Source organism: Aurantiacibacter marinus (assembly GCF_001021555.1).
GTDB classification, from domain to species: Bacteria; Pseudomonadota; Alphaproteobacteria; order Sphingomonadales; family Sphingomonadaceae; genus Alteraurantiacibacter; species Alteraurantiacibacter marinus.
Genome location: NZ_LDCP01000004.1, coordinates 1 through 56,806 on the forward strand (window position 1 = coordinate 1; position 56,806 = coordinate 56,806).

General features: G+C 59.4%; 58 protein-coding genes. 24 read left to right on the forward strand and 34 right to left on the reverse strand.

Annotated elements, in window-relative coordinates:
* The coding region (locus AB731_RS12110; RefSeq protein ID WP_047094628.1) for an OmpA family protein at positions 1-384 on the forward strand (384 nt) is incomplete at its 5' end.
* A gap of 239 nt (positions 385-623) precedes the next feature.
* On the opposite strand, the gene AB731_RS12115 is transcribed toward AB731_RS12110, so the two are convergent.
* The 3 genes from AB731_RS12115 to AB731_RS12125 form a co-directional block, all read right to left on the reverse strand.
* Positions 624-1,739 carry a CaiB/BaiF CoA transferase family protein gene (locus AB731_RS12115; protein ID WP_047094314.1) on the reverse strand — a complete coding sequence of 372 codons (1,116 nt, stop codon included), beginning with the start codon at positions 1,737-1,739 and terminating at the stop codon, positions 624-626.
* Between the two features lie 4 nt (positions 1,740-1,743).
* The gene (locus tag AB731_RS12120) at positions 1,744-2,355 is read right to left on the reverse strand and encodes a class I SAM-dependent methyltransferase (RefSeq protein WP_047094525.1); all 612 of its coding nucleotides are present in this window, start codon (positions 2,353-2,355) and stop codon (positions 1,744-1,746) included.
* A 174-nt stretch (positions 2,356-2,529) separates the two neighbouring features.
* Complete coding sequence (locus AB731_RS12125) at positions 2,530-2,973, reverse strand: hypothetical protein (RefSeq protein WP_047310225.1); 444 nt, start codon at positions 2,971-2,973, stop codon at positions 2,530-2,532.
* Positions 2,974-3,075: 102 nt separating this feature from the next.
* Between AB731_RS12125 and AB731_RS12130 the strand changes: the two genes are divergently transcribed.
* The 6 genes from AB731_RS12130 to AB731_RS12155 all read left to right on the forward strand — a co-directional run bounded on the left by AB731_RS12130 (position 3,076) and on the right by AB731_RS12155 (position 9,868).
* Positions 3,076-3,948: an alpha/beta hydrolase gene (locus tag AB731_RS12130; protein ID WP_047094316.1), complete on the forward strand. Its 873-nt coding sequence runs from the start codon at positions 3,076-3,078 to the stop codon at positions 3,946-3,948.
* Between the two features lie 32 nt (positions 3,949-3,980).
* Positions 3,981-4,793, forward strand: a complete 813-nt coding sequence (locus tag AB731_RS12135; protein ID WP_047094317.1) for a heme-dependent oxidative N-demethylase family protein — start codon at positions 3,981-3,983, stop codon at positions 4,791-4,793.
* 372 nt (positions 4,794-5,165) lie between these two features.
* Positions 5,166-6,632, forward strand: coding sequence for an efflux transporter outer membrane subunit (locus AB731_RS12140; RefSeq protein ID WP_064971833.1), 1,467 nt, complete (start codon positions 5,166-5,168; stop codon positions 6,630-6,632).
* Complete coding sequence (locus tag AB731_RS12145) at positions 6,629-7,927, forward strand: efflux RND transporter periplasmic adaptor subunit (RefSeq protein ID WP_052769054.1); 1,299 nt, start codon at positions 6,629-6,631, stop codon at positions 7,925-7,927. The genes AB731_RS12140 and AB731_RS12145 overlap by 4 nt, the downstream gene beginning before the upstream one ends.
* A gap of 7 nt (positions 7,928-7,934) precedes the next feature.
* Positions 7,935-8,657: an ABC transporter ATP-binding protein gene (locus AB731_RS12150; protein ID WP_047094318.1), complete on the forward strand. Its 723-nt coding sequence runs from the start codon at positions 7,935-7,937 to the stop codon at positions 8,655-8,657.
* A 5-nt stretch (positions 8,658-8,662) separates the two neighbouring features.
* A complete protein-coding gene (locus AB731_RS12155) occupies positions 8,663-9,868 on the forward strand; it encodes an ABC transporter permease (RefSeq protein WP_047094528.1) in 1,206 nt (401 codons plus the stop codon).
* 41 nt (positions 9,869-9,909) lie between these two features.
* Here the strand turns inward: AB731_RS12155 and AB731_RS12160 are convergent, their stop codons facing one another.
* From AB731_RS12160 to hmgA, 3 genes are all read right to left on the reverse strand, one after another.
* Complete coding sequence (locus tag AB731_RS12160; RefSeq protein WP_047094319.1) at positions 9,910-10,611, reverse strand: pirin family protein; 702 nt, start codon at positions 10,609-10,611, stop codon at positions 9,910-9,912.
* Between the two features lie 84 nt (positions 10,612-10,695).
* Positions 10,696-11,991, reverse strand: a complete 1,296-nt coding sequence (fahA, locus tag AB731_RS12165) for a fumarylacetoacetase (RefSeq protein ID WP_047094320.1) — start codon at positions 11,989-11,991, stop codon at positions 10,696-10,698.
* Entirely contained in the window at positions 11,992-13,269 is a 1,278-nt protein-coding gene (hmgA, locus tag AB731_RS12170) for a homogentisate 1,2-dioxygenase (protein WP_047094321.1), read from the reverse strand.
* A gap of 105 nt (positions 13,270-13,374) precedes the next feature.
* On the opposite strand from hmgA, the gene maiA reads away from it, so the two are divergent.
* Positions 13,375-14,007 carry a maleylacetoacetate isomerase gene (gene maiA / locus AB731_RS12175; RefSeq protein ID WP_047094322.1) on the forward strand — a complete coding sequence of 211 codons (633 nt, stop codon included), beginning with the start codon at positions 13,375-13,377 and terminating at the stop codon, positions 14,005-14,007.
* Here the strand turns inward: maiA and AB731_RS12180 are convergent.
* The 4 genes from AB731_RS12180 to bioB are packed head-to-tail and all read right to left on the reverse strand — an operon-like array spanning position 14,004 to position 18,100.
* A complete protein-coding gene (locus tag AB731_RS12180) occupies positions 14,004-15,263 on the reverse strand; it encodes an adenosylmethionine--8-amino-7-oxononanoate transaminase (RefSeq protein WP_047094323.1) in 1,260 nt (419 codons plus the stop codon). The genes maiA and AB731_RS12180 overlap by 4 nt on opposite strands.
* Entirely contained in the window at positions 15,260-15,886 is a 627-nt protein-coding gene (gene bioD / locus AB731_RS12185) for a dethiobiotin synthase (RefSeq protein WP_047094324.1), read from the reverse strand. The genes AB731_RS12180 and bioD overlap by 4 nt, the downstream gene beginning before the upstream one ends.
* Positions 15,883-17,037: an aminotransferase class I/II-fold pyridoxal phosphate-dependent enzyme gene (locus AB731_RS12190; RefSeq protein ID WP_047094325.1), complete on the reverse strand. Its 1,155-nt coding sequence runs from the start codon at positions 17,035-17,037 to the stop codon at positions 15,883-15,885. Before AB731_RS12190 ends, bioD begins: the two co-directional genes overlap by 4 nt.
* A 7-nt stretch (positions 17,038-17,044) precedes the next feature.
* Positions 17,045-18,100, reverse strand: a complete 1,056-nt coding sequence (gene bioB / locus AB731_RS12195) for a biotin synthase BioB (RefSeq protein ID WP_047094529.1) — start codon at positions 18,098-18,100, stop codon at positions 17,045-17,047.
* Between the two features lie 233 nt (positions 18,101-18,333).
* On the opposite strand from bioB, the gene AB731_RS12200 reads away from it, so the two are divergent.
* Together AB731_RS12200 and AB731_RS12205 are read left to right on the forward strand one after the other, a co-directional pair.
* The gene (locus tag AB731_RS12200) at positions 18,334-19,056 is read left to right on the forward strand and encodes a response regulator transcription factor (RefSeq protein WP_047094326.1); all 723 of its coding nucleotides are present in this window, start codon (positions 18,334-18,336) and stop codon (positions 19,054-19,056) included.
* A gap of 190 nt (positions 19,057-19,246) precedes the next feature.
* Positions 19,247-19,606 (forward strand): hypothetical protein, encoded by a 360-nt coding sequence (locus AB731_RS12205; RefSeq protein ID WP_047094327.1) that lies wholly within the window; start codon positions 19,247-19,249, stop codon positions 19,604-19,606.
* Positions 19,607-19,619: 13 nt separating this feature from the next.
* Here AB731_RS12205 and AB731_RS12210 read toward each other — a convergent pair whose 3' ends face one another.
* The 15 genes from AB731_RS12210 to AB731_RS12275 all read right to left on the reverse strand — a co-directional run bounded on the left by AB731_RS12210 (position 19,620) and on the right by AB731_RS12275 (position 33,998).
* On the reverse strand, positions 19,620-21,806 hold the full coding sequence (locus AB731_RS12210) for a CHASE2 domain-containing protein (protein ID WP_047094328.1): 2,187 nt from the start codon (positions 21,804-21,806) through the stop codon (positions 19,620-19,622).
* A 150-nt stretch (positions 21,807-21,956) separates the two neighbouring features.
* Complete coding sequence (locus AB731_RS12215; protein WP_047094329.1) at positions 21,957-23,270, reverse strand: FecR domain-containing protein; 1,314 nt, start codon at positions 23,268-23,270, stop codon at positions 21,957-21,959.
* 295 nt (positions 23,271-23,565) lie between these two features.
* Positions 23,566-23,730 (reverse strand): hypothetical protein, encoded by a 165-nt coding sequence (locus tag AB731_RS14025; RefSeq protein ID WP_156167463.1) that lies wholly within the window; start codon positions 23,728-23,730, stop codon positions 23,566-23,568.
* A gap of 140 nt (positions 23,731-23,870) precedes the next feature.
* Positions 23,871-24,845 (reverse strand): P-type DNA transfer ATPase VirB11, encoded by a 975-nt coding sequence (virB11, locus tag AB731_RS12220; RefSeq protein ID WP_047094330.1) that lies wholly within the window; start codon positions 24,843-24,845, stop codon positions 23,871-23,873.
* 6 nt (positions 24,846-24,851) lie between these two features.
* Complete coding sequence (locus AB731_RS12225; protein WP_047094331.1) at positions 24,852-25,895, reverse strand: TrbI/VirB10 family protein; 1,044 nt, start codon at positions 25,893-25,895, stop codon at positions 24,852-24,854.
* The gene (locus AB731_RS12230) at positions 25,892-26,608 is read right to left on the reverse strand and encodes a TrbG/VirB9 family P-type conjugative transfer protein (protein ID WP_052769055.1); all 717 of its coding nucleotides are present in this window, start codon (positions 26,606-26,608) and stop codon (positions 25,892-25,894) included. The genes AB731_RS12225 and AB731_RS12230 overlap by 4 nt, the downstream gene beginning before the upstream one ends.
* Complete coding sequence (locus tag AB731_RS12235) at positions 26,608-27,366, reverse strand: virB8 family protein (RefSeq protein ID WP_052769056.1); 759 nt, start codon at positions 27,364-27,366, stop codon at positions 26,608-26,610. Before AB731_RS12235 ends, AB731_RS12230 begins: the two co-directional genes overlap by 1 nt.
* Entirely contained in the window at positions 27,363-28,589 is a 1,227-nt protein-coding gene (locus AB731_RS12240; protein ID WP_052769057.1) for a type IV secretion system protein, read from the reverse strand. The genes AB731_RS12235 and AB731_RS12240 overlap by 4 nt, the downstream gene beginning before the upstream one ends.
* Positions 28,589-30,961: a VirB4 family type IV secretion/conjugal transfer ATPase gene (locus tag AB731_RS12245; protein WP_047094332.1), complete on the reverse strand. Its 2,373-nt coding sequence runs from the start codon at positions 30,959-30,961 to the stop codon at positions 28,589-28,591. The genes AB731_RS12240 and AB731_RS12245 overlap by 1 nt, the downstream gene beginning before the upstream one ends.
* Complete coding sequence (locus tag AB731_RS12250) at positions 30,958-31,245, reverse strand: type IV secretion system protein VirB3 (RefSeq protein ID WP_047094333.1); 288 nt, start codon at positions 31,243-31,245, stop codon at positions 30,958-30,960. The genes AB731_RS12245 and AB731_RS12250 overlap by 4 nt, the downstream gene beginning before the upstream one ends.
* Before the next feature lie 144 nt (positions 31,246-31,389).
* Positions 31,390-31,590, reverse strand: coding sequence for a hypothetical protein (locus tag AB731_RS12255; RefSeq protein WP_047094334.1), 201 nt, complete (start codon positions 31,588-31,590; stop codon positions 31,390-31,392).
* A 29-nt stretch (positions 31,591-31,619) separates the two neighbouring features.
* Positions 31,620-32,237: a phage tail protein gene (locus AB731_RS12260; RefSeq protein ID WP_173425761.1), complete on the reverse strand. Its 618-nt coding sequence runs from the start codon at positions 32,235-32,237 to the stop codon at positions 31,620-31,622.
* Between the two features lie 65 nt (positions 32,238-32,302).
* The gene (locus tag AB731_RS12265) at positions 32,303-32,914 is read right to left on the reverse strand and encodes a phage tail protein (protein ID WP_052769058.1); all 612 of its coding nucleotides are present in this window, start codon (positions 32,912-32,914) and stop codon (positions 32,303-32,305) included.
* A 114-nt stretch (positions 32,915-33,028) separates the two neighbouring features.
* Positions 33,029-33,613, reverse strand: coding sequence for a type III secretion system chaperone family protein (locus AB731_RS12270; protein WP_156167464.1), 585 nt, complete (start codon positions 33,611-33,613; stop codon positions 33,029-33,031).
* 64 nt (positions 33,614-33,677) lie between these two features.
* Positions 33,678-33,998: a TrbC/VirB2 family protein gene (locus AB731_RS12275; RefSeq protein WP_064971834.1), complete on the reverse strand. Its 321-nt coding sequence runs from the start codon at positions 33,996-33,998 to the stop codon at positions 33,678-33,680.
* Between the two features lie 140 nt (positions 33,999-34,138).
* Here AB731_RS12275 and AB731_RS12280 point away from each other — a divergent pair, with 140 nt between their 5' ends.
* The 3 genes from AB731_RS12280 to bchO are packed head-to-tail and all read left to right on the forward strand — an operon-like array spanning position 34,139 to position 37,691.
* Positions 34,139-35,098, forward strand: a complete 960-nt coding sequence (locus AB731_RS12280; RefSeq protein WP_456236328.1) for an ATP-binding protein — start codon at positions 34,139-34,141, stop codon at positions 35,096-35,098.
* Positions 35,095-36,807 carry a magnesium chelatase subunit D gene (locus tag AB731_RS12285; RefSeq protein ID WP_047094337.1) on the forward strand — a complete coding sequence of 571 codons (1,713 nt, stop codon included), beginning with the start codon at positions 35,095-35,097 and terminating at the stop codon, positions 36,805-36,807. The genes AB731_RS12280 and AB731_RS12285 overlap by 4 nt, the downstream gene beginning before the upstream one ends.
* Positions 36,804-37,691 carry an alpha/beta fold hydrolase BchO gene (gene bchO / locus AB731_RS12290; protein WP_047094338.1) on the forward strand — a complete coding sequence of 296 codons (888 nt, stop codon included), beginning with the start codon at positions 36,804-36,806 and terminating at the stop codon, positions 37,689-37,691. Before AB731_RS12285 ends, bchO begins: the two co-directional genes overlap by 4 nt.
* Before the next feature lie 116 nt (positions 37,692-37,807).
* Here the strand turns inward: bchO and AB731_RS12295 are convergent, their stop codons facing one another.
* Positions 37,808-38,758, reverse strand: a complete 951-nt coding sequence (locus AB731_RS12295; RefSeq protein WP_231638953.1) for a hydroxyneurosporene dehydrogenase — start codon at positions 38,756-38,758, stop codon at positions 37,808-37,810.
* Positions 38,647-40,233 (reverse strand): 1-hydroxycarotenoid 3,4-desaturase CrtD, encoded by a 1,587-nt coding sequence (crtD, locus tag AB731_RS12300; RefSeq protein WP_331386708.1) that lies wholly within the window; start codon positions 40,231-40,233, stop codon positions 38,647-38,649. Before crtD ends, AB731_RS12295 begins: the two co-directional genes overlap by 112 nt.
* 17 nt (positions 40,234-40,250) lie before the next feature.
* On the opposite strand from crtD, the gene AB731_RS12305 reads away from it, so the two are divergent.
* From AB731_RS12305 to pufC, 11 genes are all read left to right on the forward strand, one after another.
* Positions 40,251-41,429, forward strand: coding sequence for a methyltransferase (locus AB731_RS12305; RefSeq protein ID WP_231638940.1), 1,179 nt, complete (start codon positions 40,251-40,253; stop codon positions 41,427-41,429).
* A 116-nt stretch (positions 41,430-41,545) separates the two neighbouring features.
* The gene (bchC, locus tag AB731_RS12310) at positions 41,546-42,481 is read left to right on the forward strand and encodes a chlorophyll synthesis pathway protein BchC (RefSeq protein WP_047094341.1); all 936 of its coding nucleotides are present in this window, start codon (positions 41,546-41,548) and stop codon (positions 42,479-42,481) included.
* Positions 42,478-43,464 (forward strand): chlorophyllide a reductase iron protein subunit X, encoded by a 987-nt coding sequence (locus AB731_RS12315; RefSeq protein ID WP_047094342.1) that lies wholly within the window; start codon positions 42,478-42,480, stop codon positions 43,462-43,464. The genes bchC and AB731_RS12315 overlap by 4 nt, the downstream gene beginning before the upstream one ends.
* A gap of 3 nt (positions 43,465-43,467) precedes the next feature.
* A complete protein-coding gene (bchY, locus tag AB731_RS12320) occupies positions 43,468-45,015 on the forward strand; it encodes a chlorophyllide a reductase subunit Y (RefSeq protein ID WP_082126489.1) in 1,548 nt (515 codons plus the stop codon).
* A complete protein-coding gene (bchZ, locus tag AB731_RS12325; RefSeq protein ID WP_047094343.1) occupies positions 45,012-46,457 on the forward strand; it encodes a chlorophyllide a reductase subunit Z in 1,446 nt (481 codons plus the stop codon). Before bchY ends, bchZ begins: the two co-directional genes overlap by 4 nt.
* Positions 46,454-46,585, forward strand: coding sequence for a hypothetical protein (locus tag AB731_RS14340; RefSeq protein ID WP_269429539.1), 132 nt, complete (start codon positions 46,454-46,456; stop codon positions 46,583-46,585). The genes bchZ and AB731_RS14340 overlap by 4 nt, the downstream gene beginning before the upstream one ends.
* On the forward strand, positions 46,578-46,736 hold the full coding sequence (pufB, locus tag AB731_RS13860; RefSeq protein WP_082126490.1) for a light-harvesting antenna LH1, beta subunit: 159 nt from the start codon (positions 46,578-46,580) through the stop codon (positions 46,734-46,736). Before AB731_RS14340 ends, pufB begins: the two co-directional genes overlap by 8 nt.
* Before the next feature lie 64 nt (positions 46,737-46,800).
* Positions 46,801-46,968: a light-harvesting antenna LH1, alpha subunit gene (pufA, locus tag AB731_RS13865; protein ID WP_082126491.1), complete on the forward strand. Its 168-nt coding sequence runs from the start codon at positions 46,801-46,803 to the stop codon at positions 46,966-46,968.
* A 126-nt stretch (positions 46,969-47,094) separates the two neighbouring features.
* Positions 47,095-47,919 (forward strand): photosynthetic reaction center subunit L, encoded by an 825-nt coding sequence (gene pufL / locus AB731_RS12330; RefSeq protein WP_047094344.1) that lies wholly within the window; start codon positions 47,095-47,097, stop codon positions 47,917-47,919.
* Between the two features lie 14 nt (positions 47,920-47,933).
* A complete protein-coding gene (gene pufM / locus AB731_RS12335) occupies positions 47,934-48,911 on the forward strand; it encodes a photosynthetic reaction center subunit M (RefSeq protein ID WP_047094345.1) in 978 nt (325 codons plus the stop codon).
* Positions 48,908-49,963 carry a photosynthetic reaction center cytochrome PufC gene (gene pufC / locus AB731_RS12340; RefSeq protein WP_047094346.1) on the forward strand — a complete coding sequence of 352 codons (1,056 nt, stop codon included), beginning with the start codon at positions 48,908-48,910 and terminating at the stop codon, positions 49,961-49,963. The genes pufM and pufC overlap by 4 nt, the downstream gene beginning before the upstream one ends.
* 73 nt (positions 49,964-50,036) lie before the next feature.
* On the opposite strand, the gene AB731_RS12345 is transcribed toward pufC, so the two are convergent.
* From AB731_RS12345 to AB731_RS12375, 7 genes are all read right to left on the reverse strand, one after another.
* Positions 50,037-50,291 carry a hypothetical protein gene (locus tag AB731_RS12345; RefSeq protein WP_173425762.1) on the reverse strand — a complete coding sequence of 85 codons (255 nt, stop codon included), beginning with the start codon at positions 50,289-50,291 and terminating at the stop codon, positions 50,037-50,039.
* 27 nt (positions 50,292-50,318) lie between these two features.
* Positions 50,319-50,807 (reverse strand): TspO/MBR family protein, encoded by a 489-nt coding sequence (locus AB731_RS12350; RefSeq protein ID WP_331386709.1) that lies wholly within the window; start codon positions 50,805-50,807, stop codon positions 50,319-50,321.
* Positions 50,804-52,000, reverse strand: a complete 1,197-nt coding sequence (locus AB731_RS12355; protein ID WP_047094347.1) for a geranylgeranyl diphosphate reductase — start codon at positions 51,998-52,000, stop codon at positions 50,804-50,806. Before AB731_RS12355 ends, AB731_RS12350 begins: the two co-directional genes overlap by 4 nt.
* On the reverse strand, positions 51,997-53,316 hold the full coding sequence (locus AB731_RS12360; protein WP_047094348.1) for a BCD family MFS transporter: 1,320 nt from the start codon (positions 53,314-53,316) through the stop codon (positions 51,997-51,999). Before AB731_RS12360 ends, AB731_RS12355 begins: the two co-directional genes overlap by 4 nt.
* Positions 53,313-54,215 (reverse strand): chlorophyll synthase ChlG, encoded by a 903-nt coding sequence (chlG, locus tag AB731_RS12365; protein WP_047094349.1) that lies wholly within the window; start codon positions 54,213-54,215, stop codon positions 53,313-53,315. Before chlG ends, AB731_RS12360 begins: the two co-directional genes overlap by 4 nt.
* A gap of 69 nt (positions 54,216-54,284) precedes the next feature.
* Complete coding sequence (gene ppsR / locus AB731_RS12370) at positions 54,285-55,709, reverse strand: transcriptional regulator PpsR (protein ID WP_231638941.1); 1,425 nt, start codon at positions 55,707-55,709, stop codon at positions 54,285-54,287.
* A gap of 10 nt (positions 55,710-55,719) precedes the next feature.
* Positions 55,720-56,535 (reverse strand): cobalamin B12-binding domain-containing protein, encoded by an 816-nt coding sequence (locus tag AB731_RS12375; RefSeq protein ID WP_231638942.1) that lies wholly within the window; start codon positions 56,533-56,535, stop codon positions 55,720-55,722.
* Positions 56,536-56,806: the final 271 nt, after the last annotated feature.

The window sequence follows — 56,806 nt, forward strand, 5'->3', positions numbered from 1 at the left end:
CCCCCACCACCTCCGCCTCCTCCGCAGGCGCAGTGTAACACGGGCCCCTACATCGTATTCTTCGATTGGGATCAGTCGGACATTACGCCAGAAGCAGCGACCGTGCTTAACAGCGCTGTCACAGCCTACGGCGATTGCGGAACTGCACGCGTCATGCTTGCCGGTCACACAGACCGTTCGGGCAGCGTAACCTACAACATGGGCCTGGCAGAGCGTCGTAACGCATCTGTTCAGTCTTATCTGACAGGCCGCGGCATTCCAGCTGCTCGCATCGCAAGCGAAGCTTTCGGTGAAAGCATGCCACGCGTTGCTACGGCAGACGGCGTCCGCGAACTGCAGAACCGCCGCGTTGAAGTGACCTACGGCCCCGGTTCGGGCATGTAAGTCCAGCCTAACGGCAGACAAAAGAAGGGGCCGGGAGAGCAATCTCCCGGCCCCTTTTGTTTTGCGGGGTAGTGCTTTCAAAAAAGGCGCATGGGCGCATGCCTGCGATTGCAGCCGGGCCAGTAGGGCGAAGCCCAATCGCACCAACCCACCGCGAGGTGATACGCGCAAGGCATGTGGGGTAAAATTTCGGCGCCGCGGCAGATCGGAAAATGGACAGCCGATCTCAGGCCAAGGCTTTACCTGTCGTTCGCAGGCAGAACCGGTGAAGCTTTCCCGATCGCCAAATTCGAATCAGAAAAGCGGATTGGCGTGCGCAGGCCCTTCAACCCTTCCTCCAGTTCCACCACCATTCCGCGCGCGATTATCTGCGGATCGGTCAGAGCCTGTTTCACGGTATTGATGGGCCCGGCGGGCACTTTTTGATCTTCCAGCTTCGCCAGCAATTCATCACGGTTCCACTCGCCGATACGGCGGGTGATTGAGGCGGACAGGCTTTCCCGGTTCTTCACCCGCCGCGCGTTGGTGGACCATTCTTCGCGCCGCGGCAGGTCGATGGTTTCGCAGAACCGTTCGAACTGGCGATCATTACCTACGGCCACGATCAACCAGCCGTCCTTGGCGCGAAACGCCTCATACGGAGCGATATTGGGGTGCGAATTGCCTTGCCGCTTCGGATTGCGTCCGCTGCTGAGATAATTCATCGCCTGATTGGCAAGAGTGCCCACCATCACGTCGAACAAGGCCATATCAACCAGCTGGCCGCGCCCGGTGGCCTCGCGGTGCCGAAGGGCTGCCTGAATGCCGATCACAGCGTATAGCCCCGTCAGAATGTCGGCATAGGCAACACCGATTTTCTGCGGCGCACGATCGGGCTCGCCGGTCAGATCCATTATCCCGCTCATGCCCTGGATGATGAAATCATATCCGGCGCGTGCCGCATATGGCCCATCGTGTCCGAAGCCGGTTATCGAACAATAGACAAGGCGTGGATGGCCAGCGTGCAGCGTTTCATAATCCAGACCGAATTTCTTGAGGCCACCCACTTTGAAGTTTTCAATCACCACATCCGCATCGGCAATCAGCGCCTTTACGCGGGCCAGGTCCGTTGCATTTGTAAAGTCGGCAACAATGCTGTCCTTGCCGCGATTGGCGGCGTGGAAATAGGCGGCATCCTTGCTGCCATCGTTGCGGTCAACAAACGGCGGGCCCCAGCCGCGCGTATCATCGCCCGCCGGGCTTTCGATCTTGACGACATCTGCGCCCAGATCGGCAAGCACCTGCCCTGCCCATGGCCCCGCCAGAATGCGGGCCAGTTCCACAACCTTAAGGCCTTTGAGCGGTGTATCGTTCACTTTTTCAGCCGCCCTTGCGGTAAACGCAGATCATGGATTTCGCGAGCTGAGGGATACGCCCGGCCCGTTCAAAGCCGATCTCTTCCATACCGACGCGGTTGAAAAGCGTGCCCAGCGTCTGCCGGCTGAAGAACTTGATATGGCCACCTTCCCAAAGCGCAGTGAAATGACCGTCCATCTTGCCTGTTACCGCCAGCGCGAGGTTTTTGAGGTATCCGTGATAGGGGGTGGAAATGATGGCAACGCCGCCAGGTTCCAGCAAATCATGCACCCTTTCGGCATAAAGCTTGGGCGAAAACACATGCTCGACCACTTCCAGGCTGATGACGACTGGAAAAGTTCCGAAGCGAGCCGCCAGATCCTCCTCGGTCGATCCTTGATGCAGGTCCAGCCCACGCTGTGTTGCTACCGCAAGGCCGCTAGCCGATGGATCGACCCCGGTAACCGAAAAGCCCTCGGCGTGAAGACGGGCAGCGGTGGAGCCGTTGCCGCAGCCAAGTTCAAACACACGCTTCGAAGATGCATGCGTTTGAAGCAAAGGCATCAATACAGGCATCAAATAGCCGTGTGAAGCTGCTGCCTCGCTCGTTTTGAAATCGTAAACCGATACGTCCATTGAATAAAACTGCCTTTTGGGATCATTCACATGGTGAAATGCATGAAAAGCATTTTGGCATAGCGTGATCACGCCGTCACCTGTGCAATTGTAACCCGGCCAACCGTTTCCGCGATTAATGGCGAGGTGCGTTATCAAATCACTGGCTGCGGACTGGTGCCAACAGGTGCAGTGTCAGGCGGCAATGGCAACCTCTCCCGGTCGATCATCGTCATTGGCTGGGACAGACTTTGTCCGGTTGGTGGACGCAGCCCTTTTTCGCCGGGCACTTTTGATACGCAGCGGGCGGCGAAGCAAATGTGTCACCTTGCTTGTTGCCGACCGGACAGTTTCCCACACCGACATAGCCAGACCGAAGATCACTGCGTCGATATAGATCGCCAGTTCCATGGCATAGGCTGCGAAGAATTCCGGCCCGAGCAGTGCCAGAAACTCGCCACCACTCAGCATTAGCGGCACAAGAACAATAACGTAAACCAGATGGTGCGTGCGGAACCGTGAAAGCCAGAAAACCGGTCGGTCGATCAACTGTTGATGACAAAGCCGCGCGAAGTCCGTTTGTGGAAACATCAGCATGGCGACAAGGGCGCAGAGCAAGAAGCCGGTGAGTACGATCATGCGCCAGTATTATATACCGATGGAAAAAAGGAAAGACCTTGCCGTGATGGCAATCGACCGCCTAAATCCCGGCACCACAGCTCAGCAGGATACAGACTTTCCATGAAATTTGTCCTCGCAGGAATTCCTGTTCTGGCACTCGCCGGGGTCGCGATATCCTATTTCATCTCGCCACTGCATACCTTCAACACGCTGGTACCCAAGGATAGCGACAGTCGTTTGGCAGCAGAGGGTGTCGCCTATGGCGATAACGCCCGCCAGCAACTTGATATCTACGTTCCGGAAGGTGCGGCAAATGGCCCGCGCCCGGTGATCGTGTGGTTCTATGGCGGCAGCTGGAACAGCGGTTCACGTGAAGGATATGCCTTTGCCGGACGCGCCCTGGCGGCGCGCGGTTTTGTGACTGTGGTGGCTGATTACCGCCTGGTGCCCGAAGTGCGCTTCCCAGGTTTTGTGGAGGACGGCGCAGCTGCCGTTCGCTGGGTGCGTGCCAATATCGGCGAATATGGCGGAGATGGAGACCGGATCGTTCTCGCGGGTCATTCAGCAGGTGCTTATATCGGGGCAATGCTGGCCAATGATCCGCAGTGGCTGGGCGATGATAGGGCGGCGGTTGCAGGGTTTGCAGGTTTGGCCGGACCTTATGATTTCTATCCCTTCGACACATCTTCAACGGTAGAGGCATTTGGTCAATGGCCGGATGGCGCCGAAACTCAGCCTGTGACCTTTGCAGACGGCAGCGCCCCGCCTGCGTTGCTGCTTACCGGAACAGACGACACCACAGTCAAACCCCGCAACTCGGAAGCACTGACGGCAAGACTCGGAGAGGCTGGCGTCGAGGCAGAATTGATACATTATGCGGAAGTTGATCACATCGATATCGTGATCGCGCTGGCCCGGCCCTTGCGCGGCAGAGCGCCCGTGCTGGATGACATGGCAGGCTTTGCCGCGCGCGTTACGGCGCCCGCGCAATAGCAATCTGCGCGCGCCTGCGTTAGGTATTGCCGATGGCATCTCTCGGTTTCTCGGTTGATGAATTGCTTCCTCGCGCGCGCGGCGGCGGGGCGCTGAAAATGGGACTGACAGCACTTTCCGAAAGAGAATGGCTGCAATCAAATCCTGACCTTGCTGCACGTGCTGCTGCGTTCGATAACCATCCCGCCAGCGTCCAGCTTACACCCGCTGCATGTGCGGCAGGCGAAGAACTGGCAGCCATGCTGGGCGTCGAGGGAGGGCTGGAAGGCGCTGCACGTTCGGTGTGGGAAGATATCTGCCTGCTTGCGGCTAACAATGACGACGGACCATATCGCCTGATCGGTGCCGCGGTTGCATTTCCGACTGACTGGCATCCCGCCGATAAACTTGGGCAACCGCTGATCGGCCTGCACAAACCAATCCATGGCTATGCAGAGCAGCTTGCCACCGGCGTGGATCACTTCATGGCGAAGCTGAAGCCGGGACGGATTTTCGGGCGCTGCAACTGGTTCGTCAGTCCGACGCCCGCGTTGCGCTGGATCGACACTGAGCCCCCTGCGCTGACGTTTGCCCATGTGACGCACGAAAATGCAGGCCTATCGCTGTTCGTGCGCAGCGAACGGCAAACATTGCGTCGCCTGCCAGAAACGGGTGCGATAGTGTTTACGATCGGCGTCTATGTTACCGCGCTGGGCGAGCTTTCAGCCTCGAATGTCGCACGCATGGCAGAGGCACTGGCGACAATTCCGCCGCAGGAGACAGAGCGGCGCGGTGCGGCATACTTCGCTCCGCAACTGCAAGCCTTTGCCGCTGACATTGCTGCAACTGCTGGTGAATTTTCTTGAGCCAAGGGCTGGGAGATGTTTCCGCCCGCTCTGATTGCCCGCTCTGATTGCCCGCGAGCATTGCAGTCAGCCCGATCTTGGCGTATTGCTGCGATAATACACTTTGGTCGATGTGCATCGGTGGTTCCTCGATAGGCGGTTCCGCTTGCGCGTTTGCTTCACGACACAGAAGCAGCAATCGGAATAGCCCGGCAACTGGCCCATTTTATCGAATGGAAACAAAGCAATTGCGTATGTCACAAGGTTGCGCATACATCAGTAGTGAGATGCTTCGGGTGTTGGTGACAAAGTCGTAATTGGAACATGCAGCGCGTCTGGTTAAGACATTTTTGGGATGCGCATAGGGGACGTAACATCAGGGGACTGCATTTCATGCAAAGGATTGGCGGACAGGCACGCCTTTGGGCTGTTGCTCCTGCCATGATGGCGCTTGGCGCTTGTACTACGCCGCAGGTTGATGTTGTCACCCCGGCTATAGCTGTGCCGGTTGAATGGGCGCAACGTGATCCTGCCCCGGTTTCAACCGATCTCACCCAGTATTGGGATCTGCTAGGCGACCCGCTCCTTGCCGAATTTGTCGAGCAGGCCATCATAGAAAATCGCGACCTCGCCGTAGGCGCCGCGCGCCTTGATCAGGCGCGGTCTTCGCTTGTGCAGGCGCGCGCAGGCTATCTGCCCGGCGTATCCGCCTCTGGAGGTATCAACCGCGATGTCGGTGATTTCGCCCGCAACGGCGTGCAGTTCTCGCTTGGCGCTGATGCAACGTGGGAAGCCGATCTCTTTGGCCAAATTTCCGGCAGCGTACGGGCTGCAGAGGCTGATCTTGCGTCGTCTGGCTATTCACTCGCGGATTTGCAGCGCCTGATCGTAGGGCAAGTCGCCATCGCCACGATCAATGCGCGCGCCACGGCGCAGCAATTGGAAATCGCCCGCAGCACGCTCGCCTATCAGGAGGACAACCTCCAGATCGCGCACTGGCGCAACCAGGCTGGACTGGTGTCCAGTCTCGATGTGGAGCAAGCCCGCACCCAGCGCGCCCAGACCGCCGCAAGCATTCCACTTCTGGAGAGCAGCCTGACGGCCACTGCCAACGCCATCTCCACGCTAATCGGTGAACCGCCGGGCCGCGTATTGGATGCGATTATCGAAACCGAACCCGCGCCTGTGCCCGATCCGCAAATGCTGATGGGTTTTGAAGCGCCAGCAGAAGTTTTGCAGCGCCGTCCGGATGTACGTGCAGCGGAAGCTTCTCTGGTTGCAAGCAGCGCACGCATTGGCGTTGCCCGGGCGCAATTGCTGCCGCTGGTTCGCCTTTCCGGCAGCATCGGGACGGGCCAGGCGAACCTTGGCAGCCTGTTCGATATTCTCAGCGGCAGTCTGTTTGCAGGCGTGAGCCAGCTGATTTTCGACGGTGGCCGCACGCGGGCACAGATTGATAACGCAGAAGCAGGCGCGCGCGCTTCGCTTGCCAGCTGGGAACAGACAATCCTTGGCGCGCTGGAAGACGTGGAAAGCGCCGCCGTGGATCAGCGCACCGCAGACGAACGGGTCGACATCAATCTGGAAGGCCTTGATGCGGCCAGCAATTCCGCGCTGCTTGCGCGAAGCCAGTATCAGGCAGGCCTCACCGATTTTCGGACCCTGCTTACGGCGGAAAACCAGCTTCTTTCCGCGCGCAACAGCCTGGTCAATGCGCAGGCCGACCGCGCTACCGCCTTTGTCCGCCTGACGCAGGCGCTGGGTGGCGGCTGGGCCGGTGCCGATTACAATTTTCCGCTGCGTGACGCTGCAACCAGCCCAAGCACCGCGGATAGCCAAGCCGACAGGGATTCCGAATGAGCCAGACCGAAACTGCAACGCCCGCTGACGGCGACATCGAAACCTATCTCGATGAAGGCAAGCCCAAGAAATGGTATAAACGCAAGCGTTGGTGGGCATTGGCACTTCTCATCATCTTGGCGGTGGTGGGGGTAACCCAGTGCTCCGGCGGCAAAGAAGCGCCCGATTACATCACTGCCGAGGTGGAGACGCGATCGCTTGATCTTACCGTAACCGCGACCGGTAATCTGCGCCCGACCAATCAGGTTGAGGTCGGCTCCGAAGTTTCGGGCCGGATCGATCGCGTGCTGGTGGATGTCAATGACCAGGTCAGCCGCGGACAGGTTCTGGCGATTATCAACACCGAAGTCATCAGCGACCAGATCCGCCAAAGCCGCGCCAATCTGACCGCGACCCAGGCGCAGGTTGCGCAGGCCCAGGCCACGCTCGATGGCGATCAGGCCCAGCTAGGCCGGCTTCTGGAAGTGCAGCGCCTGTCAGGTGGCCGCGTGCCGAGTGCCGCCGAAATCGATCTGGCCCGTGCCGCAGTCAATCGCGGCCGCGCCAGCGTGGCCGCGGCGCAGGCCAATGTCAGCGCAGCCCGCGCGCAGCTTTCTTCCTCTCAGGTCAGCCTTGACCGCGCCACGATCCGCTCTCCTGTTTCCGGCGTAGTGCTCGCCCGTCAGGTGGAACCTGGCCAAACCGTTGTCGCCAGTTTCAATACGCCGACCCTGTTCGTGCTGGCCGAGGACCTTGCCACAATGCAGCTACGCGTCGATCTGGACGAGGCCGATGTCGGTCAGGTCGAAACCGGACAAACCTCCACCTTCACCGTGGATGCCTACCCGGGCCGCCGCTTTCCTGCGACAGTAGAGCGGGTCGATCTTGCCTCCAACAACATCGCGCTGCAAAGCCAGCAGCAGCAGGGCCAACAGGTCGTCAGCTATGAAGCGCGACTTACCGTTGGCAACAATGAAGGCCTGCTGCGCCCTGGAATGACAGCAACGGCCACCATCGCCACACAAAGCACTGGCCAGCAAATGCTGGTCCCCAACGGTGCACTGCGCTTTGACCCTGACGCAGAAGACGACTCCGGCGGCATTTTCCAAGACCCGGATTTTGGGCTGGAACAGAACGATGACGCCACCATCGGGGTCGGCAGTCGTCAGATGGTCTACGTTGTCCAGGCCGATGGCACGTTGCGCGGGATAGAGGTCGTGACAGGCGAGAGCGACGGCCGGTTTACCGTCGTTACTTCAGATGACTTGACCGAAGAGATGAAAGTCGTGACCGGCATTCGCGCAGGCGGGCAGTAAGCGCGACGTGACGCAGCACAAACTCATCGAATTGGAAGGCATCACGAAGACCTTCGGCAAAGGCCCGGCGGCGTTCCAGGCGCTGAAGGGCGTGGACATGAAAATTGATCGCGGCGATTTCGTTGCGATCATGGGTCCGTCCGGATCGGGTAAATCCACCACGATGAACATCCTGGGCTGTCTTGACGTGCCTACAGATGGAATATTCCGGTTTCGGGGTATCGAAGTCCAGGCGCTCACCCGCGACCAGCGCTCGCTCCTGCGGCGGCGCTATCTCGGTTTCGTCTTTCAGGGCTTCAATCTTCTGGCGCGCACGACCGCGCTGGAAAATGTGGAATTGCCGCTGCTGTATCGCGGCGAGACCAAGAAACAGCGCCGCATCGCTGCCGAACGCTCGCTCGACAAAGTTGGCCTGTTGCCCTGGGCCTCGCACACACCGGCTGAATTGTCCGGCGGTCAGCAGCAACGCGTTGCGATTGCCCGCGCGCTGGTGACTGATCCCGACGTGCTGCTGGCGGACGAGCCGACAGGTAACCTCGATACTGAACGATCGCTGGAAATCATGGAACTGCTCACCGACCTCAGCGATACCGGCATCACCGTGCTGATGGTGACGCACGAGGAAGAAATGGCCGAATATGCACGCACCATCGTGCATTTCCGCGATGGACTTGTCGCGCGAATTGATCGCGGCCACAAATCGGGCGCGCCATTGAAGGAGAAAGTCTGATGCGCATGATAGGCGCTACTCTCCTGCTCGCATTCCGCGAAATCCGGCGTCATTTGTTGCGCAGTTTCCTGACAACGTTGGGCATAATTATCGGCGTGGCGGCGGTCATCACGATGGTGACATTGGGACAGGGTCTTACTGCCGATGTCCAGAATGATATTTCGGGCCTCGGGTCTGACGTATTTATCGTTTTCCCTTCTCGCACCGACCCCAATGTCAGCCCGCCACCCTTTGACGAGGCCGATATCCGGGCAGTGAGAAACCAGATTGCCGGTGTCGAATTTGCAGCTGGATCGGTAACGTCCTCAGCCACCGCTTTTCACAACGGCCAGGATTGGCAAACGGTAATCCAGGGTGCGGATGGCGAATTCTTCGACGCACAGAACATAGAGATCGCCGAAGGGCGCGGATTCAACGAAGAGGAGGAAGATAGAGGCGAAAGCGTTTGTATCGTCGGCCCCACGGTGGTCGAGAAAATCTTCGTTGAAGATCAGGTTCTTGGCGAGGAGATGCGGCTGGGAAATGTATCCTGCCGCGTCATCGGTATCGCAGAGGATAGGGCCTCGTCTCCCGGTGGTGGTGGCGGCAATGATGCGAACGATATCGTGTTTATGCCGCTCAAAGCTGTGCAGCGCCGATTTATCGGAAACGACAACATTCAATATTTCGTCGTGAAATACGATCCGAGCTACAACACGCTGACCATTCAGAACCAGTTGGTTTCCCTGCTGCGCGAACGCCGCGTGATTCAGGAGGGCGAAGACAACGATTTCAATCTGGTGGATACTGCCGAAATCAGCGACACGATCGGACAGGTGACAGGTGCCATGACCGCAGTCGTCACTGTGATTGCCGCAATCAGTTTGCTGGTAGGCGGTATCGGCATCATGAATATCATGCTGGTCAGCGTGACAGAGCGCACGCGAGAGATCGGCATTCGCCTTGCTATCGGCGCGCTGGCCAAGGAAGTTCGCTTACAATTCCTGACAGAAGCAGTCGTCTTGTGCTGTTTTGGTGGAATGCTTGGCATTCTGCTGGCACTCGGGCTCTCGATTCTGCTGGCAAATGCGATCGACCTTCCTTTCCTGTTCAACCCAGCGCTGAATGTTGTCGCTTTCGTATTTAGCGCGGTGATGGGAATTATCTTCGGCTATTACCCGGCGCACCGTGCCAGCAAGCTCGACCCAATTGACGCGCTGAGGCACGAATAGAAATACGGCCGCGCGCTTTTGAAGCGCGCGGCCCTTTGCATTCAGGCCGTTTCGACCAACACCAATTCGCTGTCTTCCAGCGCAGTGACCGTAATGGTGTCGACGTCAGCAACGGCCACGCCATCACGCGCGCCTGCAGGAACGCCGTTCACTTCGATGCTGCCAGTTGCGGCCACCAGATAGCCCTTGCGGCCATTCAGCGCGTAATCAATCGTCTCACCCGCTTTCACGGTCGCGCCCACAACGCGCGCGTCGGCGTTGATGGATAGCGCGTCTGCATCTGCCGCATGGCCGCTAGCCAGGATTGCCCAATCGCCTGCGCGGTCGCTTTTCGGGAAGGGTTTTGCGCCCCATTTCGGCGGCTGGCCCAGCTTGTCCCGGTCTGGCATGATCCAGATCTGGAACAGCGTCGTGTCCTCGTCTTCCACATTGTATTCGGCGTGGGTGATGCCCGTACCTGCCGACATCACCTGGACATCGCCCGCCTCCGTGCGGCCTTGGTTGCCGAGGCTGTCCTTATGGGTAATCGCGCCGGTGCGAACGTAGGTGACGATTTCCATATTGTCGTGCGGGTGTGGGGGAAAGCCGCTTTTCGCGGCAATCCGGTCATCATTCCATACGCGGATTGCGCCCCAGTGCATGCGCGACGGATCATGATAGCCCGCGAAAGAGAAATGATGTTTGGCATCAAGCCAGCCGTGATTGGCACCGCCAAGGCTTTCAAATGTACGAACGTCGATCATCGCATGTCTCCTTTGGCCACCAAGATGGTGGCGATCCTCGCCCTCACAATATTGACGTTTCTTGAGCCAGTTAAAGCTGGCCTTTCAGCCCTTGATGGTGGCCCGGCATTCGCCGAGTCCAATCCGCGCAAAGCCGTCCTTTTCAGCGTAGGCGGTCATGATGACCTCATCGCCGTTTTCAAGGAACTTGCGTGTCTCGCCATTGGGGAGCGTGATGTTCTTCTTGCCGCCCTCGGTCAGCTCTATCAGGCTGCCCTCGCCGCCCTCTTCGCCGCTGGTCAGCGTACCTGTGCCAAGCAGATCGCCGGGCTGAAGATTGCAGCCGCCAACCGTGTGGTGAGCAAGCAACTGCGCAGCGGTCCAATACATGGCTGTCATCGGACCCCTGGAAAGCCGGTGCGGCGCGTCGCCAGCCTCGCGCATCTTGGGCGTGGTGATCAAAACTTCCATCGTGATGCCGAACGCACCATGAGCCTGGTCGCCTTCATCCAACAGGTAAGGGAGCGGCGCAGGGTCGCCTTCGGGGCGCGGCATTTGCGCTGTGCGGAAGGGCACAAGTGCGTCCATCGTCACGACCCAGGGCGACACACTGGAATGAAAATTCTTCGCCAGAAACGGCCCGAGTGGCTGATATTCCCACGCCTGCAAATCGCGCGCGGACCAATCGTTCAGGATCGAAATTCCGGCGATATGCTGTTCAGCGTCACCAATGGAAATAGGCTCACCCAGCTCATTGCCTTGCCCGACCCAGATCGCCATCTCCAGCTCGTAATCAAGCCTGGTTGATGGCCCGAAACCTGGCATACCGCCATCTTCGGCAGGCTTGGTCTGACCGGTCGGACGCTTCACATCAACGCCGGATGCACGGATGGACGACGACCGGCCATGGTAGCCGATCGGCACATATTTGTAGTTCGGCAGAAGAGGATTGTCGGGGCGGAACAGGCTCCCGATGTTCATCGCGTGATGAATGCCGGTGTAGAAGTCGGTATAGTCATGGATGAAGAACGGCAGGTGCAGCTTGCAATCGGCAGCACGGTGCAGGTGCGGCTCGACTTTGGCGCGATTGCTCTCATCGGTCAGCAAGCCGAATACCGCCTGACGCAGCGCAGTAATTGTGGCGCGCCCGCCAGCAAAAAGCGCGTTCAGGACTGGCGCGTTGGCCGTCAGGGCAGCGTCTTCTGCGGGATCCTCCATCAGCATGGCGACAGCAGGCAGATCGAGAATGTAATCGCCAATAGCAATGCCGCCGCGCGGCGGCGAGTCACCGACCGAAAACACGCCCAGCGGCAGGTTCTGCACCGGGAAGTCAGGATGGCCAACTGCGCCCTCGACCCAGCTGGTTGCGGATGCATCATGGGTGAAATCGGTCTGGGTCATTTAGGGCAATCTCGCTTTCGGGAAGCCAGTCCAGCAGGCATCGTAATCGCTTTGCAGCAGCCCGCCGGTCATGGCGAATTGGGTGGTCTGAATGATGGCACGGCTTTCGAACATGAAAGCCAGCGTGTTATCGATCTTGGTCGGTTTCAGGTCTGCCTGCATCGCCTTTGCGGTGCTTTCGACATCGGGGCCGTGGCCGTTGAACTGGTTATGCAGGCTTGCACCGCCGGGGGCGAAACCGCCCCCTTCCTTCGCGTCATACTCGCCGTGAACAAGCCCCATGAATTCGCTCATTACATTGCGGTGGAACCACGGCGGTCGGAACGTATCTTCCCCCACCATCCAGCGCGGCGGGAAAATCACAAAGTCGCAATTGGCGGTCCCCGGCGTGTCAGACGGGCTGGTGAGGACTGTAAAGATGGACGGATCGGGATGGTCGAAACTGACCGTGCCAATGGTGTTGAACCGTGCCAAGTCATAGCGATAGGGGACGGAGTTCCCATGCCATGCAACCACATCGAAGGGAGAGTGATCAATTGTAGTCGCCCAAAGCGATCCATTGAACTTCTGGACCACTTCGAACGGTTCATCGCGGTCTTCGAACCAAGCCACTGGCGTTTCAAAATCGCGCGGATTGGCAAGGCCGTTCGCGCCAATGGGGCCAAGGTCGGGCAAGCGAAACGGCGCGCCGAAATTCTCGCAAACATAGCCGCGTGCCGTATCATCCGTCAGCTCGACCCGGAAACGCATTCCTTTGGGAACGACACCTATATGGCCCGGCGCAACGTCCATGCGGCCAAGCTCTGTGGTGATCAGCAGCGCGCCGTGCTGCGGCACGATCAGCATCTCGCCGTCGCTGTTCTGAAAGGCCCGCCCGGTCATGCTGGCGGTGGCTGCATAAAGATGGATGCCGATGCCGCCTTCGGATGGTCCGCCATTGCCGCCATAGGTCACTAGACCATCAACGAAGTCCACCGCGCTTGTGGACAAGGGCAGCGGATCCCAGCGCAGGCGGTTGGGCGTGGTGTGCGATCCGTCCGCAGCAGCGAAATTCGCCGCGCCTGAATACGGCTTAAACGCACCATGCTCAGTCGTCGGGCGCATGCGGTACAGCCAGCTGCGGCGGTTTTCGCTGCGCGGCGCGGTAAAGGCACTCGTGCTAAACTGTTCTGCATAGAGGCCGAACGCTGGCCGCTGCGGACTGTTACGCCCTTCTGGCAGCGCGCCATCCACGGCCTGCGTGGCGAAATGGTTGAGAAATCCCGTTTGATACTGCATCGTGATTTAGTCTCACATGAAACCTGTTAGTCTCATGCCCCCCTTGGCCCCTTTTCGCAATGGTCTTACAGGGGGGCAACGAGCGAAGCCACACAAGGTGCCGAAATGAAGCTTTACGGATATTGGCGCAGTTCCACCAGCTACCGGTTGCGTATCGCTCTGGAGCTCAAAGGCATTACCTATGAAAATTGCCCGGTAAATCTGCTTGAAGGTGCGCAAAAGTCTGAAGGATTTGCCAGCCGCAATCCCTTCGCAACCGTACCCATGCTGGAGGCCGATGGCCGTGACCGCGCGCAGAGCATGGCGATCATCGCATGGCTGGATGAGAAATATCCCGATGCTCCGCTGCTACCGTCCGATCTGGAGCAGCGCTTCACCGCGCGCGAATTGGCCTATGCCATTGCAACTGAATTGCACGCGCCGCTCAATCTGCCAGTGCTCAAATATCTGAAGAATGAACTGGGCCACGATCAGGACGCCATCGATATCTGGTATCGCCATTGGCTCGCCAAAACGCTGCATCCTGTCGAGCAGCGGCTTGAGCAGCTTGGCGCTGGCGATTACCTGTTCGATGCGCCCGGACTGTTCGAGACGGTACTGGTCCCGCAGCTTTACAATGCGCGTCGCTTCAGTTTCGACCTAACGGAATGCCCGCATCTCGTGCGCATCGAAAGCGCTTGCAACGCCCTGCCCGCCTTCCAGCGCGCTCATCCAGATAGCCAGCCGGACGCACATTAAAGCACGTCAGAAAGTGTCTGGTCTATCACGCTGAAAATACGATCCAATTGCTGCTCTGAAATGCAATAGGGCGGCATCAGATAGATCGTGTTGCCAAGTGGCCGCAACAGGATATCGCGGGCAAAAAATCCCTCGCGCATTTTCAGGCCGATATCGGCGAGATAGCCCGCGTCTTGCGCCTCTACATCCATCGCAATGATGCTGCCCATTTGCCGCACATTGCTGACCGGGTGTTTCGCAGCGAGCAACTCAAAGCCCGCCGCCAAATTCTTTGCCAGCGTAGTGACCCGCTCCCGCACAGGCTCTTCCCGCCAGATTGCCAGATTGGCATTCGCAGCAGCGCAGGCAATGGGATTGGCGGTGAAGCTGGAGGAGTGAAAGAAGAGCTTGGATCGGTCTGTAGAATAATGCGCATCGTAAATCGGGGCGCTCGCCATCGTTACCGCAAGCGGCATGGAGCCACCCGTCAGCCCTTTCGCAAGGCACAGGATATCGGGAACTACATCGGCCTGGTGGCAGGCCAGCAAAGTGCCGGTGCGGCCCCAACCGGTCATCACTTCGTCAGCGATGAACAAGACATCGTGGCGTGAGCAGATGTCCCGCATCGCTCGCAGCGTCTCAGGCGAATACATCAGCATCCCGCCCGCACCCAGCACCAGCGGTTCAACAATGAAGGCAGCCGCCTGGCCTGTCCGGCAGGCAGCCTCAAGCGCATCGAGCGTATGCTGTTCCTGCCCTGCATTGGGGAAGGGAATGGTCTCAACATCAAACAGCAAGGGACTGTAAGCACGATTAAAAACACCGCGCTCTCCCACGCTCATCGCGCCGATCGTGTCCCCGTGATAGCTGTGTTCCATGACCACAATCCGGTCGCGCGGGGCGCCCGAATTCGTCCAGAAGCCCAGCGCCATCTTCAGCGCGACTTCAACTGCGGTCGAGCCGGAGTCGGAGAAGAACACATATTCCAGCTCTGCCGGCATGATCGCCGTCAGCCCGCGCGCCAGATCTTCCGCAGGCTGGTGCGTCCACCCAGCGAATATGAGCTGATCGAGCTTTGCCGCCTGATCCTGTATCGCGGCGACAATGTGCGGATGATTATGGCCGTGCGTAATGACCCACCAGCTGCTGATCGCATCAATGACATCGCGCCCGTCAGAGGTGTGCAAAGCAGCCCCCTCGGCGCGCTCGACCAGCGGGATATGTTCACCAAGGCCGTGCTGGTGGAAGGGATGCCAAACGGGCGACTTTTCGCTCATGCGAGCAGATCCAGCTGAATATTCGCAGCGAAGGCTGTTTGCAGGGTTTCTACCGTCAGCGGATCTAGCAAAGGCAGACGCCCGAGCATTGGCGCTTGTCCAAAGTGCGCAATGGCTGCCTGTGCCACCGGTTCCTCTTCACCCACAAAGGCCACGCCAGCGATGGGAATATCCCGCATCCGCAAGGCTTCGAGCGTCAGCAAGGTGTGGCTGATCGTGCCGAGAGCCGTGCGCGCAACCACGATCGCCGGCAGGCCCCATTTCGCGAACAGGTCAGCAGCCAGCAGGTCATCTGTGTAGGGCACCAGAGCGCCGCCAGCACCTTCGACAATCAGCGTCCGCTCCGTCTTTGGCAGAGCGAGGCGAGCAAGATCAATTGCAACGCCATCTATTCGGGCGGCTTCATGCGGAGAGCATGGTGTGACCAGACGATAGGCCTCACGGATAATGGCCACATCGCGGCCTGCATTGAGGCGCGCAATCGCTTCTGTATCGGTTTCATCTTCAAGACCGCTTTGCACAGGCTTCCAGTATGCTGCGCCCAACGCTCCGGTCAGGCCAGCCGCAAACACGGTCTTGCCAATCCCGGTATCGGTCCCCGTGACGATAAATCCACGGCTCATCGCCATTCCTTCATGATGTCGAGCACACGGTCCACATGTGCCTCTTTATGCACGGCTGAGAGTGAAAACCGGATGCGGCTTTCTCCTGTTGGAACGGTCGGCGGACGGATCGCCACGCCGAGCACGCCCGCCTCTTCCAGTGCGGCGCTGGCTGCCAATGTGTCCGCTTCACTGCCAATCGTCACGGGTACGATCTGCGTATTGGATGCGCCAGTGTCAAAGCCCAGATCATGCAAACCGGCGCGCAGATGATCCGCAAGCGAGGCAACAGCCGCGCGTTCTGCATTCATGCCGGGGACAAGATCCAATGCCGCATCCATAGCTCCCAGAACGGGCGGAGGCGGCGCGGTTGTGTAAATGAAGCCGGACGCGGCGTTGACCAGATAATCGCAGATTTGAACCGATGCCGCGATATAAGCGCCAAAGCCGCCCAGCGCCTTGCTGAAAGTGCCCATGACGATGTCGGGCTTGTCCGTCATGGCAGCAGTCAAGCCCGCTCCGCCCTCGCCCATCACGCCCGTCGCATGCGCCTCATCCACGATAAGCAGCGCGTCATGCCCTCGCGCAATCTGCACCAGCCGTTCCAGATCAGCGCGGTCACCGTCCATGCTGAACACGCTTTCGGTAACAATAATCCGGGCGGGCGCGCCGCGGCCATGCTGTTCCAGCAATTCTTCAAGGTGGTCCAGATCATTATGGCGATAGCCGTGATGCTTCGTTCGTGCCGCCGCGATCCCGTGATGAATGCTTGCATGGATCAGCCAGTCGGCAAACACCGCCGCTTTAGGCTCCAGCTTCAGCAGAGCGGGAAACAGTGCCGCATTGGCTTGCCAGCCCGTCGCAAAAAGCAGCGCGCTTTCGGTGCGCTTGAAGGCGGCGACCCGCGCCTCGATTGCCGAGTGCTCTTGCAGCGTGCCGGACACCAGCCGCGATCCGCGCGCGCCTGTCCCCAACCGCTCAGCCCATTCGCCAGCGCGCCGTGCCAGTTCCGGATGGCGCGCAAGGCCGAGATAGTCATTGCTGGACAGATCGAGCAATTCGCGGCCGCCGCGCATTACACACCCCGGCGGACCGGGCGTGATGGCGCGCAGGGATCGGTAGCGGTCAGCCGCTTTTCGGTCCGCAATCGCCTTGGCAAATTGTTCGCGCACGACCGACCTACTCGGCCGGAATGCTTTCAGGCGCGCACGCTCCGCCGCAAGTGCCAGCAGCGCGCATAGGTTCCTCACCTTCCATCGCCTTCAGCCCAAGCCGGGAGAACAACGCCGCATCGCTATCGTCGCCAGCATTGGGCGCGGTCAGCAGTTTGTCGCCAGTGAAGATGGAATTGGCACCCGCCATGAAACACAAAGCCTGAGTGGCATCGGACATGCTCTCGCGCCCGGCGGACAGGCGCACCATGCTCATCGGCATACAGATACGCGCGACCGCAACCGTGCGTACGAACTCGATATCGTCAATTTTCGCCATGGGTGTATCGACCAGCATATCTCCCAATGGCGTGCCTTTGACCGGCACCAGCGCATTCACCGGCACGCTTTCGGGATGGCGTTCCAGTGTCGCCAGCGTGTGCACAAAGCCAACCCGGTCGGCGCGCGTCTCACCCATGCCCACGATACCACCGCTACATACATTAATGCCCGCGCCGCGCACATTGTCCAGCGTATCTAGCCGGTCCTGATAATTGCGGGTTGTGATCACCCGGTCGTAATATTCTGGCCCGGTATCGATATTGTGATTGTAATAATCGAGACCCGCTTCGGACAACTGATCTGCCTGTTCCGGCGACAACATTCCCAGCGTCATGCAGGTTTCCAGGCCCATTTCGCGCACGCCCTTCACGATCTCAACGATCTTGGGCATGTCGCGTTGTTTGGGATTGCGCCATGCTGCGCCCATACAAAAACGCTGGCTGCCGGCATCCTTGGCCTGCGCCGCGGTTTGCAGCACTTGGCGCACATCCATCAGCTTGGTCGCTTCCACTCCGCTATCGGCGTGCGCGCTTTGGGAACAATATCCGCAATCTTCGGGGCAACCGCCTGTCTTGATGGACAGCAACGTGCACAATTGCACTTCGTCTGCGCGGTGATGCGTGCGGTGTATTTGCGCCGCGCGGTATAGCAATTCGGTAAATGGCAGGTCGAAGAGATCGGCAATCTCCTCCCGCGTCCAATCGGTGCGAACAGGGCTTGGCTGGGTGTCGGTCAATTGCATGAGAATCGCATGGCGAAAAACCGGCCAGAGGTAAAGCGGGCGCGCATCATCGCTTGAAGGCAGCACAAATGAAACTGGCAACAGCGGCCGACAGAGGCTGGACAGGTACGTGTCGGGACAGATGTAAAATCAAGTCAAAACAGCTCCATTTTGGCGGCAAAATCTAGCGTTGTTTACAAAACAGCCATATCACCAAGCTCGAACTGAAAGCAGTTAAAAAGTGGGTAAAGACATTGAGAATAGCAATTGCAGACGACGACCGCGAAGTTCTCCAGCAACTTTCTTCCTATCTGGAAAAGGCAGGTTACCTGTTCGATAGCTTTCGAAATGGAAAAGACCTGCAGATCGCTCTGCGGCGCGAAACCTATGATGTGGTGCTCGTAGACTGGAACATGCCTGGCGCGACCGGGCTTGAGGTCGTGGCCTGGGGCACCGAAAATCTTGAACGCCCCCCTGCTTTCATCCTGATCACGAGCCGGTCAGACAAGGCCGATGTTGTCGCCGGTCTGGAAAAAGGCGCCAGCGATTATATCGTCAAGCCAGAAAGCGAAGAGGTGATTATTGCGCGCATAGAGGCAGCGGCGCGCCGTAATGCCAGCCCCGCACAGCCCGAACGTTACCAGAGCTTCGGCCAGTATCGCGTCGATCGTCTTAACGAGGCGATCGAGCGTAACGGCGAACCGATCAAGCTGACTGCCAAGGAATTCAAAGTGGCCGCGCTGTTTTTCGAAAATCTGAACCGGCCGCTTTCGCGCAGCTACATCTTCTCGCAAATCTGGGGCAATATCGGGGATATCACCACCCGTACGCTCGACATGCATGTCTCTCGCGTGCGTTCAAAGCTGGAATTGCGCCCGCACAATGGCTTTGCCATTCAAACCGTCTTCGGTTTCGGCTATCGCATGGATGCGTTTTTCGAAGAGGCCGTAGAAAATGAGAAGGTTGCCGTGCAATAAACCCTTGGGTTTCCTGAGAAGTCAGGTGCGCGGACCTGTATGTACAGTAATCTTTGCCGCTGCGCTCTCCACCACTCTGGCAGCGTGTTCTGTAGCCACTCCGCCGCAGATCACATCTACGACAGGGCAATTACCACAGGGCCAACCGGTACAGCTTGCACCATTTTCACAAGACGGATCACTACGCAGCATGTTTGGACAGATTCTGGCAGAAAAATTGCCCGGTCATTCCATTCTGCTGACCGATACTGCGCCAGTTATCGCTGAATTCGCGATTTCTGCGCGCGATGCCGGCGGGGGTCTGGCTGATCCCGCTGCCTCAACCGGCGATACGGTCGCGTGGGAATCCCGGCCGCGCAATCGCGGCAGGTTTGACAATTGCGAAGCCCAGCGTCTGCGCGCCACGCTCCTTCTGGTAAGCCGTGTCGACGGCTCCGTCGTTTATCGCGGCGTGGGCGAAAGTGAAACGTGCGCCGCTGGTGGTCAGGAAATGGCCGATCTGGCAGACATTCTTATCAGCGATGCGCATGGGGCCTTGTCCGCCGATTAGGACCAGATTCCGCCTATCGCTGGCGCGGTAACTGGATTGCGAAGCGTGTGCCCTGCCCCTCGCGGGACTCCACACTGATTGTACCACCATGCTTGTCTACAACGCGTTTTACAAAGGTCAGCCCAAGTCCAACACTTGGCCCCGCCTTTCGTTCATGCGCACCAAAGCGAGCAAAGGGGCTGGCAAGCCGTTCCGGCGGCAGGCCCGGCCCTTCATCCGCGACAGCCAGCACGAAATGCCCAGGTGAGGTACCTTCCAGCGCAATTCGCACAGTGCTGTTTTCAGGGCCGAACTTGATCGCATTCCCGATCAGATTGTCGAGCAGCCGCGCGACGAGGGACGCATCCACTTCGGCAAACAGCGGATCGTCTGGCAAATCCGGTTGCACCACAATGCGCTTGCCCCGCGCTGCAGTATAGGCACGGTCGCAGGCCTCTTCTACCAAGGCAACGCAATCCGTATCCTCAAATTCCAGCTCGGCTTCATCCAACCTTGCAAGTTGCACGAAATCGTCGGCAAGCTTGAGAGTCCGCTCGGCCTGCAAACGGATCCGCAAGGCCACATCGTCCCCGCGCCCCTTCTCGGGTGAAATCGCCGGGAGCGACGCCACTCGCTTCGACAAACCGATGATCGCCACTTGCGGCGTGCGCATATCGTGAGAAAGAAACTCGAGCATCTCGCGCCGCTCTTCCTCGCGGCGGCGACTTTCGGAGATATCGCGCAAGGCCATGATCTCTCCGCTCTTTCCGTCATCTTCCAGTTCAAAATCTGCGCGGGCAACAAGAAATGTCCGGCCATCTGCAAAGATTATTTCGCGCCGCTCATCATCATGTGTCGCCCTGCTTTCAATTAGCAAGTCGCCAAGCGGCCCCGGCTGATCTTCACTAAAGCCGGGAAACAGGGCTTGCGCCTTGCCGTTGGCCATCACGACATCACCTTCGCGGCCAAGCACCAGAATCGCATCTGGCGCGGCCTCGATCACCTTGCCGAGAAATGCGAAGCTGCGGCTTACGTGACTGACAAGCCGGCGCATCCGGGCAACTTGCCGCGCGATCTGATCAAAACCTTCGACGTCGGCGCGCTTCGCCCCGTCTGCACGCAGAAACGCGGCCTCTTCTTCCAGATATGCGCTTACCGACGTGAGCCGCCGCCAGCTCCAGAAGGGATAGGCAAGGGCAATGGTGAGCAGCGCAACGCCCGGTGAGATCCATATCCCTATGAGCGGAACAAGCGCAATTGCCAGCCCGGCAACTGCCACAGCGATCACCAGCGTCGCAACCAGGCCGGCGCGTGGCGACATCTTCCAGAAAACCAGAAATTGCAGAAGCAGTGCGATCCCGGCCAGCAGACCGGACCAGAAAGGCCGCCAGTCATTCACCAGTCCGCCGCTGCGCAGGGCATCATACAGATTGGCCTGTGTCTCCACGCCCGGCATTACGGCCACTTCCCCCGCGCCGACCGAATAGCGATCGCCCATGCCCTGGGCTGTCGCACCGATCACCACAACCTTGCCGCGCAGGAATTCATCTGGAACCGTGCCGGCAATCACTTCGGACGCGGAAATCTGCGAATAGCTTCCGGCCGGATGGAAGGACAATACCGGGCGGATGGGCCATTCCCGATCACCCAGTCCTGCCATACGCGCAGCAGACAGGGCGAACTGCGGATATGACGCCCCTGCCATCTCGACCTCAAGGTCGAACCGTCGCAAGACGCCATCGGCATCGGGTATGATCCCGACATGGCCCAGCGCGGCTGCGTTTTCGCGGAGCACAGGTATCGGAAACGCTGGAACAGTGCCGCCCACAGAATTGGGCCGCGGGGCGAAACTGTGCGGCAAGGCAATTCTGCCATGCCGCGCAATCGCCGCCGCCAGCGCTTCATCATCGGCGGGTGAGGAAGATTCCAAGAACAGCACGTCGAACAGTACAGGTCCGCTCTGAGCGTCCGCCAACCGGTCGATCAGCCGGGCATGATAAGATCGCGGCCACGGCCAGGCACCAAGCTTTACCAGACTTGGATCATCAATACCGACAATGACGACATTCTCCGAAGGAGCAGCGCGCGCCAGTGCCGCTGCACGGTCGAGCATGCGAGCATCAAGCCGGTTGGTTATTTCTCCACGCGCTGCAAGAAATGCCAAAGCGATGCCGAGCGCAAGCAGCACGAACCATTCAGTAAATAGCCTGCGGACGACCATCGGTGTGCTGTCCTAATCTTGGGCCTAATCTTGGGCCGAATCTTGGGCCGAATCTTGGGCCGAATCTTGGGCCTAGTCTCTGGTCTAGTCTTCGGCTCGTGCTTGGGATGAATTTTGGCGGTATGTTGAGTTTTTTTGTGGGGCCGCGACTTACTCTTCTGAAACGATAAGGCTCTGTTCCGGTCCCCACACTTTCAACAATCCGTCTTCGGCATCGGCCTGGATCGCTGCTATACGCCAGACGTAAGTACCCGGTTCAAGGCCGGTAACAACCGTGGCGCTGCCGGGCAGTGCGATTTCATCATACAGCGGCGTACCCGCTGCGCCCTGCTGCCACAGCTGGAAGGCAAAATATGTAATGCCCTCTCCCTGCGGCAACCATGCAAAGCGGAAGCCATCGGCAATGGGTGACGCTTCGACAGCTGCCTGGGCGCCAAGGCGCTTGCGCCGGAAGGAAAAGGTGTCCGAAAGGCCTTCGATGCCGTTGCTTGAAATCGGGCGGGAACGGATGAAATAGCGTCCGTCCGGAAGTCCTTCGAAAGTGGCGATGCCGTCTCCGCTCACATCCTGCGCGATCATTTCAAGGAAGCCCGCATCGCGCGCGATCTGGGTACGAGCGCCCATCGCACCTTCAGGCGGCGACAAGGCAAACGATACGATTTCTTCAGTCTGGATGGCCCCCGGCTCCGTGATCGTCACGGCAGGAAGTAGTTGCTCGAGCCCGCCGATGCCCGCTGATGTCACTGCCACGCCAAAACCTTGACTGGCAAGTTGCGCGGAAGTCTCGGTTTCGACCGAAACAGTGCCTTCGACAATTTCGCTGATGCTGCGTCCGGTCGTTTCGTCATAGGCGACACGGTATTGCGTGCCGCGCACAGCCGTTACCGCGACCGGGGTACTTGTCCGAAATCGCTCTTCTTCCCGGAGAACCGGTGCCTGGACAGCACCGCGCCCGCCAAGGATACGGAATTCTATGTCGCGCAGGTCGCGCAGACGATAAATCCTGGCGCGTTCGAGGCGCGCGTGGGAATTGGAAGGCAATGCAACAGTCGCTCCATCCGCGGACTGAAACGAAACGAAGCCGTTCATTCCCGTACGGATCACCGATCCCTCTTGCACAGACATGCCAACCTGCGGCGCCGATCCATCGATATTCACCGGTCCGGAAAAACTCCGCACAACCAGCCCGGCATTGCGCCACGCGAGCATGTCGCGCGGCAAGCGGATGACTGTGCCAACAGGAATACGGTTAGGGTTGGTTATGCCGTTGATGCGCGCGATCGCAGCGATACTGTCGCCGCCGCTCAAGAAGCGATTGTCGATGGAATACAGAGTGTCCCCCCTGACCATGCGATAGGTGACAACGCTATTTGCCGATTGCGCATGGGCCGCCTGCGGCACAGTCATGGCAAGCAGCAGCAGGCAAGCGATCGAAAATCGCCAGAAACCCGCATTATCCATCATCCGCATTTCCGAACCTTTCGCTTCAAGGCAAAGCTATGCCCTTTGTTCGCCCTTGCGCAAGCCTTGCAGAGGCGAACAGGTCTGTCCTCAAAAAAGTGCCGCGCCGGAGGCTTCGCTTTGCCCCCAGCGGCTCACCTTTGGGCGATGCCATGAGAGCGAAGCGCTCCGACGCGAACAGGCATATCCAGCTTTCGCAAATTCCCCGCTGGCAGTTTCAGGTGCGACCCTGAAGGGCTCGGGCAGGGTTTCCTGCATGATGCCGTCAATCACCAGGGGGACTGGCGATTATCGGCATCTACTGGATAGAGGTCACCTCTTCAGATGATCCGGCGGCCTCTGCAGGACCGCTTGATAATGTGCCGGCGGCAAGAAAACATACGGCAGTTGCCATCGCGGCGAGAGCTACGCCGATTTGCTTCGTGATGGCGGAGCGTTTTCCGCCCGCTACAATACTTGCCATTCTGCGTCTCCCCGGCGCGCATCGATGTTCGCAATTGCATTGTTAACACGAACACACCGGGCCGCTCAGTAAACATTTGTAAAAATGGTGCGCCTGTATGGCTGCCTTGATTAACCAGGTTCAGGCCCGTCCAGGCGCATTCAGGCGCGTTCGGCCAGCATCACTTGAGACACGCTGCGGCGTCCGTTTTCCCGCGATAATTGTACGAATACGTCAACGCTTTCGCGAACGTAATGGCGCACATCATCGCGGCCCAGGCGAGAGCCTGCCTGCAGCACCAAAAGTACCAGCTGCTCGATAGCGCGCGTGGGGGTATCCGCGTGGATCGTGGTCATAGAGCCAGGGTGGCCGGTATTGACGGCGCGCAGGAAGGTGAAAGCTTCTGCCCCGCGCAATTCGCCAAGAATTATGCGATCAGGTCGCAGTCGCAGAGCCGCGATCAGCAGATCTTCTGCCGACACATCCGCCTCGCTCATCGCGCCGCGCGCCGCGATCAGGCCGACAGCATTTTCATGCCGCAGTTTGAGTTCTTCTGTATCCTCGATCAGGACCAGCCGTTCCTCTGCCGGTATCTCTGCCAGGAGCGCGTTGAGAAATGTGGTCTTGCCGGACGACGTACCGCCGGAAACAAGAATATTGCGGCGTGCGCGAACCGCCTCTTTCAGCACAGCCGGTGCCTCATCGGGGCCGACCATGCGATTGGTAATGCAGCTTTCCAACGATGCCTTTCCCGGTGCCAGTCCTTCAAAAGCGCCAGCTTCTCCCCATTGATCGAGCGATAGATCAGGCGACACATGTTTGCGGATGGCAATCACATGCCCGCCCCGCGTTGCTGGCGGCCCGACAACCTGCACGCGGCTACCATCGGGCAGAGACGCAGCAAGCAAGGGCTGCGCGCGGCTAACACCTTGTGCAGAATGGGCTGCGACCTGACGCGCCAGACGGCCCAATGTCGCCTCGTCCAGCCCCTCCACGGCCTCTCGCGAGATACCGCCACCCAGCGTTTCAAACCAGATTTCGTTCGCGCGGTTTATCCAGATGTCGGTAATGTCCGCACGGCCCAGCCACGGTGCCAGCGGTGCAAGAAAACTGTCGAGATAATATCCGGCTTCCACGCCAAATCAGCTTTCTACGGTCGAAAAATCAAGATCGCGCGCGACATGTACCGAAACGCTTGTCCCATGGTCTATCTCCAGCACCGGGCGCGGTTGCTGGGAATTGCCGCCTTGCACCACATTCTGTGTACTGCCCGGAAGGGCAAGAATTGTACCTCCGTCGGAGGCCGAGCCAACTGCCACACCGACGCCAATATCCAGCACGGTCTGGAGCAGCGCGCCGCCAAAGCGCGCCCAAAAGCGCGAATTGACATCGCCTTCAACACCGCCTCGGCCCAGTGGATCGGATGCAGGGCTATCAAGTGCGATGCTCACCCCATCGGGGCGCAGAAGCCGCGTCCATGTTATCAACGCGCGGCGTTCTCCCGGGCTGATGCCAGCATCATATTCGCCAAACAATCTACTGCCGCGCGGCACCAGAACACGGGTGCCATCAAAAGAGTGAACGTCGCGCTGCACAAGTGCGCGCACGCGGCCGGGCCGGGTGGAATCGAAGGCGGTTTCCAGCACGGCGGGAATGATCGTGCCCTGCGTGACGGTGAAGGATGGATTGCGCAGCCTGCTTGCCAGAACACGGTTCGCATCATCGCGTTGCAGTGCCTGCGGCTCCGCACTGCCGGTTTGCTGCGCTCGATCGAAGATGACACTGGGTATAGGCGGCTGGTCGGCGAACGGCGAGCGCGGCGGATCGTTGAACACAGGCGGAGGAGACGGCTGCGGCGGTGCGACAGGCGGCGAATAGAATGTTTGCTGTGTCGGCGCGGGCATTGGTGGCGGCGCGCCCTCCACTTCGCCAATATCAACTGGAAGCACCCGCGCCCGCTCTGGCAAGGATAGCGGCTGCGGAGACGTGATCTGGCCCGCCCCGTTATCGGTCGCAAAGGTCGTGGGGGCGCTGGCAGTCTCTCGCGCCGCATTCAGCGCGGTAAAAAGCCAAACGCCGCCAACCAGCAGAATCGCGATGAAGGCATAGAGCCCGTAATTGCTTGGCGGCGCAGTCCGCACGACCGGACGGCCGCCATCCTCTGGAAGATCTGCTTTTTCGCTCATCCTTCGCCATCCGGCCGACTGTTTCGGCGGGCACGAACCCGCTCCTCATCAAGGCGGAAGACCAATTCCGAATAGACCCGGTCGATCACGAAAACATCGCCCCGCATATGCCCGTTGACCATTTCCTCATCCCCTGTCTGCCCGATCGCAAAAACGGCTGGCAGGGCCTGATCGGGATCATAGGTGATGTAGGTTCGCATGCCGTCATCCCGCACCGATTGCGGGCGCACTTCGCTGTCGCCGCGCAAATTGTATGACCAGTTCGCGCTGCTGACCGCCTGAGTATCGGCAGACACGGAGCGAACAGCCACGGGTGTGCTGCCATAAGTGAAACGCACCAAATACGCTGCTGTCAGCCCCTCCCCGGTACGCACGGTAAAGGGATAGCTGCGGCGGTCTGTATCCACCATCATGGTGCCCGCAATATCGGCTCCATTGGGAAGCAGCAGCAGGCTATTGCCTTCAGGCGAGACCCGCACGTCGAAATCTGCGGGATTGCTCAATGTCACACGCTCGATCCGCTCGCCTGTCTCAAGCATAACCGTCACCCCGGTAGACGGCATGACGGTAAGCAGCACATCCAGCCCGTCTTCCCATTGCACGGTCTGCAGGCGCGGATTATCCAGCTCCAGATTGGGCACGACCTGCGCCGTTGCTGCTGGGCTGGCTGCCGGAACGACCGCGAGTGCAAGTGTCAGGGCGAGCAGGCGCATCACTGCTCCGGCTGCTCCTCGGCAGCGCGACGTTGAGGGGCAGCTTGCAATTGCACAGCCTCTTGCGCTTCCATCACTTCGGGCAGTGTTTCCGCATCCCGGCGATAGCGTGTCACCTGAAAGCCGAGCGGATTGAGATAGCGGTCCTGCTCGCTCATCTGCGCTCCCGTAAACGTGTAATCCACCACCGCTGCCCAATGCTGGGCGACCTGTGGTTGGCCGCCGGTATCGGTCCGCGTCGTTGAAAATCGAACAAGCGAACGATCTGCCGAAAGCGATGAAACGCTGCGCACCTCGACAGAAATTCGCGATCCGGGCGAATAGGCGCTGAGAGGACCGCCCGGCGTGCTGGCGCGCATCAGGTTTTCGTACCGCCGCCGCGCCTCGCCCGTGGTCCACAAGGCGACCTTGGCATAGTCCTCCTGCAAATCATCATAATCGAAGCTCTCGCGAGCAATGACATATTGCACCAGGAAGGAGCGGGTAAGCGCTGCATCGGGCGCAATCAATTGCTCGTCCAGCGGCGCAAGCGCTTCCACATTGCCCGTCTGCCGGTCCACCAGCAGCGTGTACGGCTCGACTGTTTTGAGCGGCAGCAGGATGACCAGCGCGATGGCCAGCAGCAGCGCAATCGCGGCGGAAACGCAGGCGACAATCCATGCGGTGCGGCGCGATTTCTCCAGCTCATCCGTCACGCTGACAGCCCAGCTGTCCGCAACCTCAAAATCGTGGTCATCAATGGAATCGTGAGCGGTCAACCGTCTCTCCTGCTGCTCGATAATGAGCGCGAATGCGCCGTGCGGCGATAGGAATTGCCTAGCCGCTCAGGCGGCTGATACGAAGCGGAAGCTCGACCAGTGCTGGTGGTGTTGGCAGAAGCGCCAGAAGCACCAGAAGCCCCCGCGGCGCCGCCTACTCCGGCAGGTGCTGGCAGGCGCATGAAACGGTTCTGCTCAAGGCTCATCCGGTTTTCGACAGCTTGCGAAATGCGTGTCGCGCGATTGGCGTATGGCGCAGATCCGGACGCCGATAATGCCGCGGCAGAGGGGCTTTGCCAAAAACTCGGCTCCGGCATGGCAGGCAAGCGCAAAGTGGCGGGCCAGCCGCGCATAAAGGCGACTTTCGCCAGCAGCCAGATCGACAGCAATTGCACCAGCGTAAAGCCGGTCATGATGGCAAACAGTTCTATCGGCGCACTCGGCGCGGCATATCCTGCGCTGCGAACGTAAAGCGCATCGCGCAGAAACGGCTCCAGCACGGCTAGCTCGACCGCAAGGATCACGGTCACGGCGACCGATCCGAGCAAGGTCAGCACCAACCCGCGCAGCCATCCGGCAAACAGGCCGCGCGTCGCCTCGAACAGCAGCATCCCTGCCGCCAGAGGAGCAAGCGCAAGCAGCAATCCGGCAAGCAGGCGCAGCAGGCCCAGCGATCCGATCAGGCCTGCAAGATATATCAACCGGCCCCAGCCAAGCGCAGTATCATCTTGCAGCGCAGTTCCGGCAAATGTGGCATTGCCCGATTGCCCGTCGAGGAATTGGCCGGACCAGCGACCGGTACCCAGATCAATCAGCGCAAGGATACCATCGTCCACGCCCTGCAACCGTTCCACAAAACCGCCGCTGGTGGTGGCAAGCCCCGGATTGGAAAGCGCGGCCGCAATCTGCGCAGGGCCATTCAACGTGACATCATGAACCACTGTGCGGAAGGCAGGCCAGGAAAAGGCTAGCGTCAGCACGATGCCGATTTTCAGGACATCACTCACCACATCGCGGCCATCGGGTGCTTGCCCGAACAGCAGGCGAAAGCCCCAAAGCGCGATGAAAAGCGTGAGCAGGCCGGTCATGGCAATAGCTGCAATCGAACCAGGCTGGCCAAGCGCCTCGTAGCCATAGCTGCCGAGATAGCGCGACTGGCAATCTATATGCGTCACCATGCGGGTTACAAATTCACTGCCCGTCAGGATTTGCGGACACGCCATCAGGCCGCTCTTTCCAGCAGCTTGCTCATCCAGTTTTTCGGATCCGGCCCGGTTTCCTCGACCAGTTCGTCAAACAGGCGAACGGTGCTTTCGCGGCCCGACAGAATGGTCAGCAAATCGCTTTCGCCCGACAGATCAAGCCGCGCCACGACGCTGTCATTGCCGTGCTTTATCAAGAAGCAATGCGAATTGTCGGGCAGGGTGCGCACCAGATCGAATTCATGGCGGGTCAGGCCAAAGCCGTTGATGTAATCTTCCGCGCGCGCCTTGGGATTGATCATGAATATCTGCGTCGCCGCCTGTTCGATGATCGCGCTGGCGATTTTGCTTTCAAGGGCATCCTGCGCGCTTTGGGTGGCGAAGCCGACGATGCCGTTGCGCTTGCGGATGGTCTTTTCCCAATCCTTGATGCGCCGCACGAATACCTCGTCATCCAGCGCCTTCCATCCTTCATCGACCACGATAATGGCGGGCGTGCCGTCCAGACGTTGTTCAACGCGGTGGAAGAAATACAACAGCGCGGGCGTGCGTGCGGCGGGATCATCCAGAATGGAAGTCATGTCAAAGCCGACGGCCTTGGCGTCCAGATCAGTGCGGTCCTGCGCATTGTCGAACAGCCAAGCACGCTCGCCTGTACCCCACCACGGCTTCAGCCGCGCATGTAGATCGCGGGCGTGCGGACGCGCGCCGCCGCGAAACAGCTCTACCAGATGGCGCAGACGGCGGCGGTCCATCGGCTGGGCGAAATTCGTATCGATCGCATCGCGGATCTGGTCCAGCTCCTCCTCATCCACCTTGCCCGCTAGCAGGGTGAGCCATTCCATCAGGAACTGCCGGTTGGCAGGCGTATCGTCCAGTTGCAGCGGATTGAGGCCGGAGGAACGGTCTGACGAGAGGCGATCATATTGGCCGCCGATGGCGCGGATAAACAGCTCCGCCCCGCGGTCCTTGTCGAAGAAGATGATGCGCGGATCGAACCTGCGCGCCTGTGCCAGCAGGAAATTCATCACCACCGTCTTGCCGCTGCCGGATGGGCCGATAACGGTGAAATTGCCGAGATCGCGCTGGTGGAAATTGAAATAATATGGCCCCGCAGCCGTCGTCTCGAACAGAGTGACAGCATCGCCCCAATGATTGCCGCGCGCCTTGCCGGTGGGGAAATTGTGCAAGGATGCCAGTCCTGCGAAATTCGTCGTCGAGACCAATCCGCGCCGGGCGATATAGCGGAAATTGCCGGGGAAGCGCGCCCAGAAGGTTGGCTCCAGCGCAAGATCCTCCCTGACAGCATTAATGCCGAGATCCGCGAGCAGTGCGATGATTTCCGCGACCTGCCCGTCCAGCGATGCCAGATCGTCGGCATGAACGGCGATGGTCGTATGATGTTCGCCAAAACCAGCCCTGCCGGCCGCAACTTCGTCCTTGGCGAGAGCAAGCTCGTCACGCAGCGAAATCGCCTCATCCTCGGCAGAGCGCATGCGCCGCAGGGCAAGGTTCATCCGGCCCAGCGCCGCTGCGCGTTCGACAAAGGCAAAGCTCTGCGTCACGTCCAATTCAAACGGCAGGCGGTACAACTCGTCGAACATGCCGGGCATGGTGCGCCCCGGATAATCCTTGATCGACACCAGCGCCATGAAACGGCGCTTCATCGGCCCAGCCGGTGCCAGTTCCACTGTGTCCAGACCAAAGCTTACGCGACGTGCAGGAATGTGATGGCCGCAGTCACCATGCGGAACCGTGACCGGACGCATGTCGGCATTATAGAGATAGCCCAGGAATTCGAGCAGTTCGGAACGCTGCCCATCAGGCGTGTCATAGCGCGTCAGCAGATGCGGATCATATTGTCGCAAGGCTGACACCATTGCCTCTCGCGCATTGTCGAGCGCGCTCTTTTCCGCAGCCACCAGCGCAGCATTGCGGCTGGATTTCCTGGTTAGCCAGTTGCGGGCCCGCTCTACTATACCGATATTGCCTTGCAGCGGGCGGCGCACGATGGTGACGAACAGATCGTTCACATAAAGGTTCTTCGCGCCAAGCCGCTGCCGCCAGCGCGCATCCAGACCCTGGCTGAAGCGGTCCTGATACTCGCCTTCCAGATACACATCGGCCCGCCGCCGCACGACATGGTGATAGACGGCAAAACGCGAATTGCCGAGCGACCGCAGCATCGCATCGCGCAACTCTGCGCGGTAGTTCAGCTCTTCACTGTCAGCGGTTTCGAAGTGGAAGCCCGCAATGCGGATCACCTGCATCAACAGGCCGTCGCGGGTTTCCAGCGTGGCGTCATCCAGATGGCGGGCATAGGGCAGATGCGCGCCCGCAGACACTTCCTTGCGGGCCAGCTTTGCCCGTGTCTCTGTGCGCAATCTGCTCATGGCCGGTACGAATTACAGCGCCAATGGGCGTGGTTTTTCACACGCGGGCAATGCCGCATGCGGGTGAGCCACAGATCAACGATCCGTGGCTCTCGCAAGCTCGCAATCATGCCGGCGCCGTGGATGGCAAGCGCGATCGGCACGGCCCAGAAGCTTTTGAAAATCAGGAACAGCTCAACCGCGACGATGGCGTTGATGACGAAAAAGGAAAAGGTAACGCCCGCAAACATTTGCGGGCGCGTGAGAGCAACGAACAAAGTGTCGCTTCGCAATTCCTCCGCCATACCTCCCCCTTCGCCAGACTCAGTGTGTCAAGCAATCATCCTGACACTTCAGCCTGCAATAGCAATGGAGGATGGCGTGCCAACAAACTCAATTCATTTCCGAGGTTGCCCGAATTTCACTCTCGTAAAGTCGCCGAAATCCAATCAGCTCGCCGACAACATCGAAAGACCAGCATTGCCATCGGTACCAGCCTGAAGCCCGTTTTTGACATCTTCGGCATCTTGATCAAGATCGACAATAGCTGGAGTGCACCATGCAGCTTTCGAGGCAGTTTCGGTAATTTTCATAGGAACATCCTTCAATATATCAAAAAAGTCACGACGATCGCTGACCAACAAAACCATGCAGTTTTCGCCGCGACCCTCAATCGGAATTAACTGCGGCTTGGATAAATGCCTTGCATCGCAATACACCAGTACATCGCAAGGTAAGGCGAGCGCTTGTTCACCGACTGATTGCCACCGGTCGGGAAAATCTCAAACGCGTCGGCAGCCATGAAATACGGTGGCCGAGTGCCGCGGTAATACGTGTTCGTGCCAACAGGCCCAACAGCAGGATAACTGCGTGCAGGTTGGTTCGTATTGCTTTCCAGTGCGTTAACGCTGAGCCCGGCTGTGTGCCTGTGTGACGGCATCTGCGCTTCAGTAATGGTAAAACTTTCCGATCCGCCGCGCTGGCCCCACCTCTGGTCCGCAAGGCCTGGCCCGCGGCCCTGCCCAATAGGTGCACGGCCCCGCAGATCTGGCAGACCAAACGAGCTTTCCCCATCGCCGCCATAGGTCGTTCCCAAAAGAGAAAACAGCGCCGAGTTCGACGAAATAGGCAGCAATTGCCCTTCGGCGTTAGCCCATCCACGCGGGCAGAAATTGGCTCCCGTCAGCATCAACTGACCAATAAATGGTTCCGATTGCGCTTGCGCCGGAGCAGCGAACGACAGCGAAGCTGCCATCGCCACTGCGCTTGCCGCCGCCGTAATTGCACGAAATTTCATAAGACCCCCAACCCTGTTAAAAAAACACGTCTGTTTCGAAAAATATACCTGCACCCGCGATCGCGTCAGTTACGGCTCGGGAAAATACCTTGAGTCACAACACAATAGTTCATCGTGAGGTATGGCTGCATGTTGTTCACTGACTGATTGCCACCAGTTGGAAAAATAGTGAACGCGTCAGCCGCAAGGAAATAGGGCGGCTTTTGGCCACGATAATAGGTATTCGTGCCCGCAGGTCCAACTGCGGGATAGCTGCGCGCAGGCTGGTTCGTGTTGCTTTCCAGCGCGTTCACGCTGAGCCCGGCGGTATGCGAATGCGACGGCATTTGGTTTACCGTCAGCGTGTTGGTTTCAGTTCCGCTGCGAGAGCCGATTTGGTATGTTGCACCGCCTTGATTCGTACCCCGATGAAACGGCACGCGCCCGCGCAAATCGGGCATTGCAAAAGTCGTCCGCCCGTCACCGCCATAAATCGTTCCGAAAAGCGAAAACAGCGCTTGGTTCTGTGAAATCAAAAGGAGCGCGCCGTTGGCTTCGACAGTCCCGCGCCGGCAGAAGTTGTACCCGGAAAGCTCTACTGTTCCGAGATATGAATCCTGCGCCTGCGCAGGTGAAGATACGTAAAATGAGCCAGCCAGAGCAAGTGCGCTGGTGGCGGCGAGTGAACGAAACTTCATGTTAATCCCCCGGTAGATTTTGTGTGGTAAGAAGTAACAAACTTCTGAAAAACATGCAATCGCCGGATATATAGTCAGGCCTGTTCGGCCTGCCGCTTTCCGAAACTTTCGATGTTATTCTGCTGCGTTTAGCGGAACTTCCGTGCCGATCAGATTGTGAAAATCAGTCGCGTTCTGGATGAAATTGGAAAACTCGGACAGCACATTGCCTTGCTGGATGCCATAATCGGCGATCACGAAGCGCAACAGATAGGGCTTTCCGTCCGGCAAGAACCCGGTTGAGACAATGGGCCGTTCCATCTGAAAATTATTGGCCAATGCCTCCATCTGCTCTTGCGCATCCGGAGATACGGCATCCCACCGCGCTATCAGATACATCGCCTTGCAGGCCTGCGAAAGCTCTTGCTCACATGAGGCAAAGTGGATTTCAAACGTCAGTCCATTGCCAACAGTTGCAGTCATGAATTGATTGCCAGCTTCATCCATCTGAGCAACCGCATTCACCGTTACCACGGCCAGTGCTGCGTCAACCGACCCTGCATCTAGCGCGCTGAGCATTTCTGCCGGATCAATCGTATCCGGTGATCTGGTCTGTGCAAATGCCGTGTTTGCCGCAAATGGAGCAGCCAGAGCCAGCATTCCCATCAAAAACCTGTGATACATACTATAAATCCCCAATCCGGCTGATCGCCAGTTCATGTTTGCTGCCTATCGTCCAGACAGCTCGATTGCAATTTCCACTCGTCTGCAAATTGAAGCCGTATCAGCGAGCATCCTCGACCGGCTGCAATGGCTCACGCGGTCCGGCCTCGTAAACGACTGTGTCCGCAGGGCCTAAGCGGGAGCCTGTTTCCGGCAGCAGCAAACCCAGCATTCCTGCAGCAATTACCGGTGCGCCCAGCAACACAAAACAACCCAGGATAACTTGCAGTCCGCGCCGGATCGCGATGCGGCCGGTCAGCATTGAAAAGCCGACAAAGGCAATCGCGAGCACGCAAATCGCGGCAGCCAGATCGCCAACCAGCGTGCCGGTCAGCCATTGGACCGATCCGGTCAGCGGATCTGTGGCAGGGCGGTCGAACATGCGCCGCTCATGTCACGCAGGGCAGCCAATGGCAATCGGCACAAACTTCAACCTTTTGGCTTGCCCTGACGCAGGCACTTGTCCAGATTGGCTGACACGTGAGCAGATTTCCTTTCTCCGCCATTGTTGGCCAGCACGAAATGAAGCTGGCGCTGCTGATTGCGGCGGTTGATCCGTCGATCGGCGGCGTCATGGTGTTTGGCGACCGTGGGACGGGCAAATCCACTGCGGCGCGGGCATTGGCTGCGCTGTTGCCGCCGATTTCCGTGGCCGAGGGATGCCGTTATGGCTGCCGCCCTGACCAGGCTGGCACCTGCCCTGATCCCTGCACGTCCAAGCGCGCCCGGAAGCAGGCGGTGCCGTTTGTCGACATGCCATTGGGCGCAACAGAGGATCGCGTGCTGGGCGCGCTAGATCTGGAGCGGGCGCTGCGTTCGGGCGAGAAGGCCTTTGAACCGGGATTGCTGGCAAAGGCGCACCGGGGCTTTCTTTATATTGATGAAATCAACCTGCTTGAAGATCATCTGGTCGATCTGCTGCTGGACGTGGCGGCATCGCGCGAGAATGTGGTCGAGCGGGAGGGCCTGTCCGTCCGCCACCGCGCCAGCTTCGTGCTGATCGGAAGTGGCAATCCGGAAGAAGGCGAACTGCGTCCGCAATTGCTCGACCGTTTCGGGTTGAGCGTCGAAGTGCGCACGCCCACACAGATTGAAGACAGGGTGGAGATAATGCGTCGCTGCGCCGCACAGGAACGCGATGCGGCAGGCTTTGCCAATGAATGGCAGGCAGAGGAGAACAAGGTCCTGCGCCAGATCGCGCGCGGTCAGACCAAGCTCGCCAAATTGGAAGTGCCGGACGATGTGCTGACCGACGCAGCGAACCTGTGCATGGCTGTTGGTGCAGACGGCTTGCGCGGCGAACTCACGCTGATGCGCAGCGCAAGAGCGCTGGCGGCTTTGCGCGGTGCGAAATCGGTACGGCGGGAGCATGTAACAGATGTTGCGCCCCTTGCCCTGCGCCACCGCCTTCGCCGTGATGTGCTGGACGAAACAGGCTCCACCGTGCGGATCGAGCGCTCGATTTCCGAATTGTTCGGATGACCGGCGCGGCCCAGCCGCCGGACGGGTTGGCCGAAGCAAAGCTGGCCGCACAGCTTTTCATTCTCGCACCCCGTGCATTGGGCGGCATTGTGCTACGCGGTGGAGGGCCCGCACGCGATGCGGTGCTGGACATGATCCGCGATACAATCCCCTCCCGCCGGATGCCGCCCCACGTGGACGAAGCACGGCTGCTAGGCGGAGTCGATATTGTTGCCAGCCTGACAGCTGGCAAATCGGTGATGCAAAGTGGATTGCTGACTGAAGCAGAAGGCGGCGCCCTGATCGCCCCGATGGCGGAGCGGATGACCGATGCGCTTGCCGGACGGCTGGCGCAGGCCATGGATAGCGACGCAGGCTTTGGGCTGGTGTTGCTGGATGACGGGATCGAAGCCGACGAACGCCCGCCCGCAGCCTTGACCGACAGGATCGCTTTTGCCTGCGATCTGAGCGGCGTCACATCATTGGACTACGAATCTCGCCTCTGCCCTGATCAGGTGCCCATAAGTGCCGTTGAACCCGCCTCCGACGAAACACTCACCGCTCTTGCCGGTGTCGCAATGGCGCTGGGTGTAGACTCGGTCCGGCCGCTGATTTTTGCGCTGACAACGGCCCGCGCACACGCCGCCCTAAATGGGCGGACGGCGGTAGCGCAGGAGGATGTGCAAGCCGCTGCCCGCATGGTCCTGGCCCCCCGCGCCACGCAGATCCCGGAGCAAACGCCTGAGGATGCTGAAAGCCCGCCACCACCTCCGCCAGACAACCCGGACACGCCCGTTGATAGTGACAGCAGCCAGTCTACAGAGAGTATTCCCGAGGATTTGATATTGGAAGCCGCGCTGGCGGCGATACCGCCGGATGTGCTCGATCTGATTGCCGGGACACGCGCTGGACGCAAAGCGCAAGGCGGCGGAAGCGGGCGCCGCGCCAAGTCCAAACTGCGCGGAAAGCCGTTGGGTGCGCGCCCCGGAATGCCCCGCGATGGCGCACGGCTGGCGATCATAGATACCTTGCGCGCGGCGGTGCCGTGGCAACCCTTGCGCCGCCTTGAGCAAGGGCGTGAGACAGCCACCGGCCACCTTCAGGTCCGCAAGGAAGATCTGCGCATTCGCCGGTTTGAGGAACGCGCTTCAACGGTCACCGTGTTCTGCGTGGATGCCTCCGGCTCTGCTGCCGCTGCCCGGCTCGCCGAGGCGAAAGGCGCGGTCGAAATGATCCTCGCTCAGGCTTACGTCAAACGCAGCGAAGTCGCGCTGATTGCCTTTCGCGGAAACGGCGCGGAGCTGCTGCTGCCCCCCACACGATCGCTGACCCGCGCCCGCCGCGCACTGGCCGGATTGCCGGGAGGTGGCGGGACACCGCTGGCCAACGGACTAACGCTCGCACGCGAGCTTGGCGGCAGCATTCAGTCACGCGGCAACACACCGTTTCTGGTCTTCCTGACCGATGGCAGTGCCAATATTGCTGCCGATGGCACCCCGGGCCGAAAGCAGGCGCGCGAGGATGCCCATGCCGGTGCCCGCGCCCTCGCCGCCAGCGGATTGGACGCCTTGGTGATCGACATTGCCCCGCGACCAAGGGAAGACGCAAAGACCATCGCCCGCATTATGCAGGCGCGCTATCTCCCGCTGCCCTTCGCCGACGCAAAGGCGCTGAGCAATATCGTGATCGCCGCCCAGCCTGACGCCCCTTCGAACGCCCAGCCAGCATGAGCGCCCAGTTGAATTGGGAGCGTGAGGGACGCGTCTGGCCGCACCGCGACGCTTCCCGGTTTGTAAAAGCCGGCGGGCTGGACTGGCATGTGCAGCGCATGGGAAACGGGCCAGAACTGCTGCTGCTCCACGGCACCGGAGCCTCCTGCCACAGCTGGAGCGCGATGATGCCCCTGCTGGCGAAGCATTTCACGCTGACCGTGCCTGACCTGCCCGGCCACGCCTTTACCAGCGGGCGGCTGCGCGGCGGGCCGAGCCTGGCAAATATGTCCGGTGCCATCGCTGCGCTGCTGGAAGAGCTGGAGGTCAAACCGGCGATATGCGCCGCTCACTCCGCAGGCGTCGCCATTGCTCTGCATCATGCACACCAAACAGACGCCGCGCTGCCCATCGTCGGTTTCAGCCCGGCCATCATGCCGTTCCCCGGCCTTGCCGCAAAGCTGTTCCCGGCGATGGCCAAGGCATTGTTCGTCAATCCATTCGTCCCACGCATTTTCGCTGCCAGCACGCGCATTCCCGGAGAAGCCAAGCGGTTCCTGCGCCGCGCCACCGGATCGGAAACCTCGCCCGAGAATCTCGCTTGCTACGAGGCGCTGCTCGGCAATCACCGGCATTGCGAAGGCGCGCTGGCGATGATGGCGAATTGGGATCTGGACAGCTTTTCCGAAAGCCTGAAAGACATCGCCAATCCGGTGATGCTGGCGCATGGCCGGCACGATAAGGCGGTTCCAACTGGCTCGGTCGAGGCAGCTGCCGCAAGGCTGCCCAGTGCGCGGCTCGAACTGCTTTTTGATCTGGGCCATCTGGCGCATGAGGAAGCGCCCGAGACTGCCGCGCAGTTCATCATCGACTTCGCGCGCGAACAGGGCGTGATCGACGAATGATCGAGATTGTCTTCTTTTACGCCATCGCGCTGGGCTTCGGGATCTACCAGATCTGGTCAGTCAACCGCGAGATCAAGAAGGACAGAGCAGCGAAAGCGGCAGCCGACAACGAAACGTCAGGAACGGGATCGGGGCATGCGGAAGGGAAGCATGAACTGGACGATCGGTGAGGCATAACGGTCCAGATCGAGGCTTTCCTGCACCGCCATCATCCGCTCCCCATAAAGCTGCGTCGACAAGGTGGAGCGCGCATAGAATGGCGCATCTTCCCAGGTTTTGATCACGCTGGCCTCGCCCTTGTCCGCGCGGGTTTTGCGTTCGACTTGCCAGAACGAGTTGGGCAGCGGCGCGACCATCGTCAGCTCTGCCGGTTCAGGCGTGCCATCGCGGGCAAAACGCAGGGCGCTGGCGAAATGCGATCCATCGCGCCGCACACCTTCGTAATTCACTACGCTGCCGCTGGCCGCATGCGCGCGGGACCAATGCCACAGGCGAAAACCCTCTTCCAGGGACTCGTCGCCAAAATTGGAATCGCAATAGGCCCCGCCTTTCCAGCTAAGAGCCGGCTCCTTCATCTCGACTCCGATGCGGGCGCGCGGGGCAAGGCAGTGCCAGCGGTGGCGCGCAGCCGGATCAAGCCCGAAACTGACTGTATTGAGCGCCTCCGGCATCACCCTGATGGTGCCGCGGACCGGGCGCCGATATGGATTGAACAGGCGCTTGTCGCGTTCATCAATATCTATTTCCAGTGCATCGCCAGTCCAGCGCATGGCGCTTGGCCCAATGCTTAAGGTATCGCGTTCCTGCACCACCGCGCCGCTTGGCCGTTCCGTCATCGCCCAGCGTCCGCGCGGGCCATATAGTGCGACATTGAGCGAGGAATGATTGAGCGGATCGCCCCGCGCGCTGCGCTTGTAATAGGGTGAAAATACGCTGCCGATAAAGGCGATGATCGTCAGCCCGTGTTTTCCGTCGTCGCTGAGCGCATCGATGTACCACCAGGCGTAGCCACCGGGTGGAACTGGCGCGTCGAAGCGAGGTCCTGCATGATCGTGCGCGCCGCCAATTGCCCGGACAAGGCCGCCATCGGCATTCCCGCCCCCGGGTGCGTGCTTCCACCCGCGCAATAAAGCCCAGGGATCCGGGTCCGCGTCCCCTGGCGCAGGAAGGACGCCGCCCATCCGTGCGAGGCCCGTCCATAGATCGCTCCGCCGGTCGAGGGCAAAAACTTCGCGAATTCGTTCGGCGTCAGCAGGCGATGCGGCACCGGCTCCTCCAGCTCCAGCCCGCAATGGTGCAGACGGCGGATCATCGCTTCCGTGCATCGATCTCTCTCCTCGGCGGAATATTCGTGGGTGTCGCCATTGGCCGGCGCGTTGACAATGATCTGCAGGCGTTCGCGGCCCAGTGGCGCTTCAACAGAAAGGGTCTCACGGTCCTGCGCGCAGATATATGTTGTGGGATCGGTTGGTGGCGCGCCTGCACCAATGTCAGCAAATTCGCGGGCGTAATCAGGCGAAAAGAACACATTGTGCCGTTTGAGAGGGAGGCCGCTCGTTTTTGCATTTGCCAACCATACCATGGCGGAAAGCGACCGCGCATTGGGCTTTAGTCTGCCTGCGGCCCGCGTCACATCCGGCCCCAGCGCGCCATCGGCCAAGGCGGCAGGATCAGCATTTACGATCACCCGGTCGGCGGCGATGTGCTCGCCATTGTCCAGCGTGATGCCGGATACGCGGCCGCGGTTCGTTTCGATTCTGGTGACGGCATGGCCGAAGCGATAGCTGGCCCCCTGCGTCTCCCCCAGTTTCTGCAATGCTGCGCCAAGCGCGCTCAAGCCGCCGTCGATCAGCCACACCCCTTGCGCCTCCACATGGGCGATCAGCATCAGCGTGGCGGGCGCATCGAAGGGCGATGACCCGCAATAGGTGGCGTAGCGGCCATACAACTGGCGCAGGCGCGGATCGGTGAAATGTTCGCCCAGCACGGTCCACATTTTCTCGTACGGGCGGATTGCGGACATCTCTCCGATGCGGGACAGGCCAAGACGCTTGATGAACTGCGGCGGCCAGAAGACCTTGCCTTGCCGCAGCAGGGTTTGATCGAGCAGTTCGAAGATATGCGCAGCTTCCGCACGAAAGCTGCGATAGCCGCGCGCCGCATCTGCTCCGGCAAAGTCACCGATCGCCTCTTCACTGCGGGCTGGATCGGCAAACAGGTCAAGCCGTTCGTCTGCATTCCACGCATGGCGGGCGAGCGTTTCTGCCGGGCGGACGCGGACATGATCGTCCAGCTCCGATCCGCAGGCGCGAAAGATCGTGTCGAACACATCGCGCAGGGTAAAAACAGTCGGCCCGGCATCTACCCCGACGCCGTCCACCGGCAAACGCCTCGCCTTGCCGCCGGGATGCGCCTCTTTCTCCACCACTGTCACGCGGCACCCTTGCGCCGCCAGCAAAGCAGCTGAACACAGCCCACCCATGCCTGCGCCGACAATCACGACGTGGGGCGTTGCTGACATGGTCTGGGTGGGCTTGGACACAGTCTCTCCTACTGAAGATGATTGACGTTTACACACCTTCTGTCCAGTTGATTGGACATATGGTCATCGAAAACCTTCAATCTGCAAACACACACCCGCCCGAATGGAAGCGGCGCTGGATCAATCGGCGCAATCGCATATTTGCCAATCCCGCATTTCAGAAATGGGCGTCTGCGCTTTGGCCCTTCAGCCGGGTGGCGCGCAAGCATGCATCCCATCTGTTCGACCTTGTGGCCGGGTTTACCTATTCACAGACCCTGCTGGCCGCGGTTGAAGCCGACCTGCTTGGCCTGCTGGCACAGGGCCCCAGCGATGCCGATGCCATCGCGGCGCATTGCGATTTGTCACGCGATGGCGCGCTGCGGCTGGTGCGAGCAGCGGCGGCTCTGGGTCTGGCTGAGGAAGTGTCACCCGGCTGGTGGATGCTCGGCGAGCGCGGCGCACCGCTGCATGCCAATGCCGGCGCACAGGCGATGATTCGTCATCACAAACTGCTCTACGCCGATCTGGCGGACCCTCTCGCCCTGCTGCGTGCTGACCGGAAGGCACAAACGCAACTCTCCCGCTTTTGGCAATACGGTGTGCAAGGAAACGACGAAAAGGCTTCGGCTTATTCTGATCTCATGGCGGTTTCCCAGGCGATGGTGGCCGAGCAGACTCTTGCCGCGCATGATTTTTCGCGGTGCCGCAGCATCCTTGATATCGGCGGCGGTCATGGCGCTTTCGTCAGTGCGGTCGCGGTTCAGCACCCCAATGCACGACTCGGCATTTTCGATCTGCCTCCAGTGCTCGAAGGAACTGCAAAAAGACTCGAGTCGGCAGGATTGAACGGCCGCGTCACGCTGCATCCTGGCGACTTTTTCCACACCCCGCTGCCCACAGGTTACGACTGCATCACTCTGAACCGTATTCTGCATGATCACGATGATGACGCCGCCCTGGCCCTGCTCAAATCCACCCACAAAGCGTTGAAGCCAGGTGCCCGATTAGTCATTGCCGAGCCTATGGCGGACACTCCCGGAGCGCAGGGCATGGGGGATGCGTATTTCGGATTATACCTGTGGGCGATGAATTCAGGGCGGCCTCGCTCCATAAGAGAGATCGGCGCGATGCTGCAAGAGGCCGGATTCCAGAGCTGGCAGTCCGCCACTACCCGTCAACCCGTGATCGCAAGTCTAATTGTCAGTCTGGCATGACAACTTAGATTGTCATGCTTGATTGACACTTAGGCAGCTTTCGCTAAGGTGAACGTCCGAAGAAGCATCTTGGGATGCCGTGGGCCCGCAAGGGTTGAAAAGGGATGGTTTAGCGAATGGACGCACATGCGGTCATATTGGAAGCTCCAAGAAAGCTGTCGCTGCGTCCGCTGACCTTGTCTCCATGTAGCCCTTCCGATGTCATCGTCGAAATCCATCACAGCGGGATAAGTACCGGTACGGAAAAGCTGTTCTGGACAGGCGAAATGCCAAGTTTTCCAGGCATGGGTTACCCGCTCGTACCCGGATATGAATCAGTGGGCCGCGTGATTGGTGGCGGAACCGATGTGGAAGATCGCATCGGTGAATGGGTCTTTGTTCCCGGTGCAACCTGTTACGAAAGCGCCCGCGGCCTGTTTGGCGGCACAGCGGAAAAGGTGATTCTGCCGTCCGCCCGCGCTCTGCCAGTTTCCGAGTCGCTGGGCCGCGAAGGCGTGCTGTTTGCGCTCGCTGCGACTGCACTTCACGCGATTGCCGGTGGCACAGTTCCCGACTTGATCGTTGGACACGGCACGCTCGGCCGATTGCTCGCCCGCATTACCATCGCGATGGGCGCACCTGCCCCCGTCGTATGGGACAACAAGGCCAGCCGCCGTACCGGCGGCGCGGGTTATGATGTTCTTGCACCAAAGGATGATGACCGCCGCGATTACACCTCGGTCTATGATGCCAGCGGTTATGCCGACGGGATCGACGCACTGATCGGGCGCCTCGCCCATGGCGGCGAGATTGTTCTTGCAGGCTTTTACGCCAATCGCCCCAGCTTTGCATTTCCCGCCGCCTTCCGCGCCGAAGCCCGCTTCCGTGTGGCCGCAGAATGGAAGCCGGAAGACCTTTCCGCAACGCGCGACCTTATCGATAGCGGCGCGCTCGATCTGAGCGGCCTGATTTCGCACACAAGCCCCGCCGGGGACGCCCTCAAGGCCTACCCCACCGCCTTCAACGATACCGATTGCCTGAAAATGGTGCTCGACTGGAGCCAATCAGAATGACCATGCTCGACGCCGATACAGCCTTGCGGGACGAAGCATCGATTGAACCCGATCCCGTTCACACCGGCGAGATAAAGTCCGAAACGCAGATCATCGCGATCTATGGCAAGGGTGGATCAGGCAAGAGCTTTGCCCTGTCCAACCTCAGCTACATGATGGCGCAGCAGGGCAAGCGGGTGCTGCTGATTGGCTGCGATCCCAAGTCCGACACCACCAGCCTGCTGTTCGGCGGCAAAAGCTGCCCGACCATCATCGAGACCAGTTCGGCCAAGAAGCTGGCTGGCGAGGAAGTCACCATCGAAGACGTGTGCTTCCAGCGTGACGGTGTGTTCGCCATGGAACTTGGCGGCCCCGAAGTTGGGCGCGGCTGCGGCGGACGCGGTATTATTCACGGCTTTGAATTGCTCGAAAAACTGGGCTTCCACGAATGGGGCTTCGACTACGTCCTGCTCGATTTCCTGGGTGACGTGGTGTGCGGCGGCTTCGGCCTGCCGATTGCCCGCGACATGTGCCAGAAAGTGATTGTTGTCGGATCGAACGACCTGCAATCGCTCTATGTCGCCAACAATGTCTGCAAGGCGGTGGAATACTTCCGCAAGATGGGCGGCAATGTCGGCGTGGCCGGCATGATCATCAACAAGGATGATGGCACGGGTGAAGCCCAGGCCTTTGCCGATGCCGTTGATATTCCAGTGTTGACAGCCATTCCTGCGAATGAAGATATTCGCCGAAAATCAGCCAATTACCAGATTATCGGAACGCCGGACAGCGAATGGGGCAGTCTTTTCGAAGAGCTCGCACAGAACGTTGCCGAAGCGCCTCCGCGCCAGCCCACCCCGCTCGATCAGGACGGTTTGCTCAATCTCTTCTCTCCTGAAGACACAGGCCGGGACATCCGACTGATGCCCGCCACTCAGGCAGACATGCGCGGCGGAACTTTTGAAGAAAAGCCATCGCTCGAAGTGATCTATGATGAGGCATGATGCATGAGTGATCTGGCAACAGACATGGCGCGCCAGCCTGACCGGATCGACATCGATACCGGAGCGGACACTGGCGGCGGCTGCCATGGCGGTGCAGACACCATGCGCGAAGCTGCGCGCAAAGCTGGTAAGAGCGAAATTCTCGATCGATATGCGGCAGATTATCCGGTTGAGGAAAGCAAAGGCCCGCACGATCAGCCGCAAAGCATGTGCCCGGCCTTCGGGTCCTTGCGCGTTGGCCTGCGGATGCGGCGCACGGCCACCGTTCTGTCTGGTTCTGCCTGCTGCGTTTACGGCCTGACATTCACATCGCATTTCTACGGCGCGCGGCGGACAGTCGGCTACGTCCCTTTCAGTTCTGAAACGCTAGTTACCGGCAAGCTGTTTGAAGACATCAAGGAAGCGGTCGAAAACCTCGCCGATCCAGAGAATTACGACACCATCGTCGTCACCAATCTGTGCGTTCCAACGGCCAGCGGCGTGCCGTTGCGGTTGCTGCCGGACCAGATCAACGGCGTGCGGATCATCGGGATCGATGTGCCTGGATTTGGCATCCCCACCCATGCAGAGGCGAAGGATGTGCTGGCCGGTGCCATGCTCAAATATGCCCGCGAGGAAGTGGAGCAAGGCCCCGTAGCTGCGCCCCGCGAAAAGAGCGACAAACCCACAATCACCCTGCTGGGAGAAATGTTCCCGGCTGATCCGGTAGGTATCGGGATGTTGCTGGAGCCGCTTGGCCTGGCCGCTGGCCCGGTTGTTCCGACACGCGAATGGCGCGAACTTTATGGCGCGCTCGATTGCGCGGCTGTTGCTGCCATCCACCCCTTCTACACCGCCAGCGTCCGTGAATTCCAGAAAGCTGGCCGCAAGATCATCGGCTCTGCTCCGGTCGGCGCGGAAGGCACTGCTGCATGGCTCGATGCCATCGGCGATGCATGCGGCGTAAAGCAATCGCAGATCGATTCCGCCAAGGACACTTTCACCGGAGCAATCCGCGGCGCACTGGCTGCCAATCCCATCAATGGCCGGATTACCGTATCGGGCTATGAAGGTTCTGAATTGCTGGTCGCGCGGTTGCTGATCGAAAGCGGCGCGGATGTGCCCTATGTTGGCACCGCTTGCCCCAAAACGCAGTGGTCCGATCCCGACCGTGAATGGCTGGAGGCCAAGGGCGTGCGCATCAATTTCCGCGCCAGCCTGGAAGAAGACATTGCCGCGATTGCAGAATTCGGCCCCGATTTGGCCATCGGCACAACCCCGGTTGTCCAGCACGCCAAACAGAAGGCTATCCCTTCACTATACTTCACCAATCTGATCTCCGCCCGCCCGCTGATGGGTCCGGCAGGAGCGGGCAGTTTGGCGCAGGTGATCAATGCGGCGATGGCGAACAAGGCGCGCATGAACACCATGAGCGAGTTTTTCGAAGGCGTCGGCACCGGTCACACCAGCGGCGTCTGGGAAGACACGCCGATGGACCGGCCCAAGTTCAAAGCGAAATACGCTGCGCTGAATGAAGCTGCGCGCAAAGCGGCAGAGGCTGTAGGATCATGAGCCTGATCCTCGATCATGACCGCGCAGGCGGATACTGGGGCGCAGTCTATGTCTTTACGGCGATAAAGGGCTTGCAAGTCATCATCGATGGCCCGGTTGGCTGTGAGAACCTGCCCGTCACATCGGTGCTGCATTACACAGACGGTTTGCCGCCGCACGAGCTGCCAATCGTTGTCACCGGCCTTGGCGAGGAAGAGCTCGGCAAAACCGGGACAGAAGCTGCCATGATGCGCGCCTGGAAAACGCTCGATCCGGAATTGCCGGCAGTGGTCGTCACCGGCTCCATATCGGAAATGATCGGCGGAGGGGTTACTCCGCAAGGCACCAATATCAAACGCTTCCTGCCGCGCACGATCGACGAAGATCAGTGGCAAAGCGCCGACCGCGCGATGAGCTGGCTGTGGACCGAATTCGGGCCGAAAAAAGTGCCTGCCATGAAGCCGGTGAAAGATGGCGAGAAGCCCAAGGTCAACATCCTCGGCCCCGCTTACGGCATGTTCAACATGGCATCCGACCTCGCAGAAATCCGCCGCCTTGTCGAAGGCATTGGCGCAGAAGTGAACATGGCGTTCCCTCTCGGCAGCCATCTGGCGGATGTTCGCCGCCTTGGCGACGCGCAGGCCAATGTTTGCCTTTACCGCGAATTTGGCCGCAATCTGTGTGAACTGATGGAGCGGCCCTATTTCCAGGCTCCTGTAGGCCTCAGCTCTACCACGAAATTCCTCCGCGCCTTGGGTGCAGAACTGGGGCTAGACCCCGAACCGTTTATCGAGCGTGAGAAGCACACTACGATCAAGCCTTTGTGGGATTTGTGGCGCTCCGTCACGCAGGATTTCTTCGCCACGGCCAGCTTCGGCATCGTCGCGAACGAAACCTATGCGCGCGGTATCCGCAAATTCCTCGAAGATGACATGGGCCTGCCCTGCGCGTTTTCCTTCAGCAGGTCTGCTGGCGTAAAGCCTGACAATGCTGCCGTGCGCGAGGCGATCCATACCAATCCGCCGCTGGTGATGTTCGGATCGTACAATGAACGCATGTACATGGCCGAATGCAAATCGCGCGGGATTTATATCCCGGCCAGCTTCCCCGGCGCAGCCATTCGACGCCATCCGGGTACGCCTTTCATGGGCTATTCCGGCGCGACGTATCTGGTGCAGGAAGTGTGCAATGCGCTGTTCGACGCCCTGTTCCACATCCTGCCACTCAGCACCGATCTCGACAAAGTCGACCCCACGCCCGCGAAACAGCACCGCGAGATGGCGTGGGATGCAGACGCCAAGGCCAAGCTCGATACGCTGGTAGAGGCGCAGCCCGTCCTGATCCGCATTTCTGCCGCAAAGCGCCTGCGCGATGCCGCTGAACGCGCCGCGCGCCGTGCTGGCGAAGAACGCGTATCTGCCGAACGGCTCGCCGATGCCCTGCTTGCAGGAGAAGGCGCATGACCGCCGAAATTCAAGAGATTGCCCGCGCTGCCGGGCTCCAGCATTCGGACAGAGAAATCCGTCCGGGTACCAAGGGAGGCACGACGCCTCTCGCACAATCAAGCACATTGGAGAAAAGCTATGAGTGATCCTGATGATCGCTTCGGCCTGAGGACATACCTTACGCCGGAAGAAGCGAAGGAATTCCACAAGCTGTTCATGGCGACGTTCGTCGGCTTCGTGGCAATCGCCGTCGTTGCTCATGCGTTGGTATGGATCTGGCGGCCCTGGCTTCCCTGATCGTCATCTGACGTTCGTGACCGAACAATCGGTCAAATATTGAATCACATGAAAGGAATTTCACATGTGGAGAGCTTGGATGATGTTCAATCCACGTACTGCGCTCGTCGGACTTCACGTCGGACTCGCCGTACTGGCATTTTCAATCCACTTCATTTTGCTGAGCACGGATACGTATAACTGGCTTGATGGCCCGAATGCATCCGCGACAGCACAGCTTGCGTCGAACTGACACCAGCTAACGAAGTGCAGATCATTCGACTGTGCGAGAGGCGCGGCTGGTAGTGCCAGCCGTGCCTCACGGTCGAAATACTGACTAACCATTGTCCCGTCGATAGCGGCGGGGGAGGATTGGGCTATGGCGCTCCTCAGTTTTGAGAGAAAATATCGTGTGCGTGGCGGCACTCTGATCGGTGGAGATATGTTCGACTTCTGGGTCGGGCCCTTTTACGTGGGCTTGTTCGGGATAGTAACGGCCATGTTCGCCACCCTGGGGACGATGCTGATATTTTATGCAGCATCGCAAGGTCCAACCTGGAATCCATGGCTGATTTCGATCGCTCCGCCGGATTTGTCCTACGGTCTTGGCTTCGCGCCATTGGCCGAAGGCGGGTTCTGGCAGGTGATTACAGTCTGCGCGCTGATATCTTTTGTCTCGTGGGCGCTACGCGAGGTGGAAATCTGCCGCAAGTTGGGCATGGGTTATCATGTGCCCTTCGCCTTTGGCATGGCCATATTCGCCTATTTCACATTGGTGGTTATCCGCCCTGTTCTGATGGGCGGCTGGCACTTTGGCTTCCCGTACGGGATATTCAGCCACCTCGACTGGGTATCGAACACCGGATACCAATATCTGCACTTCCACTATAACCCGGCGCACATGCTGGCGGTGAGCTTCTTCTTCACTACCACCCTCGCGCTGGCGCTGCACGGCGCACTGGTTCTCTCGGCCACCAATCCGGCCGCAGGAGAAGAGGTGAAGACACCGGAATATGAAGACACCTTCTTCCGCGACTTGATCGGATATTCGGTCGGCACCTTGGGCATCCACCGTGTGGGCCTGCTGCTGGCGTTGAATGCCGGCTTCTGGAGCGCGGTTTGCATTGTCATCAGCGGCCCCCTTTGGACCAAAGGCTGGCCCGAATGGTGGACCTGGTGGCTCAACCTGCCGATCTGGTCGTGAGGGAGCACTGAAACATGGCGCAATATCAAAACATCTTCACCCAGGTTCAGCTCCGCGCTTCTCCGGAAATGGGAGTTCCGCTGCCGGCAGAACAACAGGGCTCACGAACACAAGGCACGACATTCAGCCACATCATGGGGCTGATCGGGCAGGCGCAGATCGGACCGGTCTATCTGGGCTATCTCGGCGTGACCTCGCTCGTCCTTGGTCTGATCGCTTTCGAGATAATCGGGCTCAACATGCTGGCTTCGGTCGGCTGGGATCCTATCCAGTTCGTGCGCCAGCTCTTCTGGCTCTCGCTTGAGCCACCAGGCCCTGAATACGGGTTCTCTCCGTTTGTACCGCTTGCCGAAGGCGGATGGTTCATCCTTGCAGGGCTTTGCTTCACGTCATCAGTCATCCTGTGGTGGATCCGGTCTTATCGCCGTGCATCTGCCCTCGGCATGGGCAAGCATGTGTCCTGGGCCTTTGCATCTGCGATATTCCTGATGCTGGTGCTTGGCTTCATTCGCCCGATGATGATGGGCAGCTGGGCAGAAGCCGTACCCTATGGCATCTTCCCGCACCTCGATTGGACCGCTGCATTCTCGATCCGGTACGGCAATCTGTTCTACAATCCATTCCACGCCCTCTCGATCGTGTTCCTGTATGGCTCAGTCCTGCTGTTCGCGATGCACGGTGCCACGATCCTTGCTGTTGGACGTTACGGCGGAGAGCGTGAGATCGAACAGATCACCGACCGCGGCACTGCGTCCGAACGGGCTGCATTGTTCTGGCGCTGGACCATGGGCTTTAACGCCACGATGGAATCCATTCACCGCTGGGCATGGTGGTTCGCCGTGCTGACCACGCTGACAGGCGGGATCGGCATTCTGCTTACCGGAACCGTAGTTGATAACTGGTATTTGTGGGCACAGGAGCATGGCTACGCCTCGCTCTATCCTGACAGCAATGTTGCGGATCCCGCGAGCATGGGGAGTGCAGGAGAATGAGCAAGTTGAAAGCTTATCACGTAGCGCTGCTTGCGCTGCCGCTGACACTAACTGCATGTGAATTTGCCCCGAAGACCACCGAGCAGAATGGCATTGCAGGAACCGGGATGAACCGGGTTTACGTTACCGATGCCAATATCCCTGCCGATGTTCCTGCGCCGCCTTATGAGTTGCCCCCTCCCGGCGGGCCGCTCGCTTCGGAAGTGTATGAGAACGTGCAGGTGCTGGGTGACATCTCGGCCGATGAATTCAACTATCTCATGGCGGCGATAACGGAATGGGTCGCACCCGAGCAGGGCTGCAATTATTGCCATAACCCTGCCAACATGGCGTCGGACGAGATTTACACCAAGGGCGTCGCGCGCTCCATGATCCAGATGACGCAGGACGTGAACCAGAACTGGTCCAGTCATGTTGCGCAAACGGGTGTGACTTGTTGGACCTGCCACCGCGGCAACAACATTCCGGAAAATGTGTGGACCTTGCCAGAGGAACTCACGAGCAATTCGATCAACGGCAATCGCCGCGGCCAGAATGAGCCGATGGAATTGACCGGGAACACTTCACTGCCAAACGTCGCAATCGCGCGATACCTTTTGAACGGAGATGATCCAGCAGAAATCCGCGTCGCATCCAGCACGAGTCATCCCTCGGGCAATACGACGACGACAATGGAAACCGAAGCTACGTTTTCACTCATGATCCACATGTCGAACTCGCTCGGTGTGAACTGCACCTATTGTCACAATACGCAGGCTTTTGCGGAATGGAACCGGAGCACTCCGGCGCGTGCAACAGCGTGGCATGGCATTCGCATGGTCAGGAACATCAACAGTGAATACATCACGCCGTTGACTTCGGTTTTCCCGGATAATCGTCTGGGTCCGGCTGGCGATCCTTACAAGACCAATTGCACAACCTGTCACCAGGGCCAGAACCTGCCGATGGGCGGCGTGCGTATGGTTGCGGATTATCCCGCCCTGCAGTCAGTGTTGGCACCGGCAACAACCGATAGTGTTGCTGCGGGTTCGGAAATGACAGATACGAATTGATGCTTTCCTGTTCGCAGGAAGCATCAATTTCTCAAGGTTGGAAGTTGTACCCCTGACAGGGACAGGGCCCGGATCAATCGCGCCGCGCATTGCGGCGCGAAAGATCGAGCAGGTGCACAGGAAATGACAGTGCAAGTGGCACTGCAATCCACGGCCATGGAGCACCCACCAGCGCCGCTCGCAGCGCGATCAGCATCAGCACTGCTGGCAAAAGCAACAAAGCTACATCGCTCAGACGCCAGCCGCGCCAGAGAAGCCAGATTGTTTCGAGAACGATCACGCCGAGCACGACATCGATTGCGTGTCCGCTGGAGAAAAATACTTCCATCAGATCATTCGCAGACCAATAACCACCTTAACCGAACGGTCCGTTCAACTGGACGATTTCCCAATTGAGCGCTCCCGCTATCGTCACCCAGACCAGATACGGGAGCAGTAACAGGCTCGCGAACCGTGATAGCCGCCAGCAATAGATGATCACTGCCAGGATCGAAACCCATAGCAGGATCAGTTCAAAGAAAGCCCAATCCGGCCGCTGGAGGCGGAAGAAAATCAGACTCCAGACGATATTGAGAAATGCGTTCGCTGCAAAAAGGCCGATTAGCGTGTCGGATACCTTCGTACTTGGAGATTTGCGCCAAGCGGAGACAAAAGCGATAACAGCCAGAGCAAATATCGTGGTCCAGGCGATCGGAAAAGCGGCGCGTGGAGGATTCCAATCAGGTTTGTTCAACCCTTCATACCAAGGTCCCAGATCGGTTATCGTACCGCCAATCGCAGCGACACCCAGTGCCGCCAGCCCGGCAATAGTAACGGGCAAAATCCAGCTTTTGCTCATGCTCATCGTGTGGCAGGTCTCAAGCCCAGCAGATGCGCGGTATCCTTGATGAAAATCTTCAGATGGGCAAGCGGGCGCGCGCGCACCAGACGCTTGTTCATATAAGCCTGCCAGGTCAATTCCTGCACATCCTTGTCCGCACACATCGCGACGAAACGTTCGCGCCGCTTGTCGCTCGAATACCAGAAATGCTGCATGATACCGAGTATCCAGAAAACCTTGCCATGTTCGCGCATGAATTGCTTGCGCGCCTGCTTCAGCGCAGCGGGCTGGCCACTGGCAACAAAAGCGTCCGCAGCCTGGGCAGCGATCCGCCCGCAGGTCATGGCGTAGAAAATGCCCTCACCAGATGCCGGTGCGACAACACCCGCAGCATCACCTGCCACAAGAACATCGCGCCCGTTATCCCATTTCTTCAAAGGCTTCAGCGGAATGGGCGCGCCTTCGCAGCGGATCGTTTCGCAATCGGCCAGTCCCATGTCATCGCGCATGGTTTTCACCGCTCCACGCAAGGAAAAGCCCTTGTTCGCGCTACCAACGCCAATGCTGGCAGAATGGCCGTGCGGGAACACCCAGGCATAGAAATCTGGCGACAGGTGCCCCTGATACAGCACATCGCAGCGGCTTGCGTCGTAACCTTCGGCGGTGCTTTCCGGCGACTTGATGACTTCGTGATAAGCGAAAACACAGTGCATGTTTTCCGCACCTTCAATGTTTTCCTTCGCCACGGCAGACCGCGCGCCATCGGCGCCGATCACCAGCTTGGTACGCACTTTGCGCAGTTCGCCGCCGCGGCTCTCGCGGAAGCAGACCAGCGGGCCGTCAGCGTCGTCGCGCTCGATATGATCGAAAGTGCCCTTCTGGCGCGTCGCTCCTGCGGCTTCAGCGCGGGCACGCAGCCATTCGTCAAACACGTCGCGGTCGACCATTCCGACATATCCGATTTCGCCAACAGGCATGTCCACATGGCGATTGGACGGTGCGACCATTCTTGCTGACCTTGCCTTGGCGACCAGTAGAGATTGCGGAATTTCGAATTCTTCCAGCAAGCGAGGCGGAACTGCTCCACCGCAGGGCTTGATCCGGCCTGCCCGGTCCAGCAGCAAGACGCTGCGCCCAGCCCGCGCGAGATCCCACGCAGCTGTTGCGCCCGAAGGTCCGCCACCGACCACTACGACATCGAATTGTGCTTCGCTCATGCTGATACCAGCTCCCTTGCTGACCGTGTTCGCCGCCCGGTCGCGCGGATTGCCAGGATGGCGGCAACCACAAAGAGCGCCGCTTCCAGTGCAAAAATCATTTGAAAAGCTGCGCCGTCCTGTCCTTGAACCCGGCGGGCAATATCAACGCCAACGGCCCCCAAAAGTCCGCCTGTGCCGAATGCAATCGCCTGCGACGCGCCCCAGACCCCCATGCGCACGCCCTCGCGGGTGTTCTCACCAGCGCCGGCAAGCCCCATCATCGCGCCAATAGCGGCCACGGCGAACACACCGTTACAAAAGCCAAGCGCGAAGACATTGGCCGCCAGCGGCCAGCCAGTTCCGACCTGCGCCGCAATAGCGAGACCGCATAATGCGATGGCTGAACCAGTGCATCCGGCCACGATCCACACGCGCAGCTCTACCGGCATGCGTCCGGCAAAGGCGCTGCCGCCAATGCCTGACACGATCATGCCAAGCAGGACACCGCCGTGCTGCATACCGGAAAGGCTGGTTGATTCCCCTGGCGTCATCGCGAACACCAGGCCTGCAAATGGCTCCAGGATCAGATCCTGCATCGAATAGGCAAGCATCGACACGAAGATGAAAATAGTGAACCGGCGCGCCTCCGCTTCCTGAAAAATCTCGCGAATGGCAGTAGCAAAGTCTGGAACCGTTCCTCCCGGATCACGAACCCGCGCGGAGAGCCTTGGCGCCTTGTCTTCCAATCCGAAAATAGCCGCGCAGCAAACCAGCAGCGCCGCGATCACAACACCGCCACTGACCAACGCCAGCCTTTGCGGAGTAAACGGATCGAGCAGCGCACCGGCAATTCCGGCAGAGATGACTATGCCTGCCACCATCATGATCCAAGTCACGGCAGCGGCGGCCGCACGCCGTTCCGGGGCAACGGCTGATGCAAGCAAAGCCAGCAGCGTCGTTCCTCCCGCGCCAACACCCGCACCGATCATCGTGAAGGCCAGCATCGAAAGCAGGATGCCTGCCATCCAGTTGTTCGACAGGAGGATTGTGGCATTCACCGCCAGCAAACCGCCAACCCCGAGCATGCTGACGCCGCCCAATATCCAAGGGGTGCGGCGGCGGCCCATGTCGGAACCATGGCCCCACAACGGGCGGGTCAGCTGCACGGCATAATGCCACGCCACAAGTCCGGCTGGAATGGCGGCTGCCAGCGCATATTCGACCACCATCACACGGTTCAGCAGCGAAGTCGCCAGCATCACGATCGCGCCAATAGACGCCTGCACTGCGCCAAGGCGGACAATAGAACCCCAGCCAAGGCCGACTTGCGTCATATATACCCCCCAAGGCCTAGCGATGCAGCCAGCATTCCCAGCACATAGAGCGTTACGCCAGTCGCATTGTACCAAGGCGCATGGCGCGCCGGATCGGATATCAGCCGAGGCATCAGGGCGAGTTGAACGGCAAGCAATACACTCACCGCCAGTGCCGAAATCGTCATGCCCCAGATGGCGAGCAAAGCGACGACCGCGATTTGCGGCAGCGCCATCACCGTGCACGCCAGCTTGGCAGCATGATCGACGCCCAGCGTAACGGGAAGGGAGCGCAGGCCGGTCGCACGGTCACCTTCGACGGCCTTGAAATCGTTCAATGTCATGATGCCATGAGCGCCAAGGCTGTAGAGCCCCAACACCGCAAGGACCGAACCCGGCGGCAGTGCGCCTGCCATCACGCTTGCCCCGGTAAACCAGCTCAATCCCTCATAAGTCAGTGCCACAACCGCCGGCCCCCACCAACCGCTCGTCTTGAAACGGAAAGGCGGCGCGCTGTAACCCCAGGCACAGGCAAGCCCTAACAACGTCGCGGCAAACACCCACGGACCAGTCAGCCAAGCGACCAGCATAGACAGCATCGTACCGGCGATGGCGATCCGCAGACCCCAATTGCCCGCTATCCTGCCTGATGGGATCGGACGATCCGGTTCATTGATGGCATCGACATGCCGATCAAACCAGTCGTTCACCGCCTGGCTTGTGCCGCAAACCAAGGGTCCGGTGAGTGCGATACCAGCAATAAGAAACGGCCAGCGTGTATCAAGCGACATACCGGAGGACACCACGCCGCAACCAAAGGCCCACATGGGCGGAAACCAGGTTATCGGTTTGAGCAGCGCAAGCACGTCCCGCGCCGCGGGAGGCGACACCACATGAGTCGAAACGGTCGATTGCGTCATCAAGCAACGCTATGCTTGACAGTTAGGTGCGTCAAATTTTTTTGACACTTTATCGCTCAAAGCGCGAAACTAATCGGAATCCGACACCAAATTGCCCAATCCATGGCGGTGGAGCTTGGAGTAGAGGCTCTGGCGGCTAAGCCCGAGAATTTCCGCGGCAGAGGCCCGGTTGTCCGAAGTATGCGCAAGTGCGGCTTCGATGCACAATCGTTCAATCAGATCGGTACTCTCACGGACGATGTCCTTGAGAGACATACGACCGACCAGTTCGGTCAATTGTTCAACCGAGCGCGGCAATTCGTTCGTCGCCGATGGCAGATCACGAATGCGCCTGCCAACAGGACGGATAACGAGGCCGAGATGCGGATTTTCCTCATCGGTCTGCACAGCCGAAAGCTCCACCGGCTCACCTTCGAAGCCATCTGTCGCGCCAACCACCGTACTGACGTTGCGGGCGACACCATGCTTCGCAAGTTGCCCCTTGACCAGTTCCAGATCAATGCCCGGCCGCCCGATGTAATCTGCAAGCGATTGACCAAGCAGGTGATCCACGCTTGCTGCACCCACCAATTCGGCAAATTCGGCATTGGCGGTAACGATCACCATTTTGGAATCGGCCAAGACGAACGCATCGGGCATCCGCTCCACAACGCTCAGCACAGGCAGAGCGACTGCGCCGTCGGCGCGCTCTTCCGCCAACATCCGCACAAGCAGATACTGCTTGCCACGCTGGCGGAAACTGGTGGCCTTTAAAGTCAATTCAGTGCTTTCATCCGCCAATGCAATATGCAGTGGCGATATGCTGCTGGAAGATGCAGCGGACCCGAGAAAGCCGATCAGGGCATCGCGTGAAGAACGGGCGAACAGGCCGGAAAGCTTGCTTCCCTGCAAATCCCCTGCGCTCGCTTTCAAAAGGCGGTGCGCAGCGGGGTTTGCTTCCCGAATGCGGAAAGTTTCCCCTTCCACAACCAGGACAGCTTCGGACACTGTATCGAACAAATGGCGATAGCGGTTTTCAGCTTGGCGCAGCCGCATATAATCCCGCTCAAGCGCCTGCTGCGCCTGAAGAAACCGCTGCTGCAGGCCGCCTTCTTCACGCATATCGCGACCAAGCGCGAGGCAGCGGTCGGAATTCTGAAAACCAACCAGGGCATAACGGACTGGAAGATCTGCATCGTCACCCGGGTGGTTCACCTGGCGCCAGCGTTGCGGCCGGCCTTCGCGCATGGCCCCCATCAGTTCCATGACCTTGGGCTTGCTTTCGATTGTGACGACATCGACCCAGTCGCGCCCGATCCAGTTCTCCAGTTCAGGGAATTGCTCCGGATCGCCGCTACCGCCAACAATCACGCCCTGATTGTCAAGAACCAGACTGATGTCGCCGCCAATGAGGGCAAGTTTCGCTGCCGCTTCCGGATCGGAATCGTCGAAAATTCCGGCGAAATCGCCGAAATGCAGCTTGCCTTCAATGCTGTGTTTTCGGGTGAGCATCATGCTTTCCAGATTAGGCTTCGAAGCAGTCGAGCCGCTTGGCCACCGGGACAATCCCGTCGGCCAGGATCAGGGCTGAATTGGCATCTTCTGCCGTGCCGTCCGCTCCTGCCAGATCGGCGAGCTGCGGATTGGCATTCACTGCGCGGCCCCCCATAATGATTTTGACGGACCGACACCTTGAAACGCTTCGTATGGCTGTCACCAAACTTGCGAGTTCGCCGCTAGAGCAGTCATTGCTGACGGTCAATCCCACCAGTTCGAACTCCCGTTCAGAAACGATTTTCAACATTTCGGATCGTTGCGGTTCTATAAGCGCTTCACTGTCCCAGCCTGCTCGGGCGAACACTTCCTCGACCATCAGTGTGCCGAAACAGTGCTGCTCCCCGGGCAAGGGCGAGAACAAGGCGCTGCGTGCCGGACCGTGGCCGCTGTGAAGTACAGGAGACCGCAGCGCGACTTCACGCATCACTTCCTGAAGGCGCCAGAGCCCCATCGTTACATCAACAAAATCGCACCGATCTTCTTCCCAATACTCGCCCAATTTACGCGCTGCAGGGGCTAGCAATTCGATAAAGACTGCCTCTGCTGTAACGCCGCGATCCAGAAAGCATTCGATCTGCGTCATCAATTCCTCAGCCTCGAGGCCAAGTGCGAGGGGTGCAAAGGCATCGGTTTCGAAGCTTTGCACAATGTGCGGGGATTCGTTCGCGTCTTCAGCGTTGGTATCATTGGCAGCGCCAGCAATGCGTGCATTGGCAAGGGCAACAAGCAGGCGAGGAAGTATCTCATGCTCAACCAGCTCATCCACCTTGTCTTCTGTGACCATTTCAGGGCCTGAACCATTCATCGCGGATTTGGCACAAGCTTGGCCCGACTGCCCGAAGCCGTTGTGTGTACCAGCGTTTCTCGTGACATTCTGGCCCGGCTTCCTGCCAGTACCCAATACCGAAGCCATGTCAGACTCTCCCGTCTGTGAGCGGCGCAGATCGCGCGGCGCCCCGTCAAGAAACCTTACAGTCTGATTCGACAAGGCGACTGGACGCTAGGCTGAATGGTGCTGACTTGCAAACACAAACTGTCAACTCGAATTGTCGTCC

Coding starts and splice junctions, on each gene's coding strand:
- AB731_RS12120 (WP_047094525.1), bottom strand. CDS start 2,355: ATGGACGTATCGGTTTACGATTTCAAAACGAGCGAGGCAGCAGCTTCA.
- AB731_RS12125 (WP_047310225.1), bottom strand. CDS start 2,973: ATGATCGTACTCACCGGCTTCTTGCTCTGCGCCCTTGTCGCCATGCTG.
- AB731_RS12130 (WP_047094316.1), top strand. CDS start 3,076: ATGAAATTTGTCCTCGCAGGAATTCCTGTTCTGGCACTCGCCGGGGTC.
- AB731_RS12135 (WP_047094317.1), top strand. CDS start 3,981: ATGGCATCTCTCGGTTTCTCGGTTGATGAATTGCTTCCTCGCGCGCGC.
- AB731_RS12140 (WP_064971833.1), top strand. CDS start 5,166: ATGCAAAGGATTGGCGGACAGGCACGCCTTTGGGCTGTTGCTCCTGCC.
- AB731_RS12145 (WP_052769054.1), top strand. CDS start 6,629: ATGAGCCAGACCGAAACTGCAACGCCCGCTGACGGCGACATCGAAACC.
- AB731_RS12155 (WP_047094528.1), top strand. CDS start 8,663: ATGATAGGCGCTACTCTCCTGCTCGCATTCCGCGAAATCCGGCGTCAT.
- AB731_RS12160 (WP_047094319.1), bottom strand. CDS start 10,611: ATGATCGACGTTCGTACATTTGAAAGCCTTGGCGGTGCCAATCACGGC.
- fahA (WP_047094320.1), bottom strand. CDS start 11,991: ATGACCCAGACCGATTTCACCCATGATGCATCCGCAACCAGCTGGGTC.
- hmgA (WP_047094321.1), bottom strand. CDS start 13,269: ATGCAGTATCAAACGGGATTTCTCAACCATTTCGCCACGCAGGCCGTG.
- maiA (WP_047094322.1), top strand. CDS start 13,375: ATGAAGCTTTACGGATATTGGCGCAGTTCCACCAGCTACCGGTTGCGT.
- AB731_RS12180 (WP_047094323.1), bottom strand. CDS start 15,263: ATGAGCGAAAAGTCGCCCGTTTGGCATCCCTTCCACCAGCACGGCCTT.
- bioD (WP_047094324.1), bottom strand. CDS start 15,886: ATGAGCCGTGGATTTATCGTCACGGGGACCGATACCGGGATTGGCAAG.
- bioB (WP_047094529.1), bottom strand. CDS start 18,100: ATGCAATTGACCGACACCCAGCCAAGCCCTGTTCGCACCGATTGGACG.
- AB731_RS12205 (WP_047094327.1), top strand. CDS start 19,247: ATGTTTGGACAGATTCTGGCAGAAAAATTGCCCGGTCATTCCATTCTG.
- AB731_RS12210 (WP_047094328.1), bottom strand. CDS start 21,806: ATGGTCGTCCGCAGGCTATTTACTGAATGGTTCGTGCTGCTTGCGCTC.
- AB731_RS12215 (WP_047094329.1), bottom strand. CDS start 23,270: ATGATGGATAATGCGGGTTTCTGGCGATTTTCGATCGCTTGCCTGCTG.
- AB731_RS14025 (WP_156167463.1), bottom strand. CDS start 23,730: ATGGCAAGTATTGTAGCGGGCGGAAAACGCTCCGCCATCACGAAGCAA.
- AB731_RS12225 (WP_047094331.1), bottom strand. CDS start 25,895: ATGAGCGAAAAAGCAGATCTTCCAGAGGATGGCGGCCGTCCGGTCGTG.
- AB731_RS12230 (WP_052769055.1), bottom strand. CDS start 26,608: ATGCGCCTGCTCGCCCTGACACTTGCACTCGCGGTCGTTCCGGCAGCC.
- AB731_RS12240 (WP_052769057.1), bottom strand. CDS start 28,589: ATGGCGTGTCCGCAAATCCTGACGGGCAGTGAATTTGTAACCCGCATG.
- AB731_RS12245 (WP_047094332.1), bottom strand. CDS start 30,961: ATGAGCAGATTGCGCACAGAGACACGGGCAAAGCTGGCCCGCAAGGAA.
- AB731_RS12250 (WP_047094333.1), bottom strand. CDS start 31,245: ATGGCGGAGGAATTGCGAAGCGACACTTTGTTCGTTGCTCTCACGCGC.
- AB731_RS12255 (WP_047094334.1), bottom strand. CDS start 31,590: ATGGTTTTGTTGGTCAGCGATCGTCGTGACTTTTTTGATATATTGAAG.
- AB731_RS12260 (WP_173425761.1), bottom strand. CDS start 32,237: ATGAAATTTCGTGCAATTACGGCGGCGGCAAGCGCAGTGGCGATGGCA.
- AB731_RS12265 (WP_052769058.1), bottom strand. CDS start 32,914: ATGAAGTTTCGTTCACTCGCCGCCACCAGCGCACTTGCTCTGGCTGGC.
- AB731_RS12270 (WP_156167464.1), bottom strand. CDS start 33,613: ATGAACTGGCGATCAGCCGGATTGGGGATTTATAGTATGTATCACAGG.
- AB731_RS12275 (WP_064971834.1), bottom strand. CDS start 33,998: ATGTTCGACCGCCCTGCCACAGATCCGCTGACCGGATCGGTCCAATGG.
- AB731_RS12280 (WP_456236328.1), top strand. CDS start 34,139: ATGAAGCTGGCGCTGCTGATTGCGGCGGTTGATCCGTCGATCGGCGGC.
- AB731_RS12285 (WP_047094337.1), top strand. CDS start 35,095: ATGACCGGCGCGGCCCAGCCGCCGGACGGGTTGGCCGAAGCAAAGCTG.
- bchO (WP_047094338.1), top strand. CDS start 36,804: ATGAGCGCCCAGTTGAATTGGGAGCGTGAGGGACGCGTCTGGCCGCAC.
- AB731_RS12305 (WP_231638940.1), top strand. CDS start 40,251: ATGATTGACGTTTACACACCTTCTGTCCAGTTGATTGGACATATGGTC.
- bchC (WP_047094341.1), top strand. CDS start 41,546: ATGGACGCACATGCGGTCATATTGGAAGCTCCAAGAAAGCTGTCGCTG.
- AB731_RS12315 (WP_047094342.1), top strand. CDS start 42,478: ATGACCATGCTCGACGCCGATACAGCCTTGCGGGACGAAGCATCGATT.
- bchY (WP_082126489.1), top strand. CDS start 43,468: ATGAGTGATCTGGCAACAGACATGGCGCGCCAGCCTGACCGGATCGAC.
- bchZ (WP_047094343.1), top strand. CDS start 45,012: ATGAGCCTGATCCTCGATCATGACCGCGCAGGCGGATACTGGGGCGCA.
- AB731_RS14340 (WP_269429539.1), top strand. CDS start 46,454: ATGACCGCCGAAATTCAAGAGATTGCCCGCGCTGCCGGGCTCCAGCAT.
- pufB (WP_082126490.1), top strand. CDS start 46,578: ATGAGTGATCCTGATGATCGCTTCGGCCTGAGGACATACCTTACGCCG.
- pufA (WP_082126491.1), top strand. CDS start 46,801: ATGTGGAGAGCTTGGATGATGTTCAATCCACGTACTGCGCTCGTCGGA.
- pufL (WP_047094344.1), top strand. CDS start 47,095: ATGGCGCTCCTCAGTTTTGAGAGAAAATATCGTGTGCGTGGCGGCACT.
- pufM (WP_047094345.1), top strand. CDS start 47,934: ATGGCGCAATATCAAAACATCTTCACCCAGGTTCAGCTCCGCGCTTCT.
- pufC (WP_047094346.1), top strand. CDS start 48,908: ATGAGCAAGTTGAAAGCTTATCACGTAGCGCTGCTTGCGCTGCCGCTG.
- AB731_RS12345 (WP_173425762.1), bottom strand. CDS start 50,291: ATGGAAGTATTTTTCTCCAGCGGACACGCAATCGATGTCGTGCTCGGC.
- AB731_RS12350 (WP_331386709.1), bottom strand. CDS start 50,807: ATGAGCATGAGCAAAAGCTGGATTTTGCCCGTTACTATTGCCGGGCTG.
- AB731_RS12355 (WP_047094347.1), bottom strand. CDS start 52,000: ATGAGCGAAGCACAATTCGATGTCGTAGTGGTCGGTGGCGGACCTTCG.
- AB731_RS12360 (WP_047094348.1), bottom strand. CDS start 53,316: ATGACGCAAGTCGGCCTTGGCTGGGGTTCTATTGTCCGCCTTGGCGCA.
- chlG (WP_047094349.1), bottom strand. CDS start 54,215: ATGACGCAATCGACCGTTTCGACTCATGTGGTGTCGCCTCCCGCGGCG.
- ppsR (WP_231638941.1), bottom strand. CDS start 55,709: ATGATGCTCACCCGAAAACACAGCATTGAAGGCAAGCTGCATTTCGGC.
- AB731_RS12375 (WP_231638942.1), bottom strand. CDS start 56,535: ATGGTCACAGAAGACAAGGTGGATGAGCTGGTTGAGCATGAGATACTT.